Source organism: Aliiroseovarius salicola (assembly GCF_027891095.1).
Taxonomy (GTDB): Bacteria; Pseudomonadota; Alphaproteobacteria; order Rhodobacterales; family Rhodobacteraceae; genus Aliiroseovarius; species Aliiroseovarius salicola.
In genome coordinates this window covers 1-57,671 of sequence record NZ_JAQIIO010000004.1, presented here as the reverse complement: position 1 = coordinate 57,671, position 57,671 = coordinate 1, and the positions used below count along the sequence as shown (strand labels likewise).

Here is a 57,671-nt window from a genome sequence, read left to right as displayed (position 1 = left end):
AACGCTCTTGGCCTGAAGATGCGGCAGGCGCTTTCCTCGGCCATCCACGGGTTGGACGCCGATGAACAGGTCAAAGCTATCGTTCTATGCTCGGCTCTGCCGCTCTTTTGCGGCGGCGCTGACATCGTCGAGTTCCGTACCGGGGCAGTTTGGGACAAGCCGGACCTGCCAAACCTGTGTGTAACGATTGAAACCAGCAAAAAACCCATTATCGCCGCGATAGCAGGTCCCGCTATGGGTGGTGCGCTGGAGATCGCGCTTGCCTGTGATTACCGTGTCGCCACGCCGGATGCCGTGATGGGCCTACCTGAGATCAAACTGGGGCTGCTGCCTGGTGCCGGCGGCACCCAGCGACTACCCCGGATTGCCGGGCTGGAAGCGGCAACGAAAATGATCCTCTCGGGTGATCCCGTGAAAGGCGAATATGCCCTGTCTTGTGGGCTGGTCGACGCGCTGCTTGAAAACAACCAGGATTTTCGCGCGCATGTTTTGGGTTTCGCCACCCGTGTCAGCCATGAGGGCGATCCGAAACGCAGTTGCGCGGATATGACCGTCACACACCCTGATCCGAAGGGATATCTGACGGGTTTCCGAGACCAGATAGCGCACACGTCCAAAAACCTTGTCGCCCCTGAACGATGTTTGGTGTCCATCGAGGCCGCGTGCGAAATGCCGCTGGCCGAGGGGTTGGCACAAGAGAAGGCAGGTTTCGCTGAACTGCTCGACACACCTCAATCGCGCGCGGGGCGGCATCTGTTCTTTGCAGAGCGTGAATGCACCAAGGTTCCCGGCGTTACCCGTGCTGACCAACCACGTAGCATTTCATCGGTCGCTGTGATCGGTGCCGGAACAATGGGGCGCGGCATTGCCATCGCCTTTCTGCAGGCGGGATATCCGTTCACGCTTCTTGAAACCACGCAAGGCGCGCTCGAACAGGGGCTGGAAAAGGTCCGGGAGCATTTTCAGCGTGCGGCTCAAAAAGGGCGGCTCAGTGCCGATCGGGCAGAGGCCATCGTATCCAACGCCACCGGGACGCTCAGCTACGGCGACCTCGCAGAGGCCGACCTGATCATTGAAGCGGCGTTTGAAAGCATGAATGTCAAACGCCAGATTTTCGAAGCGTTGGGCCAGCACGCCAAACCCGGCGCGATACTGGCCTCAAACACATCGACGTTGGATCTTGATGAAATCGCCGCAGTCACATCCCGTCCGGAGGATGTGATTGGTCTCCATTTCTTCAGCCCGGCCAATGTCATGCGCTTGCTGGAGGTGGTGCGCGGCGCCAAGACCGCTCCGGATGTCATCGCAACGGCAATCACGGTCGCAAAGAAGATCCGAAAGCTCCCTGTCACGGTTGGCGTGTGCTACGGCTTTGTTGGAAACCGGATGCTCGAGCCATACTTCCGCGAAGGGTCTCGTCTGCTTCTTGAGGGGGCGACGCCGAAACAGGTGGATGACGTCCTTGAGAACTTCGGCATGGCCATGGGCATTCACGCGATGGCGGATCTGGCCGGGGTCGATGTGGGCGCCCGCGTGCGTCAGGAACGGCGCAGTGAAATCGCACATGACCCGACATACCAGGCTGTACAGGACAGGTTGTTTGAACTGGGCCGACTGGGTCAGAAAACCGGGCGAGGAAGCTATGTCTACGAGGGGCGGACACGAGTCGAAGACCCTGAGATTGTTCAAATCAGTGCCCATTTGGCGGACTTGCATGGCGTGAAGCGCAGGGAAATCGACGATCAGGAAATCTTTGAGCGTTGTCTGTTCCCCCTGATCAACGAGGGCTTCTTGATCCTTGAAGAGGGCATTGCAACGCGCCCGGGTGATTGCGACCTGATCTGGGTCAATGGCTATGGCTTTCCGAACTGGCGCGGCGGCCCGATGCACTATGCCGACGAGATTGGACTGAGCCAGATTCTGGAGCGCATGAACCACTATCGGCAGTCGCTTGGTGCCTATGGTGAGATGTGGTTCACGCCTGCGCCTTTGTTGGAAGAACTCGCAACCTCGGGCGTGACACTTACCGCGTATTTTGATGCCAAAAAGGAAAAATCATGAGAGAAGCCGTTATCGTCTCAACCGCACGAACTCCTATTGGGGTTGCCTTCAAAGGTGCGCTGAACAACATCAAATCCCCTACCATGATGGGGCACGCCATTCAGCACGCGGTTGAACGTGCAGGCGTGGACCCCGGTACGATCGAAGATGTCGTCATCGGATCGGTCCTGACAGCGGGAACAGCAGGCATGAATGTTGCTCGGCTTTCTGCACTGGCGGCGGGCCTTCCCAATACGGTGGCAGGACAGACGGTCGACAGGCAATGTTCATCGGGATTGATGGCCATTGCGACGGCTGCAAAGCAGGTCATTGTGGATGGTCAGAACGTTGCCGTGGCTGGCGGGCAGGAAAATATTTCCGCCCTGCAGAATGCCTATCTGAAATGGGCGGGCGATGAGAAAGATCCAAACGTTATCGCCCAATCAGAGCATGCCTATATGCCGATGCTGATGACCGCGGAAAATGTGGCGCGGACCTATGGGATCAGCCGCGAGGTGCAGGATGAATACGCTGCACTTTCGCAAGGTCGGACGGCTCGGGCTCAGGCCGCTGGCGCCTTTGATGACGAGATCGTTCCGATCACTGCGATAAAGCGGGTCAAGAACCGCGAAACCGGAGAGGAAACCCTGGAAGAGGTGACCTTGTCAAAAGACGAAGGCAATCGACCGAGTACGACGACCGAAGCACTGGGCGGGCTGAACCCGGTTGTCGAAGGAGGCGTGATTACCGCAGGAAACGCAAGCCAGCTCTCAGATGGTGCTTCCGCTTGCGTTCTCATGGAAGGCAAATTGGCTGAGCAACAGGGGCTCACACCGCTCGGCATTTATCGCGGTATGGCAGTTGCAGGAAACGCACCGGAAGAGATGGGTGTCGGCCCGATCTATGCCATTCCAAAGCTGCTGAAGAATGCAGGTCTTCGCATCGAAGACATCGGCCTTTGGGAGCTTAACGAAGCCTTCGCCTGCCAGGTTCTGTATTGCCGCGATCATCTTGGTATTGATCCGGAAGTCTACAACGTGAATGGCGGTGCCATTTCGATTGGCCACCCCTACGGTATGACGGGCGCGAGACAAGTCGGGCATGCTTTGCTTGAAGGTAGGCGCCGTGGTGTAAAGTACGTGGTTACGTCCATGTGCATTGGCGGAGGTATGGGGGCCGCAGCTTTGTTCGAAGTCGCCTGACCTCACTGAAAGGAGTGCAAACCGGGCGTTGTCTGGATGAGATTTTGACAACCTGTCATTTTCGAAACCCGCCTTGTTTCAAGTCGGACGCTACATGCAAACAGATTAGTCATTTGGAAGCTCGGAGCGAATGTCGTGATAGTCCCGCTTTTGCGGACTTTGATGCTCATCGCAGCGAACGGTTCTTTTCCGCCCAATCTATCAAAATTGGCTCCACCGTTTTTCGGTGGAGCCAACCAAAGCTCTGCGGCTTATTACCAATTGCCTCCTACAGCACGGAATGCGTCAGGTTGGGACGCCGCCTACTCTTTTCTTTACGTCATATCAACCCGGTGACATGCCACGCAGACGCTCGGACCGACGGCGCAGAAGTTCTACGGTCGTCAAGAGAGCGATGGAGATCACCACAAGTATGGTTGCCACTGCCAGGATGGTCGGCGAGATCTGCTCGCGCAGGCCAAGGAACATCTGCCAAGGCAGGGTTTTCTGTCCGGCCGAGCCGACAAACAGCACCACAACAACTTCGTCAAACGATGTGATGAAGGCAAACAGAGCACCTGAGATCACACCCGGTAGGATCAGCGGCATCTGCACGCGGAAGAAGGTGGTCACCGGATCGGCCCCCATGTTCGCAGCAGCCCGGGTCAGAGAACGGTCAAAACCCACCAGCGTTGCGGTCACTGTGATGATCACAAAGGGGATCCCAAGTGCGGCGTGGGCCAGCACAACACCCCAGTAGGAGCCTTGCAGGCCAAGACGCGAGTAGAAGAAGTACATGCCAGCAGCCGAAATGATCAGCGGCACGATCATGGGTGAAATCAGGATCGCCATGATCGCACGGCGGGCTGGCACGTGGGGCTGACTGAGGCCAATGGCCGCCAGTGTACCGAAACCAACCGACAGAAGCGTCGCCACAGGAGCAATCCGCACCGAGTTCCACAAAGACGCCTGCCACTCGGAGTTGGAGAAGAAGTCACGGTAGTGCTTGAAGGAATACCCTTCGGGATCAAGCCGCAGCATTTCCGGTGTGAAAGTAAAGAAGTCCTGTGCGTTGAAACTCAGCGGCATCACCACCACAATCGGTGCGATCAGGAAAAAGAAGATGGAACCGCAGATCACCCGAAACGTGTAATGCCACAGCACCTGCTTCGGCGTCAGATATGGGGCAAGATGGGCGCGGTAACGACTTGAAGCGATCCAGAAGGCGAACCAGCCGAAGAACAGCCCAAACAGAACACCCACCACGGCAGCGGGCACACCGCCAATGATCAGGCCGGCGACGATGAACCCCACCAAGATCGCCCAGCGAACCGGCTTTTGCCGCTCGGTGAGTGATGGTGCGACATAGCCAACAATCGCCAGAAGGACACCGCCGATTACGACACCCAGCAAACCCGAACCCTGCGCGGTGCCGACAAAGAGCCCTGCGAGGGCACCTGCCGCACCGACGACCGCTGCGGTGAAGGTGGGGGTTTGGTTTTCTACAGGAGTAATAGCCATATCGATTATCCCAGCTTCACGTTGTCAATGCCCACGATCTTGTCATAGGCCCAGTAGAGGACCAGAACGACCGCGAGGAGGATGGCGCCCAGTGCCGCCGCCAGACCCCAGTTGAGTGAGGTCGAGATGTGGTAGGCAATCTGGTTCGAGATGAAGGTACCTTTGGTACCACCAACCAATGCCGGTGTGATGTAGTAACCAATGGCGAGGATGAACACGAGGATGGACCCCGCACCAATGCCCGGCACGGTCTGAGGGAAATAAACCCTCCAAAACGCTGTCCAGTCAGTGGCTCCCAGCGATTTTGCAGCCCGCAGGTAGGTCGGCGGGATCGTCTGCATCACCGAATACATCGGCAGGATCATGAAGGGCAGCAGAATGTGGGTCATTGCGATGATCGTACCAAACTGGTTGTTGATGATGACCAGGCGGTTTTCATCTGCGACCACTCCGATCCACACAAGCAAATCGTTGATGACACCCTGTTGTTGCAGCAAAATCTTCCATGCGGATGTCCGAACCAGAAGGGATGTCCAGAAGGGCAACAGCACCAAGATCATCAATAGGTTTGAAACCCGCATTGGCAGGTTGGCCAGAATCCAGGCCACCGGATACGCCAGAACGATGCAGCTGAACGTGATCAGCATCGACATCCACAGCGTCCGCTTCAGAAGGTTCATGTAGATTTGTTCGCTTTCGGGACGGGCTTCAGCCCCGTCAGGTCCTACTTTCATATCAACAGCGTTGAGAAAATAGCCCTGTGTCACCCTTGGAGAATAGGTTTGAATGGTTCGCCAGACTTCGACATCCCCCCAAGCCTTGTTCAGGTCAAGCAGCTGTTCTTTCCAAGGTCCGTCATTTTCGATGTCGAACTTCTTGGCTTTACGGCCAGCCTTGCGGAAGGCCGAAGCGATCCCCGGGTTTTCATAGTTCAACCGGGTGCCAACTTTGGTATGGGTCTTGGCGGATGCAGCGTCTTTCAGATCGGCTGCCATCGCGGCAAATACCGGCTCGTCTGGAAGCTCACCTGAATTCGCATCCCAATCCTGAATAGCGACAACCGTGCGCGGCAATGTGTCGGCGACAATATCGTTCTTGACCGAACGATACAGCATGTCGCCCACAGGCAAAATGAAGCTGACCAGAATGAAGATCAGAAGCGGAGCAATCAGCATCAAGGCACGCATCTTCTGCCGTCGGAGCGCCCGCGCCAGGCTTCGCTTGAGTGGGGTCCCGTCTGCGGCCAGAACCGGGCCGGTATCCGTCGTATCGCTCATATCATCCCTGTTGGCTTACGCCATTTTGTTTTGGTTGCAGCATGTCAAAAGTGACAAACGAATGAATAGAATAAAAAAGAAAGTCAGGGTGGAGAGGGCCATTTGGCCCCCTCCGAAAGCTGGAATTATTTGGCCAGCCAAGCTTCGAACTTCGCGTTCAGATCGTCGCGGTTATCAGCCCACCATTCGTAGTCATAGACGTGAATGTTGCCGGCGTTTGCCGGGTCGGTCGGCATGTGCGGCGCCATGTCGATGCCCAGTTCAGCGTGCTTACCAACCAGCGGAGCGGACGATGCACGTGCCGGACCGTAGGAGATGTAAGCAGCCTGATCAGCCAGACGCTGGGTGTCGGTGGCGAACTTCAGGAAGTCCAGCGCACGGGCACGGCGGTCTGCTGGCAGACCGGCAGGCAGGATCCAACCGTCAAGGTCAAACGACTGCATGTCCCAGAGCATACCGATCGGCTGGTTCTGCTCGGCGATTGCCGAGAACAGACGACCGTTGAAGGTCGAGCCGAAGACAACTTCGCCATCGGCCAGCAGCTGCGGGGTTTCTGCACCTGCGGTCCACCAGACAACATCGTCCTTGATGGTGTCGAGCTTGGCAAGGGCACGCTCCATGCCACCATCGGAACCGAGAACGTCATAGAGCTCGTCCTTGGCTACGCCGTCACAGTACAGCGCCCATTCCACGTTATCGATCGGACGTTTCTGCAGCGAACGTTTGCCCGGATACTTGGTGGTATCGAAGATGTCGCAAACCGAGGTCGGAGCGGTGTCACCGACCATATCGTTGCGATAACCGAAAGTGGTCGAGTAAACGATCTGCGGCACAAAGCAGTCCGAGACCAGAAGGTCGCCAAAATCGTCCGATGCAGAGGTGCCATCCGGCGCAGCAGCCAGCATCTCGTCATGGTTCAGCTCTTCTGCCAGACCTTCGTCACACAGGCGCATCGAGTCCGAGGCCACAGCATCGACCAGATCCCAGGTCACATTGCCGGCTTCTTCCATGGCACGCAGTTTGGCCACGGCTTCTGCCGAGCTGGAATCCCAGGTCACGGTCAGGCCGGGGTTCATCGCCAGATAGGGCTCTACATAGGCCTTTTGCTGGCTGTCCTGATAGGCGCCACCCCAAGAAACGAGCACCAGCTCGTTCGACATGTCCTGCGCGGAAACGGCACCGGCGGAAACCGTCAGTGCGGTAGTGGCCGCAAGGGTCTTCATGACTTTCATATTATTCTCCCTGTTACATTCCCGTTGATCTTTTGGGGGCCAGCAGACGGGCGGCATGCATGGCCCCGGACTTTTCACCCCTGGGCCAGACGGCCCAAAGGCAGCAAAGGCAATTTAAGCATCAAGTGCGCGGCAATCCTGCGGCAACCAACCGATTTCGATCTGCTGGCCGGGGACCAGGCGATCAACATCCGGGGCATTGCGGGTCTTGATGATGAACTCTTCGTTCCCGGCAACCCGCAGACGCGTGCGGAAAATGTCACCCATATAGATGAACTCCAGCACTTCGGCCTTGAGCGTATGGGCGCCTTCCTGCAGGCGTTCCTTGTTGTATTCAACGCGTTCGGGACGGATCGACACCGTGGTGCGGTCCCCGACTTTCGAGACGTTGATCGGCGTTGCATCCAGCTCTTCACCGTCATCCAGACGGACCACACAGGTATCACCGGTAATCTCTGTAACAACGCCTTCCAAGGTATTGTTTTCACCGATAAATTGAGCAACAAAGCTGTTTTCGGGCTTTTCATAAAGCTGGTCCGGCGGAGCCAGCTGCTGAATGCGTCCATCATCAAACACAGCAACGTTATCCGACATGGTCAGCGCTTCTGTTTGGTCGTGGGTCACGTAAACGGTGGTGATGCCGAGGCTGTGTGCCAGATGGGTGATTTCAAACTGCATCTTTTCGCGCAGTTGCTTATCGAGCGCGCCAAGAGGTTCGTCCATCAGAACCAGTTCCGGTTCAAACACCAGCGCGCGTGCAAGGGCCACACGTTGTTGTTGGCCACCTGAGAGCTGGGCTGGACGGCGCCCGCCAAAGTCTCCCATTTCCACCATATCAAGCGCACGCTTGACCTTCTGCTCACGATCGGATTTGCCCAGCTTCCGCACTTCCAGAGGGAAGGAGAGGTTTTCGGCAATCGTCATGTGAGGGAACAGGGCATAGTTCTGAAATACCATGCCAATGCCGCGCTTGTGCGGCGGGATATTGTTGATCGGTTTGCCGCCGAGGCGAATGTCACCATGCGTCGCGGTTTCAAAGCCAGCGAGCATCATGAGGCATGTGGTTTTACCAGACCCGGATGGCCCAAGCATGGTCAGAAACTCACCCCGACCAACGGACAGGTTGAGGTCTTTAACGACCAGGTTAACCCCATCATAGCTTTTCTGAACACGATCAAAGACGACGAAACCGTCGTTCGCAGCAGTATCGGTCAAGTGACCCCCCTGTGCCCGTTTCGGGCTTTCTGTTGCAGCGCCCATGCTTGCATCACGAGCGTCATTATTTTGTCAGCATCCGGTGCAGTGCACTGGCTGCTTGTCGGTGCGTAGGCTAAAGGCAACACGAAGAGCAGGCAGATTGCAACAGGAAAGCGACATTTTTTGTCCATTAGCGACAAGGCCTTGGCAAAGATTGGATCCAAAGATGGATTTTTTACCGCCTTATCATGCAAGAACCATATCGCCGTTCCCGGGATCTTTTTGATAGAATTTCCGCATACAACGATAATTTTCGTCGGAAAACTGACCAAAATAGCCGACCACGGGAACGGGTCTTCTTCTCAATCGCTATCAGATTGAAACGATGTTGTGCTCCGGTCCGTATGGGAAGCCAGTGATATTCTCGGCGTCGCTTTCCCCCACCACCAGAATGTCATGTTCACGATAGCCGCCTGCCCCCGGCAGACCTTCAGGAAGGAATAACATCGGCTCCATCGACACAACCATTCCGGGCTCCAATACGGTATCGATGTCCTCGCGCAATTCCAGTCCTGCCTCGCGACCATAGTAATGCGACAGCACGCCAAACGAGTGCCCATAGCCGAAGGAACGATATTGCAGCAGGTTTTCACTTTCGAAGAACTTGTTGATTTCCGCAGTGATACCAGAGCAGGTCGCCCCCGGTTTAATCAGGCTCAGCCCCAACTCATGTGCAGCCACATTGGCTTCCCAGATGCGCAGGCTGTCCTTATCGGGTTCGCCAATGAAGAGTGTGCGCTCCAGAGCGGTGTAATACCCGGAGATCATCGGGAAGGTGTTAAGCGACAGGATGTCGCCTGCTTCCAGTTTGCGGGTTGTTACGGGATTATGAGCGCCGTCGGTGTTGATGCCCGACTGAAACCAGACCCAACTGTCACGGATTTCACTATCAGGGTGAGACCGGGCAATTTCCTCTTCCATCGCGTCACGACCCGCCATGGCGATATCAATCTCACGGGCCCCCACGCGAATCGCGTCGCGAATCGCAGCACCACCGATGTCAGCCACACGTGCGCCTTCTTTGATCAGGACAATCTCTTCAGCTGACTTGATCATACGCGCCTGCATGGTGTCGCCTGCCACATCAACAAACTCGGCACCAAGGAATTCCTCTGCCAGTGCACGCTGCGCCAGTGTCAGGTGATCCCCTTCGATACCGAAATGCTTTGCCCCACCGGCCACATCTTTCACGGCACGCCAGTAGTTGTTCCGTTCCCAGTCGGTATAGATCACGTTATCGCCGAAGCTGCGGCGCCAAGGCTGGCCAGCGTCAATATTTGCACTGATCGTCGTGCAGCGATCAGCGGTCACCACGCAGCCATAGGGGCGACCGAACGAGCAGTACAGGAAGCCTGAATAGTAGGCGATATTGTGCATCGAGGTGAATAGAACCGCGTCCAGCCCCTTCGCGGCCATGATTGCACGCAGCTGGGCCAGCCGACGCTCATATTCAGCATTCGAGAAGGGAAGCGGGGCTTTTTCTCCATTTTCACAGACAAAGAATTGAGGACGTTGCATTTGCATCTCCATATCCGAGGCCGGGAATGAGTGCAGATGCCCGGCCAATCAATGCCCCGGCGTTCAGGACAGTTGATCTCCGGACCGGGGACCGCGACCGAGCGGTGAATAAGAATTCCACGAAACGTGTTTCCAATCACGGCTGGGCGGCAGGCCCGGTGCAGCGACGCCATCGCTGCGGATGGGCAGAATCTGCCTGATTCCGTGGCAATCTGTCAAACGATATTCGGCGCTGAAGATCTTCTTTGGACCATAACTGAAGTTCAGAAAACCTCGCGAGGCACAACATTGCCCCCTTCCACGACCCGGTCACCAGGGTGAGTGATGACCATTTCACCGGCTTCCAACCCGGCTGTGACCTCGGCAAAATTCCCGTTTCGATGATCAATATCTACGCTACGCAGGGACGCAATTCCTCCGCTGACAACATACACCACCCAATTTCCCTCACGCCGAAACAATGCCGACACCGGCACCTGCAAAACGTCATCCGCTTGCCACTCCACGATCCTCAAATAGGTTCGAAAGCCATGACCCAACGCGGCACGCGCCTCATTTGGACTGTCAAAATCCAACAACACCTTGACCCGTTGCTCTTCTATCCCGAGTGCCGAAAGTTTGGTGAAACCAGCGGGTTCAACAACCCGCAAACGGGCATGCAAAGCCCCCTGACCGCCCCACCCTTCAACATAGGCAGACGCACCAGGAGACAGGCGCACTGCATCCGACGACAAAAGGTCAGCCACGATCTCCAGATCATGGGTTTCCCCGATCGATAGAATTGGCGCACCGGCCTGAACCATGCGTGCGCTTTCATGAGCAACACTAAGAACCGTTCCTGACACGGGAGCGCGAAGTTCAACACAGCAAGCTGGGTTTTCACCCCCGCTCGACGCATGCTGTCCCGGTTCAATCAGGGAAGCTTGCTGCGCGGCCAACTCGCCTTGGCGCATTTCAAACGTCGCATGGGCGGCATCCAGCTTGGCCGCCGCAAGGTCCACGCCCAGCTCGGCCTCGTCCAATTGCGCCTGCGGCACGGTTCCACGGGCATGCAGATCGATCAGACGGCTATATTGAACCTGTGCGTGACCCAAATCCGCCTCGGCCATGGCGATTTGAGATTGAGCGAGTGACAGTGCCGCCTGTGCTTGTGCCACAGCCGCTTCTGCCTGCGCACGCGCGCGATCATCCAGAAACCCAGGAGCACCCGGCGCAATTCTGGCGACAACAGTCTGTCCCGCCACAACTGTATCACCAACAGCCACCGGGCTGCGCTCCAGCTGCCCCATCACGGGCGCGGACAAATCAAAGATATCGCGGATGCGAGTCTGCCCCTCGGCATTGATCGTCACCTCAAGTGGTCCGCGAGAGATTTCGGCAAGATCCACCGGCACCGGTTCAGGGCGCTGTGCCACCCAGATCAATGCAATGATCCCGCCCAGCGCCAGTATCGACAGGCCCCACTTGCGAAATTTTCCATTATTATTTGAGGCCATAAGGGTCACTCCCTTGTTTTCATGACAGAGACCAGATCCATCTGGTCGATACGACGCCAGACCACCGCAGCCGAAAGGGCCGAGGCAAGTGCAACCACCCAAGCGGCGCGAAAATAGGTGACGCGAGAGACTTCGAGGGGAATGGCATAGAGATCACTTTCAAACCCGGCCACCATCCCCGCCGCAAGCAAATACCCCAGGACAAGACCCAGAGGAATCGCCAGCAAGGTGAGAAATGCAAGCTCTCCCAAAAGGATGTAGCTGACTTCGGCATTGGTAAAACCGAGGATTCGCAAGCTGGCCAGCTCTCGCGCACGTTCCGACAATTGAATGCGCGCGGCATTATAGACAACCCCAACCGCGATCAGCGCGGCCATCAGTGCATTGATTGTCGTCATCATGCCGGCATTCTGCGCAATTGTGTCGGTGAAACTTTGACGAACGGCCCGCATCTCGACCACCCCTGACAGCGCAGGCGTCGTCTTTGCCACAGCGAATAACGCATCTATTTCATCCGGATCGACCATCACATTGCTCTGTGTGACCCGTGCCGCCCGACCGGTCAGCCGCGTCATGGTTTCGGGGGTCACATAGGCTCCCATACCGAAACTCTGTGCTGCATACCCCACCACCGCGAGTTTGTGCTCGCGATCACCAATTGATGGAAAGCGGATTGATACCGATTGCCCCAACTTCAGCCCCAATTGTTTGGCCAGGCGCTGCGTAAGCACGATGCCGCTGTCCGGTTCCACGGGCTGATCGTTTTCGTTGAGGAGATGAGTGAGTTCAGAACCGGCATCACGGGCTTCGAGAACGGTGCGCCGTTCGTGCTGATCATGGCTCAAACGAACGGGCATCGACCAGACCCCTTCGCTGACCATCACTCCGGGCAAGTGATCGACATCGTCGATCACCGATCTGGGCCTGTCTTGCACAAAGTTCAGGATCATATCCTGCCGGTTGAGCTGTACAAAAGCTTTGTCCATGAGCGCATCCATCGAATCGAACATGAAAAGCGCGGCCACCATGACGGCTGCGGAAGTGGCGATGCCCAACATGGTCAGACCGGCGCGCAGGGGCCAGCGGGTCAGGGATCTCCAAATCATCATGCTGGTCTGGCGCATGTGAACCGCATGGATCAACCGATCCGCGACCCCTGCCCGGAACCTGTGTGGTGCTGGAGGAGACATGGCCACTGCCGGGCTGAGGGCCACAATCTTGTGTACGGCAAACACCGCACCCAGCCCAGCCGCAGCCACACCAGCAAGAGCCGACACCGCATAGACAGACGGGTAAGGTACAAACACCAGATAGGGAAAATGGAAGAACTTGGCGTAGAGTTCGGCTATGCCGCGTCCACCCCAAAGGCCGAACCCCCATCCAAGTGCTACGCCAAATGCACCGATGCAAAGGGCCAGTTTGATATAATGCCATGCAATCTCGGACTGACGATAGCCCAGCGCTTTCAACAAGCCGATCTGCTCGCGCTCTAGCGACACAAGCCGTCCCAGCACCATGTTCACGAGAAAGGCGGAGACCACCAGAAAGATGGGAGGGACAATTTTCACCATGGTCGCCAGTTGCGTCAGCTCCGCGTCCAGAAAACTGTGCGAGATCTGGTCCTTGCGCAAATAGGCTCCGGTGCCACCATAAGGAGCCAGGATCAAGTCCAACTGCCGCAGCACCTCATTCAAATTGGTTCCTGGCTCCACCCGGAGGCTCAGGTCGTTGAAGGCGCCGGTCTGGTTGAACGCCGCTGTGAGCGCAGTTCCGTCCATCCAGATCACACCAAACCGTTTATCATCCGGCATGATGGACCCGGGACCGATCGTGTAGATGAATTCAGGGCTCAGCGCGGTGCCAACAATCGTCAGGTGACGCCGCTGACCATTGATAATTGCGTAAAACCCATCTCCGAGAGCAAACTCATGCGCCTTGGCAAAGCTATCATTGACCACAACTTCATGATCTCTGCCTGCCTCAGGCCATCGCCCGATATCCAGGCTCGGTCGATTGAGACGCGGAAATGTTCCCTGTGCAAAGCTATGTGGCAACGACAGCAGCATCCCAGTGCCAGGTGCCAACATATTTTCGATATCGAGGATTACGGGATTTCGAATACGGGTTTCTACCACTGCGACGCCGGGGATTGCTTCGATTCGATCAAGAAGCCCGATTGGCGCACGCGTGACCGATGCAAAGACCTCCCCAAACTGATTGCGCTCATAGAACGTGTCGCGCGTTTCACGCAGGGATCTTTCCGCCCCGGCCATCATCACCATAATGGCGACCCCAACCGCAAGAACCGACGCAATTGCAAGGCTTTGAGACCAAAGCCGGGTCAGATCACGCAGGAGTTTCCGGTCGAGTGTCTGCATCATGTCACCATACAATCTCCGACGGTGACACCCGCGTCTCGTTTTGGGTTACTTCGCTGATGTTGCCATCTGCAAAGCGGATTACGCGATGCGCCATCGCCTGAATGCCCGCATTGTGGGTGATTACAATCGTTGACGTCCCCAGCTCACGATTGACCCCCTCTAGCGCCTCAAGCACCTGCACCCCGGTCATGCTGTCCAGCGCACCGGTGGGTTCATCACACAAGAGAACTTCAGGCCGTTTTGCTATTGCGCGGGCAATCGCTACCCTTTGCTGTTCCCCCCCGGAAAGCTCGGCAGGAAAGTGATCCATTCGATGCGACAAACCTGCGCGCTCAAGCGCTTCTTCCGGCGTCATCGGGTCTTCGGCGATCTCGGTCACCAGAGCGACGTTCTCTCGGGCGGTTAGAGATGGAACGATATTATAGAACTGAAAGACAAAGCCGACGTGATCACGTCTGTATCGGGTCAGACCTCGTTCTCCCAATCCGGTCAGTTCGAGATCCCGAAACCAGACCCGCCCGGAACTGGCGTGATCCAACCCGCCCAGAATATTCAGAAGCGTGGACTTGCCAGAGCCAGAAGCGCCCAGCAACACCGTAAACTCGCCAGCATATAGATCCGCCGTCACACCCCGCAGAGCATGCACATCTACGGATCCCGTGTGATAGACTTTTGTCACCTTCTCGGTTCGAAAGACGCGTTCAGTTGTTGCCACGTTGGGCTCCTTCCCGCTTTGCGGCTGGGCGGATGACATATCGGTTGGATGGTCCATGTAGAAATCTGCCCACGGGCGAGGTGAAAATTCATTGATGTGGCGCAAGGTTGGGTCTTTTTCAGGTTAATTGCAACGGTCTGGAAAAGTCCGGGGATCTCATGTTGCGCTCTGGTACCCGCGGCCGGACTCGAACCGGCACGGCCTATACGGCCTAGAGATTTTAAGTCTCCTGTGTCTACCATTCCACCACGCGGGCCTGATGCGGCGATGGGCCAGAGTGGCGCGACAATAGCGAGTTGCGGAGCGAGAGCAAGAGGTGAGTGGCTGCAATTCGGGATCAAATATCCTGACCCGGCGAAGTTTTAAGCAGGTGGCGTTCGGGCAACCAGGGATTGAGGGCAAGGGCATCGCGTAATGTCGACTGTGCCTCTTCTGTTTTCCCCATGGCGTGAAGCGTCAGAACGCGCCCTGCCAAGGCCGCCACATGGCGTGGGCGCAAAGTGAGGGCTTTATCGAGATCTCGCAACGCATGCTCCAGATCTCCTGCGAGAAACCGCGAAAATGCGCGCTGATTATAGCCTTCCGCATATGTTGGGCAGTAAGAAATTAGGGCCGAAAGCGCGGCCTCTGCTCCACGATAGTCCGCAACGCGTATCCGATCTGATCCTTCCTGCAGCAGCTCCTGGGCCCATTGGTCGGGAGCATCTCTCCACAATTGCCACATCTGGTTCACAAAAGGACGCGCCTCACCTTCGCTGCGAGCGGTTTGCACACCATGCAGAAGCGCATCCATCTCTGATGAGATGTCTCGTGCATCAGGGCAGGTCTCTGCCTGTGCCGATGCGGCAGCCAAAAAAAGACTTGAAAACATGAGGTTACGAAGGATCATGACGTTAGGATACCACATCAGATGCAACAACCAAAATCACTCTCCCGTCAGCATCTAACGATACTCCCCCTCAGCTTCATTCGAAGAATCCTATGTCGGGGGATTGACCTCGCGCCTCAAACCTCCCTGTATCGGGCCATGATACCGATACGAGACCACAACCCGTCGCTTCGCGTTCCCTATATCACCTTTGCACTACTAGGGCTCAATCTGACGGTGTTCCTGATCATGTGGCCCTTGCGCAGCGACGAGGCGGCGCTTGCGCAGATCTATTACACCTATGGCGCGGTGCCTCAGCATGTTCTGCAAGGAAATGGCGTTGAGACGTTGATCACTTCGATCTTTGTGCATGGTGGTTTTTTGCACTTTGCCGGTAACATGCTGTTTTTGTGGATTTTCGGGGACAATCTCGAAGACCTGCTGGGCCACCTGCGTTTCGCATTGTTTTATCTCGCCGCCGGGATAGGCGCTTCGATGGTGCAGGTAGTTGCCGATCCGTCCAGCTCTGTTCCTATTGTCGGCGCGTCGGGGGCAATTGCCGGGATCATGGGAGGATATCTGTTGCTGTTTCCCCGTGCCCAGGTGGATGTGCTTTTTATTATTGTGATTTTTTTCAAGGTCATCCCCTTCCCAGCCTGGTTGATGCTTTTGATCTGGTTTGGCCTCCAGTTGTTCGGAGGGTTTACTGCTGGTGGCGCGCAAGGCGGGGTTGCCTATTGGGCCCATATCGGAGGATTTGTGGTGGGATTTGTCGCCATGCTGCCGCTCTGGCAACGTTTGGGCGGAGCCGATTACTGGAAGGCCAATGACGGGCATCCCAATCACCCAGCAGCACGTTATCGTTTTCAAAAAACACGCATTCCGCCCACTAGGCGGAACAAGCACAATCGCTGATCTGAAATGTCTGCTGTGAATTAGTCAAAAACTAACAAGCCATCCTTTCGGATGCCTTGCCTCACTCCCTCGACGAGTTTGGTGACCGATCAGCCGCCGACATCTTGCCCAGCAACAACCGAGCTGATTTTGTCAGCAATTCCTGGAATATTGGACGTCACTGTAAAACCAGCAGCCATCCCAAGCATGACGATGGCAGCCGTCAGGACAACCCAGTCAACGGTGACGGCCCCGTCTTCATCATGAAGAAACCGATGGGGGTGAGCGGTGGTATAAGCAAACTGTTTCATAATGCCAAGTTAACCGAGAGATTCGGGCCAAACTGTGACCCGCTCTGGGTAACTTTACGAAGGCAGAAGCTTGTCCTGCCCTCGTAAAACCTGATCAATCTCTGATCACAGTGGCGAATTTTTCGAACAAAGCTTCGTTGGCCACAATCAATTCACCATCGGACAGAATGTCACCATTCTTATCAATCGGTTCGAGCAGCGCACCGGCTTCCTTGGCAATGACCAGACCTGCAGCAACATCCCAAGCATGTAGGCGCCGCTCCCAAAATCCATCATAGCGGCCAGCTGCCACATAGGCGAGGTCAAGCGATGCTGCCCCAAAGCGGCGTACACCCGCAGTTGCGGGCAGAAGGCGGGCCAGATCCTGAAGCGTTTCGGGCAAATCCGAACGACCGCCAAAAGGCAAGCCTGTGGCGAAAATCGATTCAATCATGCGCGTCCGGCCCGAGGCCCGCAGACGGCTCTGGTTCAGCCATGCGCCGGCACCTTTTTCAGCCATGAACATCTCGTCCTTGGCAGCATCAAAAATCACGCCGGCGACGATCTCACCCTTATGTTCCAATGCGATCGAGATCGCCCAGTGCGGAAGACCATGCAGAAAGTTAGTGGTGCCATCCAGCGGATCAACGATCCAGCGACGGGTCGGATCCTTGCCTTCGATTTCTCCGCCCTCTTCGGCGAGCCAACCATAGTTCGGACGTGCTTCCAGCAATTCTTCGCGGATGATCTTTTCGGCAGCAATGTCGGCGCGGCTGACAAAATCCCCGGCCCCTTTCATCGAGACCTGAAGGTTCTCGACTTCGCGGAAATCCTTCACCAGGCTGCGACCAGCCTTACGGGCGGCTTTGATCATCACGTTGAGGTTGGCGCTGAACTGCATGGGAAGGGCTCCTTTGTATCAGAACGCGCGTATAAGCCCTGACGGGCCACTTGCCAAGTTTTCTTATGCAGTTTCACCCGGGAAAAACGCATAGGAGCTATGTGTTTTCCGATTTGCTGGCCCTAACGCTGCAGTTTTACCGGCTCTGAACGACACAGGCGGATCATATGGGCCATGAATGGAACCATCGTATCCTCTTCACGCGTTGCGGCATACATCCGCTTGGACAGCCCCTCCTCGGTCAGATGCTTGGTCACATAATCCGGATTGGATTTGACAGATCTGAGCACCCAGTCAGGCATCACCGCCACCCCGCGCCCCGCGGCCACCAGCATCAAGATCACTTCAGTCATTTCCACCTGCCGCACCGCTCGTGGCTCTACCCGGGCGGGGGTCAGAAGCGCGCTGAACAGATCAATTTTTGACCGCTCAACCGGATAAGTCAGAACCATCTCTTCCTCGAAATCCTCTGCTTCTATGAAGTCCCGATCCGCGAGTGGGTGCGTTGATGCCGCGACGAAGCGAGGCTCATAGTCAAACAACGGTGAAAACGCGATACCGGGAAGATCTACCGGATCGGACGTGATCACGAAATCAACCTCCTCGCGCCGCAGGGCTTCGAGCGCATCAAAGGCCAGCCGCTGGCGGATATCCAGATCCACCTCTGGCCAGGCATGGCGCAGCTTGTCCAGAACCGGGAAGAGCCAATCGAAACATGCATGGCATTCGATTGCGATATGCAGCCGCCCGGAACGACCTTCATGCAGCGCACGAAACTCTTCTTCGATGGCCGCAATTTCAGGCAACACACGTTCCGACAAGCGCAGTAGCTTTATCCCCGCCGGTGACAATTTCATCGGTTTTGTACGCCGATGAAACAGCTCCATTCCAACCTGCTCTTCAAGAGCTTTGATTTGATGGCTCAATGCCGATTGTGTAATATGGAGCATGTCCGCCGCTCGGGCCAGATTGCCCGCTTGATGGATCGCGCGGATGGTGCGCAAATGGCGAAATTCGAGATACATGTGTGACTTTCATATTCTTCGTGAGAATTATGAGTTTGTCTCACAATTCAATTTGCAGCACAAGGGGGCACAGAACACACCCGCTATCGTGAGGCCAAAATGACCAAGCCGAATATCTCTTTCGAGTTTTTCCCGCCACAGTCGCTTGAAGCGAGCTGGCGCCTTTGGGACACCGTGCGGGATCTGGCTCCGATGGACCCGAATTTTGTCTCTGTCACCTACGGAGCTGGCGGCACCACGCGTGATCTGACCCATGATGCGGTCAAAGTTATTCACGAGCAGTACGGACTGGATGTCGCTGCGCATCTGACCTGCGTTGAGGCAAGCCGGGAGGAAACCCTTCAGATTGCACGTGACTACGCAAAGATCGGTGTCACTGATATTGTCGCCCTTCGCGGTGACCCTCCGAAAGGTTCAAATGGTTTCACCGCCCATAAGGAAGGGTTTGCGAGCTCAATTGAACTCGTTGAAGCCTTGGCCGATACCGGTGATTTTCATATCCGTGTTGGCGCCTATCCTGAGCCCCATCCTGAGGCTGATGATTTTCAGGCCTGTGTCGACTGGCTGAAGAAAAAGGTGGATGCAGGCGCAGGTTCGGCGATCACTCAGTTCTTTTTTGAAGCTGAAACCTTCCTGCGTTTCCGCGATGCCTGTGTGAAAGCCGGTATTAATGTGCCGATCATCCCGGGCATCCTGCCCATTGAAAACTGGAACGGGGTCAGGAAATTTGCGACCCGCTGCGGCACCTCCGTACCCTCTTGGTTGGATGACACCTTTGAGAAAGCCAAGCGAGACGGGCGTGAAGAACTGCTCGCGACGGCGCTGTGCACCGAGCTTTGTTCAGATCTGATGGATGAAGGGGTGAAGGATTTTCATTTTTACACCCTGAACAAGCCAGCCCTCACGCGGGATGTCTGCCACGCACTTGGGGTAACGCCAAAGGTACAGCTTCAGAATGTGGCCTGACCTCTGAATTTCAACGGGAATGTCCCAATGTTTTTCCCGGCAAGGGGCGCGGTGCATTATGCGACACAGCCGCGCCCTTTGTTTTTGACATCATTGTTCCCGGCCAATTGTTCCCGATCACATTTTCTCGCTAGTGGATGATCATAATGCGCCGTTGCGTCACTCTTGCCTGCATCGCCCCACCCCATCTATCTGAACTGGTAATAAGGTCAGGCGAAGGATCAGGAGCATAGCATGAAGACCGCAACTTCAATGGAAGAACTGCTGACTGGCGAGGATCTGGCCCGCATCTCAGGGCTTGAATTCATGCAGCTCACGCTGGAGGGCATCCTGCCTCGCCCCCCCATATCCGTTGGACTGAACTATCACCTGCACTCAGTAGAAGACGGGCGGGTGATCTTTCAAGGAACACCGGAGTTCGACCATTGCAACCCTATGGGGACAGTACATGGAGGCTGGTATGGAACCCTTCTGGACAGCTGCATGGCCTGTGCGGTGATGACCAAGGTGCCGCAAGGCTCTGTCTATACAACACTTGAATACAAGGTGAATATCGTGCGCCCCATTCGCCCGGGCACCCAAGTGGAAGCGATAGGCACCATCCAGCATTCAGGGCGCTCAACCGGTGTTGCGATGGGAGAGTTGCGCGGCGTGGAAGACGGGCGGCTTTATGCGACCGGTTCAACCACCTGCATCATCATGAAAATGGCCTGAGCACAGCGCATGGACGGTTTTTGCATCGCTTCCTAGAGCGCCAGATCCTGCACCGTTACGAACTCGGATTGCCCATATCCATTAAACGTGGTGGCCGTTGCGGTGGAATAGGCCCCCATCCCTTCAAACAGAACATAATGCCCTTCTTCAATGTCAACAGGCAGCGGCATAGGGTCTGGCAAGCGATCCATGGAATCGCAGGTCGGACCATAGATCACGCGTGGTTCGCGGTCGCCCACGATTTTAACCGAATCCTCGGTGTAGACATGCAACCGATCGACACACCCAACCCAAAGCGCTTCCGAGAAGGCCCCATAGATTCCATCGTTCAAAAACACATCGCCATTCTCGCGGATCGCCTTGACCCGCGTGGCCAGTGTGAAGGCTTCGGCCACCATTGCCCGCCCCGGCTCACAAACCAGCGCCGGGCGATCCACTCCGAAACGCGCCTCAACCGTGGTTCTGATTGCGTTGAAAATGGCTTCCAGGTCGGGGGCCTCACCACGATTGGAGGCAAACCCACCCCCTACATTCAACCGAGCAATCCGCACACCAGCGGCCCCGGCGATGTCTGCACATGTTCCGATGTACTGCACCCAGGCGGAAGGGTCCGCGCATTGCGTGCCTGGATGGAAGGTGATTGCGGGCTCAAAACCGGCGGCAGCAACCTCTTTCAAAAGAGCCGTGGCGCGCTCAGGTCCGGCACCAAACTTCTCACCGAAGTCATAAACGGCCCCGTCCACCGGCAGGCAAAGACGCACTGCAATCTCCGTTCCGCGAGCGGGTACCAGTTTGATCAGCTTTTCAAGCTCGCGCATAGAATCAACCGAATAGGACGACACCCCCAGCTCGACGGCAACGGCAATTTCATCCGGGCTGCGCACTGGATTGTTGTAGTGCAACACCGCTTGAGGCGCGACTGCGCGCAGGGCACGCATCTCGGCGGGGCTGGCAACATCAAACGCCGAAATTCCGGCCGCAATCAAATTCTCAAGAACAACAGGCGCAGGGTTGGCTTTGACCGCATAGGTGACCAACCCATCGAACCCATCAATGAAGCGATGTGCTGTCGCCTGCAACACGGCAGGCGAGAAATACATCACCGTCCCCAGCGGGTGATCGGATTTCAAATGAGACAGGACATTGGTCCAGATGAAAGGTTGATTGCTCATGAAGGGTCCCCAGACGCACGCGATTCGCGCGCGGATGCGCGTGGCGGTCTATTTACTGTTTAAGTACGCTACGTCAATTGCTAGTGTGCCCCCAAGCGAAATGACGAAAATTTTCATTCAAACTGACGGATGAGGGTAACAGATGGACGAAACTGATCGCGAACTTATCGCGCAACTTGAGCAGAATGCACGGTTGCCCGTGGCCACACTGGCGCGGCGACTTGGTCTGGCGCGCTCGACGGTTCAGGCCCGGATCGAAAGGCTCGAAGAGCGGGGAATCATTGCCGGGTATGCCCTCAAACTTGGAGATGCTGCGCGGGGCGACACAATCCGCGCGACGGTTCTCATTTCAATCGAACCTCGTTCGACCCCTGCGGTGGTTGCTCGCCTAAAGACCTTGCCGCAGGTGGAAAGCGCCCACACGGCCTCTGGCAGGTTCGACATGCTGCTGCAGCTTGCGGCGTCATCGACGGCACAGCTGGACGAAGCTTTGGATATGATTGGCGAAATTGATGGTGTTAAGGGATCGGAAAGCCTAATCCATCTTTCCACACGGATCGACAGATTGGGGTAATCTTCGGGTTTAATGGGTTCTGAGCGCGTGTTTGCAGCACCCGAGATACATCCGAGACACTGGAGGCGACATACACGCCTCACTGATCAACCGTTACCACCGGATCAAGCCGATTGTGGCGGGATGGCACGTAAGTTCGTCTCATCTGACGCCCCTTCCACGATCCAGACGCAGACGGCATCATCGACGCCGCTCCAAGTGGGAATTTCGGAGAAGAAGAAGTCAGCGCCCGCTCTCCCTCTTTCCCTTTTGCCTTGCAACGGCTAAACCCCAATCAACACGTGAATTGACGGGACAAAACCATGGCCATGGACAAGACCTTTGACGCAGCCGCTTCTGAGGCGCGTATCTATCAAAACTGGGAAGAGGCAGGCGCCTTCAAGGCTGGCGCAAATGCCAAGCCGGGCGCAGACAGCTTTACCATCATGATCCCACCGCCCAATGTGACTGGGGCGCTGCACCTTGGCCATGCGTTCAACAACACGTTGCAAGACATTCTGACCCGCTGGCACCGGATGCGCGGCTATAACACGCTTTGGCAAGCAGGGCAGGACCACGCCGGGATTGCGACCCAGTTGCAAGTCGAGAAGATGCTCGCCGAAAAGGGCCTGCCGGGACGTCGTGACCTTGGACGCGAGGCATTTCTGGAGAAGGTCTGGGAATGGAAGGGCCAGTATAGCTCGACCATTATCGACCAGTTGAAGCGTCTTGGATCAAGCTGCGACTGGTCGCGCAACGCCTTCACCATGGCCGGCGCACCGGGCGATCCGCGCGTGGGGCATGAAAACTCGGCCAACTTCCACGACGCGGTGCTGAAGGTCTTTGTCGACATGTATGACAAAGGGTTGATCTATCGCGGCAAGCGTCTGGTCAACTGGGACCCGCATTTCGAAACCGCCATTTCCGACCTTGAAGTGGAAAACATCGAAGTAGCCGGTCACATGTGGCACTTCAAATACCCGCTCGCCGGTGGCGCGACCTACACCTATGTCGAGAAGGATGAGGATGGAAATGTCGTGCTTGAAGAAGAGCGCGACTATATCTCGATCGCCACGACGCGCCCGGAAACCATGCTGGGCGATGGTGCGGTTGCTGTGCATCCGTCAGATGAACGTTACGCACCAATTGTCGGAAAACTCTGTGAAATCCCGGTTGGACCAAAAGAACATCGCCGTCTCATCCCGATCATCACCGACGAATATCCGGACAAGGAATTCGGCTCGGGTGCGGTGAAGATCACCGGTGCACACGACTTCAACGACTATCAAGTTGCCAAACGCGGCGGCATTCCAATGTACGCCCTGATGGACACCCGCGGTCACATGCGCGCCGATGGGCGCCCCTATGCGGAAGAGGCCGAGATCGCCCAGCGCATCGCAAATGGCGAAGAAGGTTTTGACGAGGCAAAGATCGCCGCAATGAACCTTGTGCCGGATGAGATCCGTGGCCTTGATCGTTTTGAAGCGCGCAAGCTGGTGATTGACCAGATCAGTGCCGAGGGGCTGGCCGTGATGATCGAGGAAACTCGTGAAGAGGAAGGCCAGCTGGTCACCGAAAAAGTGCCCTACGTTGAAAACAAACCGATCATGCAGCCCTTTGGGGACCGCTCGAAAGTGGTCATCGAGCCGATGCTCACCGACCAATGGTTTGTCGATGCCGAAAAGATCGCCGGTCCTGCACTGGACGCCGTGCGCTCAGGTGAGGTGAAAATCCTTCCGGAAAGCGGCGAAAAGACCTTCTACCACTGGCTGGAAAACATCGAACCCTGGTGCATCTCGCGCCAGCTTTGGTGGGGTCATCAGGTGCCGGTTTGGTATGGTTTTGACCTCTCGGCCGAAGGGTACGTGGACGACGAGAATGATGGCGCCATCGACATCGTCGAAATGGGTCGCCTGATGCTCGAGCAGGATTTCCTGCCCGGTCATGAAAAATCCGCCTGCGCCGCGCATTTCGAAGAGGTTGCTGGCAAGTTTACTGACGGCCTTGCCGCCCTGCCCACCCCGCTCAATTACGCCCGCGTGGTTGAGGTCGAGGACCGCGCCGCCGCGATCCATGTCTTTGCCGAAGCGCTTGCCCAATATGAAATGGAACAGGATCCGACCAAGCTGGTTTACCCTGTTTGGCGTGATGCAGACGTGCTCGACACTTGGTTCTCATCGGGTCTTTGGCCATTTGGCACGCTGGGCTGGCCGCAGGACACGGATGAACTGAACGCCTATTTCCCCGGCGACGTGTTGATCACCGGGCAGGATATCCTGTTTTTCTGGGTCGCCCGGATGATGATGATGAGCCAGGCCGTGTGCGGCAAGAACCCGTTCCACACTGTTTACCTGCATGGTCTTGTTCGCGATGAGAAGGGCAAGAAAATGTCCAAGACCACGGGCAATGTGATTGACCCGCTGGAGATCATCGACGAGTACGGCGCCGACGCGCTGCGCTTTACCAACACAGCGATGGCCTCAATCGGGGGCGTGTTGAAAATGTCGAAGGACCGCGTGGCGGGCTATCGCAATTTTGGCACAAAGATCTGGAACGCCGCTCGCTTTGCAGAGATGAACGAATGCAAACCAAGCGCGGATTTCGATCCGGCGTCAGCCACCCAAACGGTGAACCGATGGATCATCTCTGAAACAGCTAAGATCCGCGCGGATGTAGACGAAGCGCTGGCCACCTATCGTTTCAATGACGCAGCTCAAGGCCTGTACGCCTATGTCTGGGGCAAGGTCTGCGATTGGTATGTGGAATTCTCGAAACCTCTGTTGAACTCGGACGACGCCGCAGTGGTCGCAGAAACCCGCGCCACCATGGCCTGGGTGATTGACCAATGCCTGATCCTGATGCACCCGATCATGCCTTTCATCACCGAAGAACTGTGGGAGCAGATTTCAGATCGCAACACGATGCTGATCCACGCCGATTGGCCGGAATATGGCGCGGAACTGGTGGATGAAGCTGCCGCACGTGAAATGAACTGGGTGATTTCGTTGATCGAAAATATTCGTTCGGCGCGCGCCCAGATGCACGTTCCCGCAGGGCTGAAAATCCCGGTCATTCAGCAAGAGCTGGATGAAGCGGGTCAGAAAGCCTTGGCAGATAACATCGGGCTGGTTCAGCGCATGGCACGCGTGGACTCAATCACCGAGATGACCGAACTGCCCAAGGGCTGCATCACGGTGGCCGTAGACGGTGGCACCTTCGCCCTGCCGCTCGCGGATATCATTGATGTGAACGAGGAAATCGCGCGGCTTGAAAAGTCGCTGGGCAAGCTGGCCAAAGAGTTGGGTGGCCTGCGTGGACGCCTGAAGAACCCGAAATTCGCAGAAAGTGCTCCGGCGGAAGTTGTCGCAGAAACCCGCGCCAATCTGGCCGCCCGCGAAGAGGAAGAAGAAAAGCTGAAAACTGCGCTTGCCCGATTGAAAGAGATCTAAGGCACGCGCCCTCTGGAACAATCCAAAAGGCCGGACAGTACGTCCGGCCTTTTTGCTTACGGAACCAGTCTGTCCACGGCGCGCATCATGCCCATGGATTTGTCATACACCAACTCAAGGATCCGCTTTCCTGGTTGGGTCTTTGACAGCGCTTTGGCCGCAGGTGGCATTACACGTAGGCTCGCCGCTGCGGCAACACTGGATAGAAACACTCGTCTGTTCATCTGGGACATCAATCCCTCCTGACAAAATCCATATTTGAGAACGATTCTCAAATATGGGTGCTCAAGGCATTTTTCAACCTTGCCCCCGTTCCGCCTCCCTGATCTAATTCTGTCATGACCAGAAACCATGCTCGCTTGACCCCGCTCGCTGAAAGCCTTCCCTCTTCTGTTCCATTTGTAGGCCCAGAGACACAAGAACGTCTGCGGGGGCGCGTTTTTGCGGCCCGTCTTGGAGCAAATGAGAATGTCTTTGGCCCCTCTCCCAAGGCCATAGCGGCGATGCAAATTGCAGCATCCGAGACATGGATGTACGGCGATTCAGAAAGCTACGATCTGCGCAATGCCCTCGCCAATCACCTGAACATTGATCCTGCACATATCATGCTTGGAGAAGGGATTGATGGGCTGCTTGGCTATCTGGTGCGTCTGATCATCGGTCCCGGTGATAAGGTCGTCACATCACAAGGTGCCTATCCGACCTTCAATTATCATGTGGCGGGATTTGGAGGGGACCTTGTCACCGTTCCCTATTCTGGTGATCACGAGGATCCGGACGCGTTGATTACCAAGGCCACAGAGGTCGGGGCAAAACTGATCTATCTCGCCAATCCAGACAATCCGATGGGCACTTGGCACGACGCGACGCGGGTGCAGCGAATGATCAATTCCGTACCGGCGGGCTGCTTGTTGGTTCTGGATGAGGCTTATGTTGAATTTGCGCCAGAGGGAACGGCACCTGATCTCCTGCCTGACGACCCTCGCGTCATCCGTTTTCGCACCTTTTCTAAAGCCTACGGGTTGGCAGGCGCACGGATTGGTTATGCGATTGCGGCCGCTCCGCTAATCACGGCATTCAACAAGATCCGCAACCATTTCGGCATATGCCGGATCAGCCAGTCAGGCGCATTGGCGGCCCTTGAAGATCAAGATTATCTACGAGACACCATTCTGAATGTCGCCCACGCCCGAACGCGCATCGACGAGATCGCCCGAGAAAACGGCCTGACAACCTTGCCTTCGGCAACCAATTTCGTAGCAATCGACTGTTGCCGAGACGGAGACTTCGCCCGAAGATTGCTGGGCGCGCTGGTCGAACGTGACCTATTCGTACGCATGCCCTTTGCTGCCCCACAGGACCGCTGCATCCGTGTGTCAGCAGGCAGGCCTGAAGATCTGGACGCTTTTGCTGCTGCCTTGCCTGAAGCACTGAAAGTGGCGCAGGCGGATTAGCCTCTGGCAGCCCGATTTCCATGGCAACCAATGCTACTGTCCAATACAGAGATAACCGGCACCATCCGGGTCTGCTTCGCTTTGCATACCAATTCCGATCATCAATGGCCCCCCCTCTTGCGCTGCATCTAAACGCTCGTGTTTTGGGCCAGGGAGCATTTGAACCTGCGCTTTTCATCTGTTGAAACAGGGGGTTGCTGCGCCCAGATATGGGCAACCTCTGAGCATTCTCATTTGCGAAACGCCACCCCATGGGTTGTTATGACATGAAGAACTGCTCCGATTGCTTGTCTGCCTGCGGCTTTGACGATACACCGGAATGAACTCAGCGGAGCGCGTTATGCTGTCGACCCTATATGCCAAAATCAAAGCCAAGGAACGCGCTTGGAAAAGCGGCTTTGGAACCGATATCTCGACCCCTGAGGGGCGTCGGGATGCGCGCAAGCACAACAATTTGGTCGACCACGCTTTTTTACGGCGGATCCTGCCCAATCGCTATCAGCTGTCTGAGGACGCTTGGCGGTCCAACCAGCCTGATCCGGTGCATTTTCCCCGCCTTTCCGAGATTGGCATCAAATCGGTCATCAATCTGCGCGGCCCGGACATTTATTCCTACTACCTTTTTGAGAAAGAGGCCTGCGAGGAATACGATATGGCGCTTTACGATTTGCCGCTTCAGGCACGAGAATTGTTACCGGCCGAGACATATCTAGAGCTGTTTGATCTGATGGACCAGGTTGAAAAGCCGATGCTTCTGCATTGTAAATCCGGTGCGGATCGCACTGGTCTGGCTGCAGCATTTTACCTGATCGACTATATGGGGGCCCCGATAGGAGAAGCCGCAAAACAGCTATCGATCAAATACTCTCACCAGCATTGGTCGAAAGCCGGCATCCTTGACCATATGATCGAGGCCTATGCGGAGCATATCGAAGCCGACCCGATCCCAATTCGTGACTGGATCAGGGACCATTATGACCCAGTAGCGCTGACCTCATCCTTCCTCGCCAAACGGGGAAAAACATCACCGGAACCGAGCGCGACATGAACGACACCACAAATGACCCGATGGTCCGATGGATCTGGCGTGGCTACCTGCGCGCTTATCGTGTGCCGTTAACTTGCGCAGTGTTGTTGATGGCGGTCGAGGGCATGGCCCTCGGCGGATTGAGCTACATGATCAAGCCGATGTTTGACACCGCGTTTTCAGGTGGAAGCCGTGGCGCGATCTTGCTGGTGGCGGCCCTGGTGGCCGGGATTTTCATCACCCGCGCGATCGCAGCCTTTGGTCACAAGACACTTATGGTGCATGTCGGACAGCGCGTCGCTGCCGGGCTGCAGTCGAATATGGTCGCGCATATGCTGACGCTCGACAGCAACTATTTCCGCGACAACTCCCCGGGCACATTGATGGAACGAGTACGTGGCGATGCTCAGGCCATCGCAACAATCTGGGAAGTGGTGCTTTCGGCGGTGGCCCGCGATGCGGTATCCTTGATTGCACTTCTCGGTGTTGCGCTCTGGATCGACTGGCTTTGGGTTTTGATCGCCGTGGCCGCGGCCCCGATCCTGACAATCCCGGTGGGCATCCTACAGAAGAAGGTTCGCAAGACCACCACCGACAGCCGCAAATCCGCAGCACAAATCTCCACTCGGCTGGACGAAATCTTTCATGGTATCAACCAGATCAAGCTAACGGGAACAGAGCGCCGGGAAAGAGGACGGGTTGATCAGGACATTGATCGCTTTGCGGAAACCCATCTGAAAAGCCAGTTAAATCAGGCGGGTATCGTTGCTTTGATCGATATTATCGCAGCAATCGGCTTTTTCGGTGTTCTTTTCTATGGCGGGCTGCAGATTGTTGCGGGTGAAAAGACCGTTGGTGAGTTCATGTCGTTTTTCACCGCAATGGCACTGGTGTTTGATCCGATGCGCAATCTGGGCAAAGTGTCCGGAGCATGGCAGGCCGCCCTTGCGAGCCTCGAACGGATCCGGGATGTGTTCAACACCCACCCGACCATTCTGTCACCGGAGAAACCTAAACTCCTGTCCGGCCCCGCGCGCAAAGCGGATATCATCCTTGAAAATGTACAGTTTTCATATGGCGACACTCAGGTTCTGAGGGGCACCAGTTTCACAGCAAAAGCTGGGAAAACCACCGCCCTGGTTGGGGCATCAGGCGCGGGAAAAAGCACCGTTTTCAACCTGCTGACCCGATTGGCTGATGCGGATAGCGGCGCAATCTCGATTGGCAATGCCGAGATCACCGCTCTGCCTCTTGACCAGCTGCGCGGGCTTTATTCTGTGGTCAGTCAGGAAGCCCTGCTGTTTGACGAAACGCTCCGCGACAACATCCTTATGGGGCGCGAGAACGTGGACCAGAGCAAGCTGGATCATGCCCTGAATGCCGCCCATGTTGCTGATTTCCTCCCCCGTATGGAAAATGGGCTTGATACCGAGGCTGGTCCGCGTGGATCAAACCTGTCTGGTGGGCAGCGCCAGCGCATCGCCATCGCCCGTGCCATTCTGCGCGACGCCCCAGTTCTGCTGCTGGATGAGGCCACGTCGGCACTTGATGCCAAATCCGAAAAACTGGTGCAGGAAGCTTTGGATGAGCTGTCTGAAAACCGCACCACTCTGGTCATCGCCCACCGCCTGTCGACCATTCAGGCCGCAGACAAGATTGTGGTGATGGATCAGGGGCAAGTGGTGGATCAAGGTACCCATGACGAGCTTTTGGAGCGCGGTGGCATTTATGCACAGTTACACGCGCTGCAATTCAAGGATACCGGCCCCACCGCAGAAGAGGCCGCCGCCGAAAAAGTGCGCGCGTTGTCCAACCCCAGAAAACCCCGTACCTTCAGCTTGAAACGCCTGTTCGGCTTTGGCCGCTCATAGAGGATTTTACATGCCCCGCACTGTCTTTCGTCTTACCGGAAATGATCGTCTGGAGTTTCTGCAGAACCTCGTGACCAATGATGTGAACGGGTTGAAAAACGGGCTGGTCTACGCAGCCCTCCTGTCGCCACAAGGCAAGTATCTGGCGGATTTTTTTCTGGTGCCTGATGGTGATGCCATCTTGCTGGATGTGGACAGTCAACTTGCCAAGGGGCTTGGACAGCGCCTGAATATGTATCGACTTCGGGCGGATGTGCAGATTGAGGTCACGGATATCACCCCATCACGCGGCTTGGGGACCACTCCGACAGGTGCATTTGCCGATCCCCGCCATCCCGATATGGGGTGGCGCGCTTACGATGGTCGCGCGTCTGTAGACGTGGACTGGGATGCCATCCGTATCAGCCATGTCATTCCGGAAACCGGCATCGAGCTTGGTCCTGACAGCTATATCCTGGAAGTCGGCTTTGACAGATTGCACGGCGTTGATTTCCGTAAAGGCTGTTACGTTGGGCAGGAGGTGACGGCCCGAATGAAACACAAAACCGAGCTGCGCAAAGGATTGGTGCAGGTCGATATCTCAGGATCAGCTCCTGTCGGAAGCGAGATCACACGGGATGGCAAAACCGTGGGCACGCTTTTCACTCAGTCTGGCGAGCACGCGCTTGCCTATCTGCGCTTTGACCGCGCTGGCGCTGATATGATGGCGGGCGAGGCCCGCATTACATGGGCGGGCTGACCGACCTCTGTATTCAATACCTTCAGGCCCATCCGGTGGCGGTGCGGCCCCTTCATGGCGGGGACCTGTCCGACGTGGCCCTTGTCACGCTTTCCGACAGGCGCGAAGTTGTCGCGAAGCAGGGTCCGATGGTGGGGCAGGAAGCGCAAATGCTTGCTGCTCTTTCAAAGGTGGGCGCTCCGGTTCCGGCAGTGATCGCTGCCAATGGCAATACCCTGCTGATGGAGTATCTTCCCGAGGCCCCGGCAAGTGACAAAGGGTGGGCCAGTCTTGGCACCTCCCTACGCGCATTACACAACACTTCTGGGCAGAACTATGGATGGTCTGACGACTATGCTTTTGGCACGGTTCCAATCACCAACACCCCATCCGAGAATTGGGTCAAGTTCTGGATCAACCACCGCCTGCGACCGCTGATAGACCGTTTGCCTGCAGGATTTGCCAACCGAGTTGAGAAACTGGCAGGTCAACTTTCAGAATTCATTCCCGCCACACCCAAGGCCGCTTTGCTCCATGGAGACCTGTGGTCGGGCAATGTGTTGTTCACCGCACAGTCTGCTTATCTGATTGATCCCGCCTGCTACTATGGTGATGGCGAAGTGGATCTGGCGATGCTGTATCTGTTTGGCACGCCACCCGCAGCATTTCGTGACGCCTATGGCCACTTGGATCCGGGTTGGGAAACCCGGCGTGTGATTTATCAGGTCTGGCCTGCTTTGGTGCATGTGCGGCTGTTCGGCGCGGGCTATTTGCCCCTTCTGGACCGTCTTCTGTGCAAGGTAGAATGAGCGATTCAAGGGCGCTGCCCCTCGCCTCTTCGAGGCTCACCCCGAGGTACTTCCGGCAAGAAAAAAGATCAGAGATTGCTACCAAAACGAGGTGTTTGGGGTGCGTAAGCCCAGTGGCCTGAAGGGATGCCCTCAAGTGTCCAATCCCCCACGCGATAACGAATAAGGCGCAGTGTCGGGTGTCCAACCGCTGCTGTCATGCGCCGGACTTGTCGGTTTCGGCCCTCGCGGATGGTGATTTCAATCCAACGCTCCGGCACGGATTTACGTGCACGAATAGGTGGGTTTCGCGGCCATAGACCCTCGGGTTCTTCGATCAAACGAACATTTGCTGGCCGGGTTTTTCCATCTTTCAGATCGACGCCTTTCCGCAGCGCAGCCAAAGTGGCCACGTCTGGAACCCCTTCGACTTGAGCCCAATAGGTCTTTTCCAGTTTGAAACGGGGATTGGCGATTTTGGCTTGCAAGCCCCCATTGTCAGTAAGGACAAGCAACCCCTCGCTGTCACGATCCAACCGCCCTGCAGCGTAGACTTTGGGAATATCGATGTAGTTCGAAAGAGTCTCGCGCGTGCTACCCTCGGTTCCCTTATCGGTGAATTGCGACAGCACATTGTAGGGTTTGTTGAAAAGGATCGTTGTCATGCTGGACCTTTAAAAGAGGAAGGGCAGAGCACATCGCCCTGCCCCTGCCATCACATATCAGACCGGTTTATCAGACCGGCTTATGCGCGTTCCGAATATTCCATGGTCTCGGTGTTAACCACAATCGCCTCGTCCTGACCAACGAAGGGGGGCACCATGACTTTGACGCCATTGTCCAAGATCGCGGGCTTGAAGCTGTTGGCGGCGGTCTGGCCTTTCACAACCGGCTCCGTCTCGACCACTTTGCAGGTCACTTTCTGCGGCAAGGTCGCATTCAGCGCCTCGGCGTCATAAAACTCGACCACGATGGTCATGCCATCTTGCAGGAACGGGCGGCGTTCACCCAGCAGATCGGACGAGATCTGGTTCTGTTCATAGGTTTCGGTGTCCATGAAAATCAGCATTCCATCATCTTCATAAAGGAATTGCTGGTCTTTCTGTTCAAGGCGCACGCGTTCCACCTTGTCTGCCGAGCGGAACCGTTCGTTCAGTTTTGACCCATTGCGAAGGTTCTTCAGCTCGACCTGTGCAAATGCACCGCCTTTTCCAGGCTTTACATGATCGACTTTTACAGCCGCCCAAAGTCCGTCATTATGCTCCAGAACATTGCCGGGGCGGATTTCATTGCCGTTGATCTTGGGCATGTTAATTGACCTTTAAAGGTTGTTTTCCGTTGGGAAGCACCTATATCTTGGCGGTCTTGTCCATGCAAGACAACGATATCCTGCGGAGCAGCAATCAGCGCCTCATAGATGTGCTATAGTTGAAGATGTTAAGAAATGGTTAAAGCTATGCTCTGACAGCATAGCAGCCATGCATTTCAAGGGATACCGAATCGCGGCGAAAACGCCATATTGGCCGAACGCCTTGGGAGCGCAAGAGCAAGAATAATAAATAGGACGATCATGTTGGATTCCGTAGACGGTACTGCATTCAATCACGAGCAAGGCAATCGTGCGCGCAAACTCTTTGCGGCCGTTGTGCTGGCCGCCCTTGATGATGCCATCGCCGATGATAAGAAATACGGGAATGGCCCGGATCAGATTGCCCGCTGGGCCCGTTCGCGTGATGGACGCGAAGTGTTGAGCTGTGCAGGCATCGACCCGAACGAACGTGTCGTCAAAGGTCTGATGGAATTTGTCGGCAAAGGCATCCGTACTTCGGTCGCCCTGTCTCGCGAGGAAAGCGAGCGTCGCAATGCAATCGCTGCTGAAGCCGCCTGATTTCACAGGACACTTCTTGAGAAAAGCGCACTCCCTCGGGGGTGCGTTTTCTTTTGTCGGCACCAGACGATTGCCGGTCGCCTAGGGGCTGGGCACAGTGGGACAAACGCCGTATGGATCATGCATGAGCAAATCAATTATGATCCAGGGCGCAGGCTCGAATGTAGGAAAGTCCATGCTGGTCGCAGGGATTGCCCGGGCTTTCGTGAAACGCGGGCTGAAGGTCGCGCCCTTCAAACCACAGAATATGTCGAACAATGCTGCCGTCACCGTGGACGGTGGCGAAATTGGTCGCGCGCAGGCGCTTCAGGCACGGGCGTGCGGTTTGGACCCAGTGGTGGATATGAATCCGGTATTGCTGAAACCCGAAACCGATACCGGGGCACAGGTTGTCGTTCAGGGCCAACGGCTCACCACGCTCAAAGCCCGAGACTATGGCAAGATGAAATCGAGTCTGATGCCGAAGGTTCTGGAAAGCTTCGACAGGCTGAAATCTCAGGTTGATCTGGTTCTTATCGAAGGTGCTGGCAGCCCTGCCGAAATCAACCTGCGTGAGGGTGACATTGCCAATATGGGTTTTGCTGACGCCGCTGACCTGCCTGTTGTGCTGGCAGGCGACATTGATCGGGGTGGAGTGATTGCCCAACTGGTCGGCACCCACGCGGTGCTACCACCAGAAGACCGAGATCGGATCAAGGCGTTTCTCGTGAACAAGTTCCGTGGTGACGTGACCCTTTTTGCCGAGGGGGCTTCCGAGATTGCTACCCGCACGGGATGGTCCGATCTGGGCACTTTGCCCTGGTTTGCCGATGCCTGGCATCTGCCCGCCGAAGACGTACTCGATATTGCAACGCGTAAGGGTGGCAGCTTCAAGATTGTGGTCCCAAAGCTTGGGCGTATCGCAAATTTTGACGACCTTGATCCATTGGTGAACGAACCAGATGTGACGGTTGAAATCATCGAACCCGGTCGCCCCCTGCCCCTTGATGCCGATCTCATCCTAATTCCAGGCTCGAAATCGACCATTTCAGATCTGGAGGAATTTCGGTCCCATGGCTGGGATATCGACCTGTCCGCCCATATCAGACGTGGCGGAGAGGTGTTGGGGATCTGCGGCGGGTATCAAATGTTGGGGCGCGAGATCTGGGATGATGACGGGATTGAAGGAGCGCCAGGTCGGGTTGCTGGCCTGGGTCATCTCGACGTTGTCACGCGGCTTGAGCCAAAGAAAATCCTTGCACTTACGTCGGCGACAGACCTGATCAGCGGGCAACCGGTTGAGGGGTATGAGATCCATCTTGGTCAGACCGATGGACCGGACACATCACGAGCCTGGTTGTCGATCAATCAGCGCCGTGAGGGGGCCATCAATTCTACCGGTCGCGTGCGCGGTTGTTATCTGCATGGGCTTTTTTCCGCGGACGGGTTTCGTCGCCACTATCTTGGCTCATTGGGCGCGACAGTCACGGATGCGGGCTATGATGTGCAGGTGGAACACACGCTGGATGCGCTGGCAGATCATGTCGAAACCCATCTGGACCTCGATCTTCTCTACAGCCTTGCAAAATAAGGGTTAACCGAGAGACTTGAGTGTCAGCGCACGTTCGACCTCGCGACGAACAAGCCGGCGCACATTGCGCGTGATCTTCTCGCCAACCTCGCCTTGCAGTTCTTCACGCACCAGACGCGTCACAAGCTCTCGCAGCATTTCCTCATCAATCACAGCGACAGCGTCATCCTCATCGAGGATAGGTTCGTCCTTATCCTGCTCTGCTGGGGCTGCCTCTGCGTTGTTCTCGTCAGCAGGATTTTCGATGAACGCTTTGACCTCAGCATCAAATTCTTGCCAGTTGGTCGGAGTGTCAGAGTTATCGATAGGCTCCATGGGATCTGTCGGCGCTCTGTGGTGTAGGAAAATCCCGGGGCCAATGTCTTCGACGGCATCTCCCAGATCAGGTTCGAACTCAGAGATGCTTTTGTTCACCGCGTCCTCAAGCTCTGCCACACGATGATCAAGCGATGGCACCTCTTTTGCGGATGTCTCTTCAATCGGGGGAGAAAGCGGCCAGTCTGGTTCCACAATTTCACCAGTGGGATCTTCGAACGCATCATGAGCGTCCTGATGGATGTCCTCTACATTCTCAATGCCACCTGCTTCAACGCCACCTGCGGGCTCTTCTTCTGACGGGACATCAATCTCTTGCTCAGATGTTTGACCCGAGAGGTCTTGAGTTTCCTCTTCTTCAACCTGCTCTTCCTCGGGCGAAATCGGGCGGTGCAGGAACATCACCCCTTCTTCCTCTGGCGTGGACACCAGATCATTGTTCTCAGATTGGGGAATGTCAGATTCTTCACTCTGTGCGGCCTTGATCTCTTGATCCAAGGCCTCGTCATTCAAGGTCTCGTCGCCCAAGCTCTCATCTGAAGTGATCTGCTGCTGATCAGAGTGCTCCACGGCCTCTATATCCAACGTCTGGCTGATAACTTCTTCATCAATTGGAGCGGGGGTGTCGTGGACACGAAACGCCGGCGTAAGCACCAATTTGTCAGATGATGCTATTTCCTTGTCCGCAGGTTCTTTGTCCGCTGACACTTCCGTCACTGCAGGCGTTTCTTTACGAGGGGTGGCGTTTTCAGAAACAAGCAGCCGGATCGAAGAAAGTACATCCTCGATATCTGCGTTGCTGACCGGATCTGACATGCCTGACCACCTGCTATAAACTGCTGATTTTTTCCAAACTGTGCTGGAATTACATGTTCAGTCTACAAGGCGACCCTGATTCTCACAACAGAGCGTTCAGTTCTTCCCCAAGATCGAAATGATCGCATCCAGCTTTTCTCCCTGCGGGCTGACCTGGCGTACCGGTGCGTTGCGCACTGCATTATAATAGGCGTCAACATCGTAGGAAGCGACGCCAAGCTTCAGATGCTCTGCGGTCAAAAGACCCATCGCAGCCAAAAGCGAATAGGCCGCCAGGAAACGGTCGGATTGGGAGGTAATACGCGAAGCTTCCGCGTTCAAAAGCTCTTGCTCGGCATTCAGAACATCAAGCGTCGTACGAGATCCCAATGTGGCCTCTTCCCGTGCCCCACGCAGCGCCACACGGCTTGCGCGAATCTGGCGTTCTGATGCTTCAAGCCGTGCCGCAGCTATCGACATTTTCGACCAGGCGTCAGCGACATTTTGATCAACAGTAATGCGGGCAAGATCAAGCGCAGCTCGGGCTTGTTCCGCCTGTGCAATCGATTTGCGGTATTCCGCTGACCGACGCCCACCAGCATAGAACTCTCCCCGCAGTGTCACTCCAATCTGATTGTTAAAGCTGCCTCCGGTGCTGTCTCCGATGGTATCGGTAAACGAGGTCTGAGCGGATCCGACAAGCGAAGGTAGCATCGCCTTTTTGGCAACTTCCACCCCAAGATCAGCTGCATTCACCCGGTGCTGGGCTGCTTGAATATCAGGATGGCGATCACGTGCCACCGATTTGGCAGCCGCCAGAGAATTTGCTGTTTTCGGCAGCCCCGGGGTATTGGGGAAGCTCTTCGGAAGGTGCCCGACGGCAGCGCGATATTCTTCGCGGGCGATTTCCAACTCGCCCTGCGCAGTCACTTGGTTTGCGCGTGCTGACGCCAGACGGGCACGTGCAATCGCCACATCGGTCTGCGTTACCTCACCCACTTCAAACCGATCCTGAGCGGCCCGTAGTTCCTGTGCCAGGACGCGCACGGAATTGGCCTGCAATGCAGCGTTTTCATTTGTGGAACGGACATCCAAAAACGCCCGAACTGCACGCAAAAGAATGGTCTGTTCAATACCTACCAGCGTGTCCCTTGTGGCCATTACCACTTCTTTTGAGGCCTGAATCCCCAACTGAGTGCGGCCAAAATTGTAAAGCAGCATGGAGGCTGTCAAACTGGCAGAATTCACCCGCGTATCGACGGCTGGTCCTGCGCCATCCACATCTCTCCAAGAGTGAGACAGCGAGTAGTCAATTGTAGGGCGCAACCCGGACAGAGCGATCGCAACATCTTCATCGGCGGCGCGCAGTACCGCTTGATTTTGCTTCAAAAGGCCGCTGTGCTTGTAAGCCGACGCCAGCGCGTCACCTAAACTTTCAGCTCCAGCAGGTGATGACATGGCCATCAACGTAGCAGAAACGATCCCAGCGAAATTCCTTTTGAAATTCATATCAATATCCACTTTTGTTGTTCTCGTCGCCTTATGCCTCAGATCAATTAGAGAACAAATGCGCGCGAAGCTTCGAATCCAGCCAAGATGGGCGCGCCGGCGTTAAACGAATGGCGCCAGACCACGGTCCCATCAATCTTGTAACCAATACGAACGGTGCCCAGTTTTCCGTCGGAAAAAATGGCCGCCATCCGACCACCTTCCTTCAATTGTTCAAGCAGTGCATCCGGCACCTGCTCTACCGCACCTTGCGCAACGATCACATCATATGGGCCGTTTTTTGCGTTTCCTTCTGCGGGTTCCCCCTGGACAACTGCAACATTGTCCGCCCCGAATTCTGACAGCCCGGTCTGAGCATCGCTTGCCATTGCTTCATCGCTTTCAATAGCAACGACAAAGTCCGCAAGTCGGGCAAGAACAGCCGCGCTGTATCCCAGGCCGCATCCCAGATCGAGCACCATTTCATCCGGTTGGATATCCAATGCGTCGAGCATCTTGGCAAGGGTTCGAGGCTCCAGCACAACACGACCGCCACCAAGGTCGATATTTTCCCCCATGTAAGCGGCTTCACGTTTCGCTTCTGGTACAAAATTCTCGCGCGGTACAGAAAGCATTGCATCAATGATCGGAAATTTGGTCACATCCGAGGGGCGCACCTGCGTGTCCACCATCATTGTGCGGCGAGCGGCAAAGTCGGTCATGGTTGAGCCTTCTTGTCTGAAATATCACGTCCGTATTGCCATAGATAGAATATGCGGGCAATCCCACAAGGGATTAAGTGACGCACGGAAGGTATTAAATACGCAACCTTTCACCCGTAAGGGAAAAATCGAAACTTTGTACCAGAACAAGAAGATCCCCTCTGGACCTCCTCGGAATTCAGCGCTAAAGAAGCCGAACACCACGGATGGCGAGTTGGCGGAGTGGTGACGCAGCGGATTGCAAATCCGTGTACACCGGTTCGATTCCGGTACTCGCCTCCAACAATTTCAAGCACTTACGCGACTTTGATTCTGGGTAGATTTTAATCTCTACTCATTTTCTACCCATTCCCGTTCCGTTCCTGTTCTGTCTTTCAGCGAGTCGGCATGCCCCACAAACGAAAAAAGCCCCCGCATCGGTAAGCCGACACGGGGGTAATTGATTTTTGATAGCAAAATGCCAATATATAGTTGATGGTTGTTTATTCAGAATTGAATTTAGATGGAATTTAAACCTACGCTTGCGGGATTGCGCGGAATTGCCGCTTGTTCGGTGGTGATCGCTCATATGGCGCTTTATGGGATGCTGCCAAAGCTCCCTTTCTACGGCTTGGGATCTATCGGGGTCATGCTGTTTTTCGTGCTGAGTGGCTATCTGATGGCGTCGATCTACCTGCCGAAGAAAGTCTCGATCAGAACAATGTGGCGCTTTGTCGTTGCCCGGTTCGCGCGCATCTATCCGCTTTTCAGTCTAGTGGTTGTGATCTCGGCGGTGGCTTCTACGTCCTTCGGTGTGACGCAGTTCTATGAACTCTCATTTGGGGATATCTTCTCGCACCTTTCTCTACAGGACGGGAAATTTGTCTTTTGGACAATTGTGGTGGAGATGAAGTTCTACCTGTTGTTTATGGTGTTTTGGCTGTTTACCGCGCGGGTCAGTGTATATGCGAGATTAGCAATTCTGGTAGGGGCTTATATTGCCTTTTTCTACCTGCCACCGCTATCGCGATTGTCTGTTTTCGGTAACTTGCAGGTCTTCATTTTGGGGATGATTATCGCACATCTCCAACACCAGATCCCCAAATCACTTTCCCTATTTGCCCCCGCAGCGGTTGCTCTGCTCCCTATTGCCGCATCGTTCGCCCTGATCTCGGACAGCTTGGCGAACCATGTGATATATCGCTCTCCGCTTGCTCAGGTGACAATGGCGTTCATAGTGGCGACCGCTCTGGTGAGAAACGCAAACGAAGCAAAAATCCTAGGAAGCAAAGCCTGCTTAAAGCTGGGAGACTGGTCGTTTGGGATTTATCTGCTTCACATCCCTGTCCTGCGAGCTTCGTGCGACCTTGCAGATTTTATGGAAATCGGTCGGGTCTGGATGGTACTGCCCGGTTTTATCTGCACCATCGCTTTGTCGGCGCTTGTCTATTGGGTGTTTGAGAACCCGGCGCGGAAAGCAATTTCCGGCATCCTAACTAAACGTCCAGGCCGGTCACTTGCTAAAGGTGTCCGCCAAACAGTCGGATAGGGGGCGGGGGATTATTTCTTGGCTTCGATTAACAGCTTCAAAAGCTCTCGCATGAGATAAGGAACATCCTCTGCACCAAAGGAGGCAACAAGCTCACGGCCCCGCCAGATGCAGAACCTGCCCTGATACACCTTGAAAATGACTGCGGCTTCATAGGGCATTGAAGTAGCGCGCCGCCTCTTCTGAAGAATAGAACGCCATCACCTTATCGGGGTCGCTGTCGTCCTTGTCGGGCTGAATGACCAGATCCCGCACGGGCGAAATCGAGTGTGGCTTGAACCCGTGAACGTCTGCGAAGTCGTCAAACTTCTTGAAGGCAGAGAGTTGGAACAGGTGGGACATGAAGCCGGAGCGCGGCTGGATATAGTGCCGGTCCTCATCAACGTGCGTGTGACCTCCGACCATGATATGATCGTGCCAGCCTTCTGCCGCAGCCCTGCGCAGCCCGTGGGCCGGGGAATACATGGAATGGCCCTTCCACTTGTGCCGAAGCGCAATCTGGATTGGCCCCTTGCCACCAGCCTCCACAAAGAGCCTCACAGCGCCTTGACGATAAACAACGCCGTGCTGCTTCATCAGCATATCAATCGGGTCAACAGGCCCGTGCGTCCAATCGTCGTGATTGCCTGAGCAAGCCCCTAACAGAGCGTGGCCGTTTTGGTGCATCAGGTATTCAAATAACACCCAGGCATCATCAGGGTCGCCCTCATGCTTCCAGAGGTGTGACAGAACCCGCAGCCAGTTGTTGAACCAATCACCGATGCAGACGCCAAACACTCGGTTTTCAACGCTCAATTCTTGCCAGTGCTTTTCGAAGAGTTCGAAGTCACACCCGTTTGCGTCAAGGTGCGGATCGCCAAAGAGTTTCAGGCGAAACGGCCCATCTGGGATGTTGACCAGCACCGGCTTATCCCATGTGCCTGTGCGCTGCTTTTTCTGGAACAGCTTGGCCAAGAATTTCGCCTTGACTTCGCGCGGGAAGAGAAAGCCAATGTTGACCCTGTTGACCTTGTGAACATGTCAGAATGAAAAAAGAGACACCGAAATATGTCGTGAGCCTGAAAGGCGTGCTGTACTTCAAGCGGCGCGGCTGGCCGACGAGGCGTTTCCAGAACCAAGATCTGACGCCCGCCTTCTATGCTGAATACACGCGCATCCTAAATGGCGTTGCCCCGGAGCCTAAAGCGTTCATGGTCAAAGGGCTGATCACATCATATCTCAAGTCTCAGAAGTTTATCGGGCTGAAACCCCGAACAAAAACCGACTATCAGAAATATCTTTCCCGCCTGGAAACCAACGCTGGCGATGTTGCAGTAGAGTCAATCGAACGCAAGCACGTCATCGCGTGGCGCGACCAGTTGGCCCAATCGCAAACACCACATTATGCAAACTATTTTGTTAGAGTGCTTCGGATCCTCATGGAATACGGAATTGATGTGGGAGAAATCAAACGGAACCCCGCAAAAGGCGTGGGCGAGGTGAAGTACCAAAAGCAGATCCGCAAGCCTTGGCCGAAAGACATGATCCAAGCCGCTCGCAGCGCCCGCCCACACGGCGACAGAACGCGCCTGTTGTTCGAGATGCTGTACTGCACCGGGCAACGTGTTGGGGATGTTCTCAGCGCAGAATGGGGCCACATACGCGGGGATAGCATCGAAGTGAACCAGAACAAGACAGGCGCACCCCTTGTGCTGCCGATGACCGATGATCTGAAAGAGTGCCTGAAACTGGCAGACCGATCAGGCACAACCATCCTGACCGCCTACCGCAAAACCTCGCCTTGGTCCTATCGCGGCGCGGCTGATGCGATGATGAAGCTACGCAAAGAAATCGGGGCCGAAGCTCATGACATTCACGCTATCCGCCACACGGTTGCCAGCGAGATTGGCGCGGCTGGATCTGACGATGAAGTGATGGCTGTTACGGGCCACACGACGACAGCAATGGTGCGACACTATGCGGGGCGAGCGAGGCAGGAAGCGCGGGCTAAGGACGCACAGAAGAAGCGCGAATGACGCTCTACCCATTCGCGCAATGTTTTTGATGTGTTCTGCTGTTCTCTACCCAAATTATTCAATGAAAATGCCCACACGCCATGGATTGCAAATCCGTGTACACCGGTTCGATTCCGGTACTCGCCTCCACCCCCTCCTTTTAAGTCATTTCTTTAAAACAATATTACTCAACATAAACAAATCCAACCACCACCAACCCGCCCAAAAAACTGGGCATAATGATAGATAACGGCACCAAATATCGAAGAAGAGTTTTACCAGTTTCTTTGCGCGAGAGCGGTCTCGCGATCTCAAACTTCTAGGCTTGCATTGTCAGCGCCTTAACGGATCACACTCTGACACGACCCAATCTCCTTCAATCATGGGCCTTCCTTGAATAACTTTTCATCACCATTGGTTGCTCACTCATTTTGGGTGGTTTGAGTCTGAAACGCCTGATTAGCAATTGGCTACAAGCCCTTATGAGGCACCGATGCAAGAGCCAACTATTGAGTGCCCAAGCTGTTGCACTGAGCTTAAGCCTACAGAATCCATTGCTGGACCGTTGTTGGCTGCAACACGAAGCGACTATGAGAGCGAACTCAGAGAGCAAAGGTAAAAGTTCCAGAACCGAGAGGAGAGCCCATCTCAAGCAGGATATCTATGAGTGTGCCAGCCCTACAGTGCCAATCAAGACACCACTATTACATTGGCAATGTCATCAAAATCACCACCAGCCCCCCGGGAGATCTCATCTGTGATCATCCACGGCTGTGGTCTCAGCTCACCAATTGACAACAGCCCTTGCGTGCCATTCTTAACCAATTTGGAGTGATCCACGGCAAAGATTGTCTGCTCAGCAATACTTGTCATTGCTTTCGCCATATCCGCTTCACTTTGTTCAGCCATTAGAAAACCGCGCTTGTGATGGACGAGTGAAGCGGTCAGAACGCAGTAATCAACACGCAACGATTCCACGGTGTTGAACGCCGTTCGATCATAAGAAGCACCATCGTAGTCTCGCAGTTGCGTCCCCGCAAAAAAAACCTTGTTCCCTTTCTTTAAAGACAGGGTACTGGCGACAAATGCCGAGTTGGTGACGACTGTAAGGTTTTTCCTTATCTGCAACGCTTTGGCGACAAATCCCGCGCTGGATCCTGCGTCGATCGCTACCGATGCCCCGTCGGGGATCAACTCGGCAATCTTCGAAGCAATTTGAGCCTTGGCTTCGCGATTGTGCTGCAATCGGACTTGAAAAGGTTCTGTCGTCGGGTTGTCGACACTTACGATTGCACCATGCACTTTTTTGATCAATCCCGCATCCACCAACGGTTTGACGATGCGTCGAATTGTTTGGTCCGAAACACCTAGCATTTCAGACAATTCAACAACACTCAGTGTGCCGCGCAATCCGACTGCATTTAAAATCTCTTGATCATACTTCGCCATGACACTTTCATTCCAGAAACCAACGAGAGGTGCAAGCGTCTGTACCGTCAGACAAACTTTGATGGGGTCATTCCAAACTTTCGTTTGAACGCCGCACGAAAGCAGGCATCTGTCGGAAAGCCACAGGCGATTGCCACTTCGATCACGCTCATATCCGTAACCTGGAGCAATTGCTGCGCCTTTCCCAACCGATAATCTTTTATGAACTTCAACGGAGAGGTTCCGGCACGATCTGCAAACAGCCTCTCCAGCTGCCTCCTCGAAATATCAAACTCCTGACAAAGCTCCTCTACGGATAGGTTCTCATCAAAGCAGTTCTGAATCCGCTCAACCACCGCAAGGAAAGTCGGATTCCGAGTGCCGTATTTCCGTGACAGCGGAATGCTCTGCGAAGTGTTTGGAAGACGCCGGTACGGGCGGTTTAATCGTTCTTGAACCTTGCGCGCGAAGCTGGTGCCATGTTGTGCTTCGATGAATCCGATTACCAGATCGATGGTGGCGTCGCTACATGTGCTGGCGGAAACCCTTGGGGACACGGAGTAGAGCTGATCTACAGCCCGCACCTCGGGGTACAACTCCCTGACGAAATCAATCCACTCCCAATGCACTGCAACTGGAATGTCATTTAGGATACCAGCCTCAATGGCAGTCAAAACTGAACTCCCCAAAAGCACAAATTTGTTCCCGCACCGGTCTTGTCGACGCAACCACTGGGCCAAGCGGCCGGATTCCTGCTCCGATGGCCTGTCCCAATTGAGAAACACCAATGTGTCCCGATGCAAAGGGCCGTTTTGCGCTTCGCTGGCAAGCTCAGAACCGCATGATAGCTTCTGAACACCCTCGTTCAGGGTCAGGAACCGCCAGCGAAAGAGCTGAGTGCCTACGATGTCATTGACGCTTTTCAGGGGCTGCGTGATTGCGCTGCAATCCGCCATCGCAGCACCTTCACTAAGAAGAATCACCACCTCTTGAACCTCAGGCGTCGCAGCGAATGTCGCCATTCTAAACGCGTTATGAGCAGGTTGCTGCATCTGATAACTCCTGTAATCCATCAGTGATCCGGGCAGGATCGAAGCTGAAAAACCGCGGTTTTCCGTGCAATTTGGCCCAATTTCGGCCCCGCTGCAACATTTTTCAACATTTTTTGTTGTTTTTTGTTGTTTTTGTGTCAATTTATTCCCGACATCAGGTAGGATCCGAACATGACCACACATTCTGCAAAACACCTCATCATTGGCGGAGGTATCATCGGTTGCTCTACGGCCTATCACCTTGCGCGCAATGGTGAGAAAGAGGTCGTGCTTTTGGAGAAAGCCTCGCTGACCGAAGGCGCCACCTGGCATGCCGCCGGCCTTGTTGGACAGCTGCGTTCATCGCGTAACACCACCCGCATGCTGAAACGCTCGGTGGCGATGTATGACCGGCTTGAACAAGAAACCGGCATGGCGTTTGACTGGAAAAAGGTTGGCAGCTTGCGCCTGGCTGCCACCAAGGAACGCCTGCTTGAGGCCCAGCGTCTAACCACCATGGCAAAGAGCTTTGATCTTGAAATGGAAATGATCACAGCTGCCGAAGCCAAGGAGCTGTTTCCATATATTGACACCTCCGGGCTGGAAGGCGCGGCCTTTATTCCCTCTGACGGGCATGTGGACCCGGCCAGCCTGTGCCAGGCTGTTGCGGCGGGCGCACGCAAATATGGCGCGCAGATCCGACAAGGCGTCAAAGTTCTGGATTTCGAAATCAAGGACGGTCGCATCACCAAGGTGATGACCAGCGAAGGCGACTATGAGGCCGAGACCATTGTTATGGCTGCTGGGATGTGGAGCCGTGAACTGGGTGAAAAGCTGGGCATTCATGTGCCTGCCTGTGCTGTTGAGCACCAATATATTGTGACCGAACCGCTTCCAGACGAAGCACTGGTCAAAGGCCTGCCAACCCTGCGAGACCCCGAGCGCCTTGTTTACTACAAACCAGATGCAGGCGGGCGGCTGGTGATTGGTGGCTACGAAGAAGGCACCCTGCCTTTTGGTGACAACGGCATCCCCGGCGAATTCGTGCGCCAACTTCTGCCAGACAATCTCGATCGTTTTGGACCGCTGGCCGAACTGGCCGCCGAGGTGACTCCGGTGCTGAACGAGGTGGGCATCCGATCGGTCATCAATGGCCCGATCCCCTATTCGGCAGACGGGGATTTTGTGCTGGGCTGGGCCCCCGGCTTTGACAACCTGATGATGGCTACCGGCTTCCTGTATGGGATTGCGGCCGGTGGTGGTGCCGGAGAAATGATCGCTGAATGGATTACCGAGGGACGGCCAAGCCTGGATCTCTGGCCGCTTGATTGCCGCCGTTTCGGTCCGCATCACGGCACCAAGAGCTTCATGTATCCCCGCGCTGTGGAACATTATGCCCACCATTACAAGATGCGTTACCCCGGGCAGGAACATGAAAGCGCCCGCAACATCCGCCTGTCGCCGCTGCATGGGCTGCTCAAGCACCGCGGCGCTGTTTACGGATCGAAAAACGGCTGGGAGCGCCCCCTGTGGTTCGCCCCCGAAGGGGTGGAGCCGGTGGACCAGCTCGATTTCCTTGAACCAGGCTGGCATAAATATGCCGCCGAGGAACATAAGGCCGTGCGTGAAGGCGTTGCGCTGATCGACCAGTCCAGCTTTGCCAAGTTCGAAATCATGGGCCCCGGTGCGCTGGACCTGCTCCAGCGTCTGGCCGCCTGCAATATGGACAAGCCTGATGGCACGGTGATCTACGCACAATTCTGCAACGAAACCGGTGGAATAGAGGCCGATGTAACGATCACCCGTCTGGCGCGTGATCATTTCTATCTGGTCACAGGGTCCGGGTTTGGCACCCATGACGAAGATTACATTCGCCGCCAGATGCCCAAGGACGGCTCCATTCAAATGATCGAGGTCACTTCTGGGCGCGCCGTGGTCAACATTTGTGGACCCAAGGCACGGGACGTGCTGCAGACCATCTGCGAGCAGGACGTGTCAAACGCCGCTTTCCCCTTTGGCACCGCCCAAAACATCACCATCGGCTGCGCCCCGGTACGGGCGGCGCGGATCGGCTTTGTCGGCGAACTGGGCTGGGAACTGCATGTCCCAACAGAGTTTGCCGCCCATGTCTATCAAACCCTGCGCGCTGCAGGCGAACCGCATGATATTCGCGACGTCGGTTATCGCGCCATCGACACGTTGCGACTTGAGAAAGGGTACCTCTACTGGTCAGGTGACATCTCTCCCGACTATACGCCAATCGAAGCGGGGCTTGGGTTCCGTGTCCACCTGAAGGTCGGTGGTGATTTCATTGGTCGCGACGTGCTGGAACAGCAAAAAACCGAGGGGCCTGCGCAAAAACTTTGCACCTTCACCACGCCGGTCAAACTGCCGCTCTACGGTGGTGAAACAATCCTGCGCAACGGGGAAACCGTGTCACTAGCCACAAGTGCAGGCTTTGGCCACTCGGTCGGCCAGACGATCATCTTTGGTTATCTGGACACCGACATCAGCTGCGAAGACGGCTTCGAGGTTGAAGTCTTTGGGGACCGTCATCCAATCAAAAGGGTCGACGGCCCCCTATTTGATCCGCAGAATGAAAAACTCAAGTCGTGAGGAGGCGACATGTACGAACATACTGATACCATCCTGTCCACGCTTCGAAACACCACCGGGTTCGAAGACATCACGCCGCCAGAATGTAAGATCACGCGCCTGGGTGGGCTGACCAACTTGGTACATCTCGTCGAAGCCCGGGACGCACGCGTGATTGTGCGTATTCCTGGCGAAGGCACGGATGAATACATTGATCGAGCCATCGAAGTGACCAATTCCAAAGCTGCTTGGCGGGCGGGCATCTCTGCCGAAGTTCTCTTTGCGGATGCAGGATCCGGAGACATGGTGACGCGCGCCATCGACGGGATCGAAACCATGACCCCTGCCCTGTTCAAATCCCGTTCCGGATCACCGTGGCGGGCGGGGACCGCGCTTGCCAAACTGCACAACTCGGGTGAAACTTTTGAGTTCCGTTTCGAGCTGTTTGCAATGATTGATGATTATCTTGAAGTCCTCGAGACCAAAGATGTCGAATTGCCAGACGGCTATGCCGAAGTGGTCAAGGCAGCCGAACCGGTCAAGGAAGCCCTGGCCGCCAATCCCGCAAAGCTGGCCCCCTGCCACTGCGATCCCTTGTGTGAGAATTTCCTGGACGACGGAGACGTCATGTGGATCGTCGACTGGGAGTATTCAGGCATGAATGACCCGCTTTGGGACGTGGGTGATCTGTCGGTTGAGGCGGAAATGGATGAAGCACAAGAAGACGAACTTCTGCGCGGCTATTTTGGGCGCGCGCCCACGGCAGAGGAGAAAGGCCGCGTTGTGATCTACAAGGCAATGTGCGACCTGCTGTGGACCCTTTGGGGCCTCATTCAACATGCGGATGATAATCCGGCCGAAAATTTCTGGGCCTATGCCACCACGCGGTTCGAACGCTGCAAGGCGCTGATGCAAAGCGACGCATTCGCGTCACATGTTGCTGCTGTCAAAGTCGGCTGATACCGCACAAACAAACGAAAAGGGCCGGAGCAAACGCTCCGGCCCTTTTTTTGTGTTTCCATATCACTCAGTCGTTCAGGACCGAAAGCACCTGTGCATGCAATTCTGGAGTCGCGGCGGTGACCACACGCCCATCGCTTTCTAGCGTCAGCGCATTGCCGCCCCAATCGGTGATAATCCCGCCTGCAGCGTGGACCAACCCAACCAAGGGCAAGTAGTCGTAAGGCTCCAGCCCGCAATCGATGACCGCATCGATCTGCCCGGACGCCACCAAGGCATGAGGATAACAGTCATAGGCCATCCGGCGGGTGTGTCCGATGGTACAGAGCCGGGTAAATAAGGCAGGATTCATCTTCTGGATCCGCTCTGCCTCGTTGATATACACCAGCGCATCATCAAGCGCCTGCGTTTCGCGGCATCGGATCGGTAGGTCATTGCAGGATGCTCCCACCCCTGGCACGCCCACATATGTCTCGTTCAGCGCGGGCATTCTGACCAGCCCTAGACGCGGCTCGCCTTCGACCAAATACCCCATTAACATGCCAAACAACGGCGACCCGGTGATAAAAGACCGCGTACCGTCAATCGGGTCGACGATCCAGGTTTCCCCCTCAAGCGAACCAGAGATACCGTATTCCTCGCCGAAAATCCCATGGTCAGGAAAGCTGCACTCAAGCGCATGGCGAATAAAGGTTTCGGTTTTCTGGTCGGCAATCGTGACCGGGCTGTCATCTGCCTTGTCAGTGATATTGAGAGGGGCCCGAAAATGGGACATCGGTATTGCACTTGCTTGCATTGCGATGCGCTTTGCCACATCGCTGACCTCATTGATCGCGTTGGTCATGGTCTCTCCTATTTGGCGATTTGGATTTTGGTGCCCCAATCAGCCATTGCGGCTGAGGCGATGTCTTGCGGCGGCTCCCGATCGCAGATCAGATAGTCCACCTGTGACGGCCGTCCAATATCAACGGGCGCCACCCCTCCGAACTTGCTGGAGTCGGCGGCCATGATGCGTGTGTCGGCCTGCTGCATGATCAAGCGCGAGAAGCGTGCCTCTTCCAGATCGAAAAGGAAAAAACCCTTTGATGTGATCCCCGCTGAAGACAGAACGGCAAAATCCGTATTGAAGTTCGCCACAAACTCCATTGCATCGGTCCCGAAAGCACCACCATCGTGGCCACGCAATTCCCCCCCTGCCAGAAAGACACGGTTGCCATTGCGCGTGGCCAAACGGAACGCGACATAGACAGAGTTGGTGACCACAACCAGCCGCTGGTGGTCACGCAGCGCGTCGGCAATATGCGCCGTCGTGCTGCCGATATCGAGAAACAGCGACACATCGTTGGGTAACATGCGCGCCACATGGCTGGCGATTTTCTGTTTGGCGACCGGATTGTCCCGATATCGCGCATTGAAATCTGCTTCGGCGTCGCTTTCTACAATCCGCACGCCACCATGCATGCGATCAACCAATCCTTCATCCGCAAGTGACTTGAGGTTTCTACGAACGGTTTCTTCTGTCACATCCAGTGCCTGAGCCAAAGCGTGGATCCGCATTGATCCACCAGAGCGGCGCAACTCGTCCAAGATCACCTTCTGTCTGTGATTTGCACGCGGTTCCATGATTCTACTCCAATTCAACAAATGAGGGCGCTCCCCCTCTGCATTCCACCATTATTCCCACAATATTTCCACATTATTTTATCATTTTACAACATTTTCCAAATTTATATGTTGATTTTTGTCGCTTTATGCCGAAACATCACCTTGTTTCCGCATTTTCAGACCGCTGAAGACGCAAAACCCACAAAAAACAAAGCTGGGAGGCTGACCATGACGAAATTCACAACATATTCCGCCACGTTGATGACCGCGCTGTTGGCGAGCAGCGCCGTGGCGGAAGTTGAATCGCTTGATCCGATCAAACTGACCACCCACGACTGGACCGGACAGATCATCACAACCACCATTATGGGCGAAGTCCTGAAAAAGGCCGGCTATAATGTGGAGTATGTTCAGGCAGACTATATCGCTCAGTTCGCGGGCCTGAAATCAGGCGACCTGCATATCGCAATGGAAATCTGGGAAACCACCGGCCGCGAGGCGATGGACGAAGCGTTCGGCACCGGCAAGGTGGTCAATATGGGCCCCACTGGCATGGAGGCCATCGAGGAATGGTGGTATCCGGCCTATATGGAAAAACTCTGCCCCGGCCTGCCGGACTGGAAAGCCCTGAATGATTGTGCGCAGGAGTTTTCGACACCTGAGACGGCACCCATGGGGCGTTACCTAGGCGGCCCCGTCACCTGGGGTGGCTTTGATGATGAACGCGTTGAGTCACTTGGGATGGACTTTGAAGTGGTTCATGCAGGCACCGATGCGGCCCTTTTTGCGGAGCTCGAAAGTGCCTATCAGCGTGAGGCACCAATTGTGCTGTGGATCTATTCACCGCATTGGGCCACCGCGAAATATGATGGCAAATTTGTCGAATTCCCCCCCTATTCGGTCGAGTGCTACAACGATCCGTCCGCCGGCATGAACCCCGATGCGGCCTATGATTGCGGCAAGCCGACCGGTCCGATCTGGAAGGTGGCATGGTCGGGTGTTGCCGACAAATGGCCGGGCGCAGCTGACGCGATCAAGGCCTTTGATATCGACAATGACGCCATGGGGGCTCTTGTGGGCAAGGTCGATTTGGAAGGCGTCTCGATCGAAAGCGTTGTCTCCGAATGGATGACCGCCAACGAAGCTGCTTGGTCGAGCTGGATCAAGTAAGATCAGCCCCAGTTGGAGAAGGTGCCTCTCTCCCTGCGCCTTCTCCCTATCCATCCTGGCCCAAGCGCCAGTGATACCCTTTCCTATCGGCAGGAACGGCCCCCCCATGGGCCAGTTCCAGCCCAATTCCGAGGTAGCAATGGAGCGTTCAGTCAAGCTGGAATGCCGTGGTGTCTGGAAGATCTTCGGCGCTCACCCCGAGACCTTTCTGAAGAAACACAACGGTGCGCCCACTTCAAAAGATTTCGAGGCCTCTCATGTGGTGGGTGCCGTGCGCGACGCCAATGTACAGGTCTTTCAAGGCGAGATTTTCGTGATCATGGGACTGTCCGGATCAGGTAAATCAACGCTTGTGCGCTGTCTGTCACGACTGGTGGAATCCACCGCAGGCGAGATCAATTTCGAAGGCCGTGACCTGCTGAAGATGAGCAATGCAGAGCTGATCGATGTGCGCCGCAAGAAGATGGGCATGGTATTCCAGCATTTTGCGCTTCTTCCTCATCTGACGGTTTTGCAGAACGCCGCTTTTCCCCTGGAAGTTCAGGGCGTGTCCCAAAACGAACGCGAAGACCGAGCACGTCAAATGATCGAAACCGTTGGCCTGAAAGGGCGCGAAGACCATTATCCGCGCCAGCTTTCCGGCGGCCAGCAGCAGCGCGTCGGCATTGCCCGCTCTCTAGTGGCTGATCCCGATCTGTGGTTCCTTGATGAACCGTTTTCCGCGCTTGACCCTTTGATCCGGCGCGAAATGCAGGATGAATTCCTGCGCTTGCAGTCCATGCTGCACAAAACCATCGTCTTCATCACCCATGATTTCGACGAAGCCATTCGCTTGGCAGACCGCATCGCGGTGATGAAGGACGGCTGTATCGAACAGATCGACACGCCGGAGAACCTGGTGCTCAATCCGGCCACACCATATGTCGAGGAATTCACCCGCCACATTCCGCGCGCCAAGGTGATCAAGCTTAGCTCCATCATGTCAAAGGGCGTGCCCGAGGGCGAATACGCAGGCGACCTGGACGGGCATCTGGCCGTGGCCGATACGGTTCACCAACTGGATGAGGCCGACCTGCCCTTCCGCGTTCTCGACGAAGATGGCAAACCTGTGGGCACCATAGATGCGCGCGCAGCCGTTGACATCATGATCGGACGTACAGCAGCATGAGCAGCTTTCTGAAATCCTGTTTGCGAGGCCCGCGTATGTTCTGGCTTGGGCTCTTCGCAATCACATGGGGGCTGTCCCAGTTCTCATTTGCGATTTACAAGGCGCTGGATGCGCGTTGGATCGTTCGCTTTCCCAAGAAATATGAACTGCCTCTGGACAGCTGGATTTCCAGCGCAATGACCTGGCTGGTCGAAGACGCTCATTTCGGGCTTTTCACGTTCCGCGACCTTACGCGGTTCATCGCCGCCGTGATCGAGCTGCCCTATCAATTCGTGCGCTCTCTTCTGATTGACGGGTTCTCGGTTGGACAGGGTCAACAAGCCATCGAGGTAGCCCCGTCGATCAGCTGGATCGCCATCATTGGCACCATGGCAGTGATTGCGCTTTATGCCCGCAATGCCGGACTGGCCATGCTGGCTGCCCTGTGTTTCGCCTATCTCGCCATATTCGGACAGTGGGAAAGTGCCATGGTCACGCTGGCATCCGTGCTAATCGCAGTGCCGATTGGCGTGACCGGCGGGCTTTTGTTGGGCATCTTGTCTTATCGTCACCCATGGGTGGAGAAAGCACTGCGCCCGATCCTCGATCTCATGCAGACGGTTCCGGTCTTTGCTTATCTGGTGCCCATTCTGTTCCTGTTCGGTTTCGGTCCTGTCTCGGCGCTTGTGGCCACGGTGATCTACGCCATGCCGCCGATGGTGCGCATTGCCACCGTCGCGTTGCAATCGGTCCCTGAGGAGGTCAAGGAAGCAGGGCGCATGGTTGGCTGCAAACCCCATCAGCAGATGTGGAAAGTCATGGTCCCCACCGCGCTGCCCTCGCTGATGGTGGGTGTCAATCAGGTCATCATGCTGACCCTGAATATGGTGATCATCGCTTCGATGATCGGTGCGGGCGGGCTAGGCTATGATGTTCTCACGTCGCTGCGCCGTCTGGACATTGGCGGTGGGATTGAGGCTGGGCTGGCGATTGTTGTCATGGCCATCGCGCTCGACCGTGTCAGCCAGGCCTTCGCCATTCGTCGCGTTCGCCCGCGCCCGGATCCTGCGCAACCAATCTACCAACGCCACCCGCTGATCAGCACCAGTGTCGCTCTGATCGTGATCAGCACATTGCTGGGCATCTACCTCCCGGGCTTTCGCCTGCTTCCGGAAAGTCTAACCATCACCACCGGGTCCATTTGGACCGCGATGATGGAGTGGATCAACGTCACATTCTTCGATTTCTTCGAGGCGATCAAAACCTTCTTCCTGACCACTCTGCTACTGCCGGTAAAGCGCTTCTTCTCGGGTATTCCCTGGGCTTGGGGTGTGATCGTCGTGGGCTTGGCAGCTGGACGTGTCGGGGGATGGAAGTTCGGCCTGATGTCGGCAGCAATGACCCTCTTCATTGCGGCCAATGGCCTCTGGGCCAAAGCGATGATCACCGTCTACCTTGTGTCGGTTTCGGTTCTAATTGCCAGCGCCATCGGCATTCCCCTTGGGATTTGGGCTGGCCAAAGCAACCGGGCCAACAGCGTCATCGGTGCGATGATCGACACGCTGCAAACTCTTCCGAGTTTCGTCTACCTGATCCCGGTTGTCATGCTGTTCCGGGTCGGCGACTTCTCGGCCATGATCGCGGTGGTCCTCTATGCTCTCGCACCCGCCGTCCGCTACGCCGCCCATGGCATCCGCTCGATTGACCAGGAGCTGATTGAGGCTGGCAAGGTGTCTGGCTGCACCGAGCGCCAGATCCTGCTGCGCATCAAACTGCCGCTGGCCGCGCCATCGCTGCTGCTGGGTCTAAACCAGACCATCATGCTGGCGCTGTCGATGCTGGTGATCACCGCCTTGGTCGGCACGCGTGATCTTGGGCAAGAAGTCTATATCGCTCTGACCAAGGCCAACACCGGGCAAGGCATCATTGCCGGTCTCTCGGTTGCCTTTATCGCCATCATCGCCGACCGCATCGTCGCCGCCCTGGCCCGCAATTCACAAGAAAAACTGGGGGTGAAGTGATGTCCTCTCTCGAAAAAGCCATGGCGTATGCACGCGCCTTACCATGTTGGAGTGGCGCGCAGCCCAGCATCGAACAGCTGGGTGGCGGCATCACCAACATCAACCTCAAGGTGACAGATGGAGAGCAAGCTTATGTCGTTCGCTTTGGCGAAGACATTCCTGAACACGGCGTTAAGCGGTTCAACGAATTGGCAATCTCGCAAGCAGCGGCTTCGGTCGGCATTGCCCCGGCAGTGCATTATGCTGAGCCCGGCATCCTGGTTCTAGATTTCGTCGAGGCCCCGGCATTGGAGGCCACCGACCTGCATGACGCCGACACCTTGCAAAAGGTAACGAGACTGATCCACCGGACACACCAGGAAGTGACCCCTGCGGTGCGTGGGCCTGTCCTGACCTTCTGGGTTTTCCACGTGTTGCGCGACTACGCTGCCTTTCTGCGCCAAAACGGATCGTCACATATCGGGGCATTGGATGCCCTTATGAAGGACGCAGACGCGCTAGAACAGGCGGTGGGACCAGTGCAACTGGTGCTGGGCCACAATGACTTGCTGCCCGCCAACATCCTGCGCGGAAGCGAGCAGTTCTGGCTGATCGACTGGGAGTATGGCGGGTTTAATTCCCCGCTGTTCGATCTGGGTGGGCTCGCCACCAATTGCGAGCTTCCCTCCGAAGCCGAACACCTGATGCTGCAGACCTATTTTGGCACCCCGCCAGATGCTGCGTTGATGCAGAGCTATGGCGCCATGAAATGCGCCTCGCTGCTGCGCGAAACCATGTGGAGCATGGTGTCCGAAATCACTTCGGAGATCGACTTCGACTATGCCGCCTACACGGCAGACAACCTTGCCCGCTACCAGCAGGCCCTTTCCGACTATCAATCCCAAAGAGGAACATCATGAGCGACTTTCCCAAAACCGCACAGGCCGTCATCGTAGGCGGCGGAATCGTTGGCTGCTCGACGGCCTATCATCTGGCCAAATTGGGGTGGGACGTTGTTCTTGTTGAACGCAAGAAATTAACCTCGGGCACAACTTTCCATGCGGCTGGCCTGGTCGGGCAGCTGCGTTCAAACGCCAACATCACTCAGCTGCTTGGGTACTCGGTGGATCTCTACAACACCTTGGAGGAGGAAACCGGGCTGGGAACCGGCTGGAAGATGAACGGCGGATTGCGCCTGGCCTGTAACGAAGAACGCTGGACTGAGGTCAAGCGACAAGCCACCACCGCGCATTCCTTCGGGCTGGACATGCAGCTCTTGACCCCGAAAGAGGCGCAGGAACTGTGGCCGCTCATGACCATCGACGATGTGATCGGTGCAGCCTATCTGCCTACCGACGGTCAGGCCAACCCCTCTGACATCACACAGGCGCTTGCCAAGGGGGCCCGCATGGCAGGGGCCCGGATTTTCGAAGACACCAAGGTCACTTCGGTTGATATCGAAAAGGGCGTCATCAAAGGGGTCGAGACTGAAAAAGGCCGTATCAACACGCCCATCGTGATCGCCTGTTGTGGCCAGTGGACTCGCACTTTTGCCAAGTCAGTTGGGGTGAATGTCCCGCTGGTGCCGATGGAGCACCAGTACATGGTGACCGAGCAAATCGAGGGCGTGCCATCGAACCTACCGACACTGCGCGACCCTGATCGCTTGACCTACTACAAGGAAGAGGTCGGAGGTCTGGTGATGGGGGGCTATGAGCCAAACCCGATCCCCTGGGCCACATCCGGCATTCCGCAAGGGTTCCACTACACGCTGCTTGACAGTAACTTTGACCACTTTGAACAGCTGATGGAGCTCTCTCTGGGACGCGTCCCTGCGCTGGAAAATGCCGGGGTCAAAGAGCTGGTGAACGGCCCCGAAAGCTTCACACCGGATGGGAATTTCATCCTGGGGGAGGCGCCCGAGCTGAAGAACTTCTTTGTTGGTGCTGGCTTCAATGCCTATGGCATCGCAGCCGGCGGTGGCGCCGGGATGGCGCTGGCGGAATGGGTTGCCAAGGGTGAGCCGCCCTTCGATCTTTGGCCGGTCGACATCCGCCGCTTTGGTCGCCCGCACTTTGACGACGACTGGATCCGCACCCGCACGATCGAAGCCTATGGCAAACACTACACCATGGCCTGGCCCTCGGAAGAACATGACAGTGGCCGTCCCTGCCGCAAATCACCGCTTTACGACACGCTTCAGGCGGATGGTGCCGTGTTCGGAGAGAAACTTGGCTGGGAACGGCCCAACTGGTACGCGGACACGGCAAATGGCGAAGAACAGCGTGACATCTTCACGTTTGAACGCCCCAACTGGCACATCCCCGTCGGCCGCGAACACAATGCAGGTCGCGAAGCGGCGGTGCTGTTTGACCAAACCAGCTTTGCCAAGTTTGCCCTGAAAGGCCCGGATGCCGAGGCCGCTCTCAGCTGGATTGCGGCCAATGATGTGGCCAAGCCGGTGGGCTCGCTGGTCTACACTCAGATGCTCAACGACAATGCGGGGATCGAATGTGACCTGACCTGTGTGCGCGTCGCTGAAGATGAGTATTACATCGTCACCGGCACCGGCTATGCCACGCATGACTTCGACTGGATTTCCAAGAACATCCCAGCCGACATGAATGCGCAGCTGTTTGACGTGACCTCTTCTTATGCGGTGCTATCGCTAATGGGGCCAAATGCTCGCAAAATCCTTGAGAAGGTCACGCGCGATGACGTGTCAAACGAGGGGTTCCCGTTTGGCACCGCCAAGACCATTGGCATCGCGGGCTGCCCGGTCAACGCATTGCGCGTCACCTATGTCGGTGAGCTTGGCTGGGAGCTGCACCTCCCGGTCGAATATGCCACCACCGTCTATGATGCCCTGCATAAGGCAGGGGCCGAGCATGGATTGACCAACGCGGGCTACCGCGCGATTGAAACCATGCGGCTTGAAAAAGGCTATCGTGCGTGGCCGTCGGACATCGGCACGGACCACACGCCGGACGAAGCCGGTCTGGGCTGGGCCGTGAAGATGAAAAAGAACATCCCCTTCAAGGGACGCGAAGCCGTTGCCGAACAGCGCCAGACCGGCATGAAGAAGATGCTGGCCACCTTTACCACCGATGGCGACGTCATCCTGTCGGGCCGAGAGACGATCTATCGCAATGGTGAACGAGTCGGCTATGTCAGCTCGGCGGGCTACGGTCACGCGATCGGAAAATCCATCGCCATGGGTTACGTTCGCTGCGATGACGGGGTGGACCGTGACTATGTCCTGAGCGGAGAATATGAGCTTGAGGTCGCCACAATCCGTGTACCATGCAACGTTACACTTGCTCCGCTCTTCGATCCCAAGATGGAACGGGTGAAAGTCTGATGGATGACACGTCTGTCATGGTTTTTAACGACAAGGGTACCTCGCCAGTTGTCCTTGTCTGCGAACATGCCTCGAACCATATTCCGGCCCGCTATGGCGGGTTGGGACTGTCGGAAGAAGCAGCGGTCAGCCATGCGGCCTGGGATCCGGGGGCTTTTGGTCTCGCACGAAAACTGTCAGAGCTCCTTGATGCACCACTGGTCGCATCGACCGTGTCGCGGCTGGTCTATGACTGCAATCGGCCTCCCTCCTCGGAAGCGGCTATTCGCGAGGTTTCGGAAATTTATGAGGTGCCGGGCAACCGGAATCTCACTCCTGAGGCGCGTCAGGAACGCGTCGACACAGTGTATCGCCCGTTTGAGACCGCCCTATCGGCCCTCATGGACCAGCGCGTCTCGGGTGTGCTGGTGACATTGCACAGCTTCACATCGACCTTCCACGGCAAACCCCGCGCGGTGCAATTGGGTATCCTTCATGACAGGGACACCCGCCTGGCGGACAAAATGCTGGATTGCGCAGGTCAACACACAGCGTTGGACACTCGCAGAAACGCCCCCTACGGACCGGAAGACGGAGTAACCCACACCTTGAAGCACCACGCGATTCCAAAGGATTGGCCAAATGTCATGCTCGAGTACCGAAACGATCTGATTGGCAACCAACTGCAACAACACATGATCGCAAGCGCCACTGCCGTTATAATCAAAGACGCCTTGGCCGCACTCGTAAACACAAATGAAACGGAGACCGGGCAATGACGGTTATT

The 57,671-nt window shown here is 55.8% G+C and carries 48 protein-coding genes and 2 tRNA genes (1 of these 50 running past the window's edge); 25 read left to right on the top strand and 25 right to left on the bottom strand.

Annotated elements, in window-relative coordinates:
- Positions 1-2,061: the 3' portion of a 3-hydroxyacyl-CoA dehydrogenase NAD-binding domain-containing protein gene (locus tag O2N63_RS08740; RefSeq protein WP_271053886.1), read on the top strand. The gene continues 60 nt to the left of window position 1, outside the view; 2,061 of the gene's 2,121 nt are visible here — the last part of the coding sequence; the start codon falls outside the window, past its left edge; the stop codon is at positions 2,059-2,061.
- Complete coding sequence (locus O2N63_RS08735) at positions 2,058-3,242, top strand: acetyl-CoA C-acyltransferase (protein ID WP_271053885.1); 1,185 nt, start codon at positions 2,058-2,060, stop codon at positions 3,240-3,242. The genes O2N63_RS08740 and O2N63_RS08735 overlap by 4 nt, the downstream gene beginning before the upstream one ends.
- 324 nt (positions 3,243-3,566) lie before the next feature.
- On the opposite strand, the gene O2N63_RS08730 is transcribed toward O2N63_RS08735, so the two are convergent.
- From O2N63_RS08730 to O2N63_RS08685, 10 genes are all read right to left on the bottom strand, one after another.
- Positions 3,567-4,742, bottom strand: a complete 1,176-nt coding sequence (locus tag O2N63_RS08730; protein ID WP_271053884.1) for an ABC transporter permease — start codon at positions 4,740-4,742, stop codon at positions 3,567-3,569.
- A 5-nt stretch (positions 4,743-4,747) separates the two neighbouring features.
- Complete coding sequence (locus O2N63_RS08725) at positions 4,748-6,019, bottom strand: ABC transporter permease (RefSeq protein WP_271053883.1); 1,272 nt, start codon at positions 6,017-6,019, stop codon at positions 4,748-4,750.
- Between the two features lie 125 nt (positions 6,020-6,144).
- On the bottom strand, positions 6,145-7,251 hold the full coding sequence (locus O2N63_RS08720) for an extracellular solute-binding protein (RefSeq protein ID WP_271053882.1): 1,107 nt from the start codon (positions 7,249-7,251) through the stop codon (positions 6,145-6,147).
- Positions 7,252-7,365: 114 nt separating this feature from the next.
- Positions 7,366-8,466: an ABC transporter ATP-binding protein gene (locus O2N63_RS08715; protein WP_271053881.1), complete on the bottom strand. Its 1,101-nt coding sequence runs from the start codon at positions 8,464-8,466 to the stop codon at positions 7,366-7,368.
- A 354-nt stretch (positions 8,467-8,820) separates the two neighbouring features.
- Positions 8,821-10,026 (bottom strand): aminopeptidase P family protein, encoded by a 1,206-nt coding sequence (locus O2N63_RS08710; protein ID WP_271053880.1) that lies wholly within the window; start codon positions 10,024-10,026, stop codon positions 8,821-8,823.
- Between the two features lie 263 nt (positions 10,027-10,289).
- Positions 10,290-11,522: an efflux RND transporter periplasmic adaptor subunit gene (locus O2N63_RS08705; protein WP_271053879.1), complete on the bottom strand. Its 1,233-nt coding sequence runs from the start codon at positions 11,520-11,522 to the stop codon at positions 10,290-10,292.
- Positions 11,523-11,527: 5 nt separating this feature from the next.
- Positions 11,528-13,903 (bottom strand): ABC transporter permease, encoded by a 2,376-nt coding sequence (locus O2N63_RS08700; RefSeq protein WP_271053878.1) that lies wholly within the window; start codon positions 13,901-13,903, stop codon positions 11,528-11,530.
- Between the two features lies 1 nt (position 13,904).
- The gene (locus O2N63_RS08695; protein ID WP_271054206.1) at positions 13,905-14,657 is read right to left on the bottom strand and encodes an ABC transporter ATP-binding protein; all 753 of its coding nucleotides are present in this window, start codon (positions 14,655-14,657) and stop codon (positions 13,905-13,907) included.
- A gap of 130 nt (positions 14,658-14,787) precedes the next feature.
- A tRNA-Leu gene (locus tag O2N63_RS08690) sits at positions 14,788-14,874 on the bottom strand.
- A gap of 81 nt (positions 14,875-14,955) precedes the next feature.
- Entirely contained in the window at positions 14,956-15,507 is a 552-nt protein-coding gene (locus tag O2N63_RS08685) for a tetratricopeptide repeat protein (RefSeq protein ID WP_271053877.1), read from the bottom strand.
- A gap of 138 nt (positions 15,508-15,645) precedes the next feature.
- Here O2N63_RS08685 and O2N63_RS08680 point away from each other — a divergent pair, with 138 nt between their 5' ends.
- Positions 15,646-16,401 carry a rhomboid family intramembrane serine protease gene (locus tag O2N63_RS08680; protein WP_271053876.1) on the top strand — a complete coding sequence of 252 codons (756 nt, stop codon included), beginning with the start codon at positions 15,646-15,648 and terminating at the stop codon, positions 16,399-16,401.
- Positions 16,402-16,490: 89 nt separating this feature from the next.
- On the opposite strand, the gene O2N63_RS08675 is transcribed toward O2N63_RS08680, so the two are convergent.
- From O2N63_RS08675 to O2N63_RS08665, 3 genes are all read right to left on the bottom strand, one after another.
- Positions 16,491-16,691 carry a Flp family type IVb pilin gene (locus O2N63_RS08675; RefSeq protein WP_271053875.1) on the bottom strand — a complete coding sequence of 67 codons (201 nt, stop codon included), beginning with the start codon at positions 16,689-16,691 and terminating at the stop codon, positions 16,491-16,493.
- A gap of 94 nt (positions 16,692-16,785) precedes the next feature.
- Positions 16,786-17,571: an inositol monophosphatase family protein gene (locus O2N63_RS08670; protein ID WP_271053874.1), complete on the bottom strand. Its 786-nt coding sequence runs from the start codon at positions 17,569-17,571 to the stop codon at positions 16,786-16,788.
- A 122-nt stretch (positions 17,572-17,693) separates the two neighbouring features.
- The gene (locus O2N63_RS08665) at positions 17,694-18,596 is read right to left on the bottom strand and encodes a LysR family transcriptional regulator (RefSeq protein ID WP_271053873.1); all 903 of its coding nucleotides are present in this window, start codon (positions 18,594-18,596) and stop codon (positions 17,694-17,696) included.
- Positions 18,597-18,695: 99 nt separating this feature from the next.
- Between O2N63_RS08665 and metF the strand changes: the two genes are divergently transcribed.
- Complete coding sequence (gene metF / locus O2N63_RS08660) at positions 18,696-19,562, top strand: methylenetetrahydrofolate reductase [NAD(P)H] (protein ID WP_271053872.1); 867 nt, start codon at positions 18,696-18,698, stop codon at positions 19,560-19,562.
- A gap of 234 nt (positions 19,563-19,796) precedes the next feature.
- Positions 19,797-20,276, top strand: a complete 480-nt coding sequence (locus O2N63_RS08655) for a PaaI family thioesterase (protein WP_271053871.1) — start codon at positions 19,797-19,799, stop codon at positions 20,274-20,276.
- A 32-nt stretch (positions 20,277-20,308) separates the two neighbouring features.
- Here O2N63_RS08655 and O2N63_RS08650 read toward each other — a convergent pair whose 3' ends face one another.
- Complete coding sequence (locus O2N63_RS08650; protein WP_271053870.1) at positions 20,309-21,448, bottom strand: type III PLP-dependent enzyme; 1,140 nt, start codon at positions 21,446-21,448, stop codon at positions 20,309-20,311.
- A 142-nt stretch (positions 21,449-21,590) separates the two neighbouring features.
- On the opposite strand from O2N63_RS08650, the gene O2N63_RS08645 reads away from it, so the two are divergent.
- Positions 21,591-22,022: an Lrp/AsnC family transcriptional regulator gene (locus tag O2N63_RS08645; protein ID WP_271053869.1), complete on the top strand. Its 432-nt coding sequence runs from the start codon at positions 21,591-21,593 to the stop codon at positions 22,020-22,022.
- Positions 22,023-22,324: 302 nt separating this feature from the next.
- On the top strand, positions 22,325-25,450 hold the full coding sequence (locus O2N63_RS08640; protein WP_271053868.1) for a valine--tRNA ligase: 3,126 nt from the start codon (positions 22,325-22,327) through the stop codon (positions 25,448-25,450).
- 56 nt (positions 25,451-25,506) lie between these two features.
- On the opposite strand, the gene O2N63_RS08635 is transcribed toward O2N63_RS08640, so the two are convergent.
- Positions 25,507-25,683 carry a Tat pathway signal protein gene (locus O2N63_RS08635; protein ID WP_271053867.1) on the bottom strand — a complete coding sequence of 59 codons (177 nt, stop codon included), beginning with the start codon at positions 25,681-25,683 and terminating at the stop codon, positions 25,507-25,509.
- A 105-nt stretch (positions 25,684-25,788) separates the two neighbouring features.
- Here O2N63_RS08635 and O2N63_RS08630 point away from each other — a divergent pair, with 105 nt between their 5' ends.
- From O2N63_RS08630 to O2N63_RS08610, 5 genes are all read left to right on the top strand, one after another.
- Positions 25,789-26,904, top strand: a complete 1,116-nt coding sequence (locus tag O2N63_RS08630) for a pyridoxal phosphate-dependent aminotransferase (protein ID WP_271053866.1) — start codon at positions 25,789-25,791, stop codon at positions 26,902-26,904.
- A gap of 340 nt (positions 26,905-27,244) precedes the next feature.
- Positions 27,245-27,952, top strand: a complete 708-nt coding sequence (locus O2N63_RS08625; protein WP_271053865.1) for a tyrosine-protein phosphatase — start codon at positions 27,245-27,247, stop codon at positions 27,950-27,952.
- Positions 27,949-29,802 (top strand): ABC transporter ATP-binding protein, encoded by a 1,854-nt coding sequence (locus O2N63_RS08620; protein ID WP_271053864.1) that lies wholly within the window; start codon positions 27,949-27,951, stop codon positions 29,800-29,802. The genes O2N63_RS08625 and O2N63_RS08620 overlap by 4 nt, the downstream gene beginning before the upstream one ends.
- Positions 29,803-29,812: 10 nt before the next feature.
- Positions 29,813-30,541, top strand: coding sequence for a CAF17-like 4Fe-4S cluster assembly/insertion protein YgfZ (gene ygfZ, locus O2N63_RS08615; protein WP_271053863.1), 729 nt, complete (start codon positions 29,813-29,815; stop codon positions 30,539-30,541).
- Complete coding sequence (locus O2N63_RS08610; protein ID WP_271053862.1) at positions 30,529-31,329, top strand: fructosamine kinase family protein; 801 nt, start codon at positions 30,529-30,531, stop codon at positions 31,327-31,329. The genes ygfZ and O2N63_RS08610 overlap by 13 nt, the downstream gene beginning before the upstream one ends.
- A gap of 68 nt (positions 31,330-31,397) precedes the next feature.
- Here the strand turns inward: O2N63_RS08610 and O2N63_RS08605 are convergent, their stop codons facing one another.
- The gene (locus O2N63_RS08605; RefSeq protein WP_271053861.1) at positions 31,398-31,973 is read right to left on the bottom strand and encodes a pseudouridine synthase; all 576 of its coding nucleotides are present in this window, start codon (positions 31,971-31,973) and stop codon (positions 31,398-31,400) included.
- Positions 31,974-32,053: 80 nt separating this feature from the next.
- A complete protein-coding gene (gene efp, locus O2N63_RS08600) occupies positions 32,054-32,617 on the bottom strand; it encodes an elongation factor P (RefSeq protein ID WP_271053860.1) in 564 nt (187 codons plus the stop codon).
- Positions 32,618-32,878: 261 nt separating this feature from the next.
- Between efp and O2N63_RS08595 the strand changes: the two genes are divergently transcribed.
- Positions 32,879-33,196, top strand: coding sequence for a DUF6280 family protein (locus tag O2N63_RS08595; RefSeq protein WP_271053859.1), 318 nt, complete (start codon positions 32,879-32,881; stop codon positions 33,194-33,196).
- 124 nt (positions 33,197-33,320) lie between these two features.
- Positions 33,321-34,766: a cobyric acid synthase gene (locus O2N63_RS08590; RefSeq protein ID WP_271053858.1), complete on the top strand. Its 1,446-nt coding sequence runs from the start codon at positions 33,321-33,323 to the stop codon at positions 34,764-34,766.
- Between the two features lie 3 nt (positions 34,767-34,769).
- On the opposite strand, the gene O2N63_RS08585 is transcribed toward O2N63_RS08590, so the two are convergent.
- From O2N63_RS08585 to O2N63_RS08575, 3 genes are all read right to left on the bottom strand, one after another.
- On the bottom strand, positions 34,770-35,897 hold the full coding sequence (locus tag O2N63_RS08585) for a hypothetical protein (protein WP_271053857.1): 1,128 nt from the start codon (positions 35,895-35,897) through the stop codon (positions 34,770-34,772).
- A gap of 96 nt (positions 35,898-35,993) precedes the next feature.
- Positions 35,994-37,385: a TolC family outer membrane protein gene (locus tag O2N63_RS08580; RefSeq protein WP_271053856.1), complete on the bottom strand. Its 1,392-nt coding sequence runs from the start codon at positions 37,383-37,385 to the stop codon at positions 35,994-35,996.
- Between the two features lie 47 nt (positions 37,386-37,432).
- Entirely contained in the window at positions 37,433-38,086 is a 654-nt protein-coding gene (locus tag O2N63_RS08575) for a protein-L-isoaspartate O-methyltransferase family protein (RefSeq protein ID WP_271053855.1), read from the bottom strand.
- Between the two features lie 208 nt (positions 38,087-38,294).
- On the opposite strand from O2N63_RS08575, the gene O2N63_RS08570 reads away from it, so the two are divergent.
- Both O2N63_RS08570 and O2N63_RS08565 read left to right on the top strand, forming a co-directional pair.
- Positions 38,295-38,368 (top strand) — tRNA-Cys (locus tag O2N63_RS08570).
- Between the two features lie 220 nt (positions 38,369-38,588).
- Positions 38,589-39,614, top strand: coding sequence for an acyltransferase family protein (locus O2N63_RS08565; RefSeq protein ID WP_271053854.1), 1,026 nt, complete (start codon positions 38,589-38,591; stop codon positions 39,612-39,614).
- Positions 39,615-39,764: 150 nt separating this feature from the next.
- On the opposite strand, the gene O2N63_RS08560 is transcribed toward O2N63_RS08565, so the two are convergent.
- Entirely contained in the window at positions 39,765-40,568 is an 804-nt protein-coding gene (locus O2N63_RS08560) for a hypothetical protein (RefSeq protein WP_271053853.1), read from the bottom strand.
- Positions 40,569-40,639: 71 nt separating this feature from the next.
- On the opposite strand from O2N63_RS08560, the gene O2N63_RS08555 reads away from it, so the two are divergent.
- On the top strand, positions 40,640-41,629 hold the full coding sequence (locus tag O2N63_RS08555; RefSeq protein ID WP_271053852.1) for a tyrosine-type recombinase/integrase: 990 nt from the start codon (positions 40,640-40,642) through the stop codon (positions 41,627-41,629).
- 669 nt (positions 41,630-42,298) lie between these two features.
- Here O2N63_RS08555 and O2N63_RS08550 read toward each other — a convergent pair.
- Together O2N63_RS08550 and O2N63_RS08545 are read right to left on the bottom strand one after the other, a co-directional pair.
- Positions 42,299-43,057, bottom strand: coding sequence for a DeoR/GlpR family DNA-binding transcription regulator (locus tag O2N63_RS08550; RefSeq protein ID WP_271053851.1), 759 nt, complete (start codon positions 43,055-43,057; stop codon positions 42,299-42,301).
- Between the two features lie 47 nt (positions 43,058-43,104).
- Complete coding sequence (locus tag O2N63_RS08545) at positions 43,105-44,229, bottom strand: GlxA family transcriptional regulator (protein ID WP_271053850.1); 1,125 nt, start codon at positions 44,227-44,229, stop codon at positions 43,105-43,107.
- Between the two features lie 30 nt (positions 44,230-44,259).
- Here O2N63_RS08545 and O2N63_RS08540 point away from each other — a divergent pair, with 30 nt between their 5' ends.
- A complete protein-coding gene (locus O2N63_RS08540) occupies positions 44,260-46,683 on the top strand; it encodes a GcvT family protein (protein ID WP_271053849.1) in 2,424 nt (807 codons plus the stop codon).
- A gap of 9 nt (positions 46,684-46,692) precedes the next feature.
- Positions 46,693-47,622 carry a choline kinase family protein gene (locus O2N63_RS08535; RefSeq protein WP_271053848.1) on the top strand — a complete coding sequence of 310 codons (930 nt, stop codon included), beginning with the start codon at positions 46,693-46,695 and terminating at the stop codon, positions 47,620-47,622.
- Between the two features lie 67 nt (positions 47,623-47,689).
- On the opposite strand, the gene O2N63_RS08530 is transcribed toward O2N63_RS08535, so the two are convergent.
- Together O2N63_RS08530 and O2N63_RS08525 are read right to left on the bottom strand one after the other, a co-directional pair.
- Positions 47,690-48,466 carry an inositol monophosphatase family protein gene (locus tag O2N63_RS08530; RefSeq protein ID WP_271053847.1) on the bottom strand — a complete coding sequence of 259 codons (777 nt, stop codon included), beginning with the start codon at positions 48,464-48,466 and terminating at the stop codon, positions 47,690-47,692.
- 8 nt (positions 48,467-48,474) lie between these two features.
- The gene (locus O2N63_RS08525; protein ID WP_271053846.1) at positions 48,475-49,245 is read right to left on the bottom strand and encodes a DeoR/GlpR family DNA-binding transcription regulator; all 771 of its coding nucleotides are present in this window, start codon (positions 49,243-49,245) and stop codon (positions 48,475-48,477) included.
- 210 nt (positions 49,246-49,455) lie between these two features.
- Here O2N63_RS08525 and O2N63_RS08520 point away from each other — a divergent pair, with 210 nt between their 5' ends.
- From O2N63_RS08520 to O2N63_RS08495, 6 genes are all read left to right on the top strand, one after another.
- Positions 49,456-50,397 (top strand): ABC transporter substrate-binding protein, encoded by a 942-nt coding sequence (locus O2N63_RS08520; protein ID WP_271053845.1) that lies wholly within the window; start codon positions 49,456-49,458, stop codon positions 50,395-50,397.
- Between the two features lie 106 nt (positions 50,398-50,503).
- Positions 50,504-51,565 carry a quaternary amine ABC transporter ATP-binding protein gene (locus O2N63_RS08515; protein WP_271053844.1) on the top strand — a complete coding sequence of 354 codons (1,062 nt, stop codon included), beginning with the start codon at positions 50,504-50,506 and terminating at the stop codon, positions 51,563-51,565.
- Positions 51,562-53,565, top strand: a complete 2,004-nt coding sequence (locus O2N63_RS08510) for an ABC transporter permease (RefSeq protein ID WP_271053843.1) — start codon at positions 51,562-51,564, stop codon at positions 53,563-53,565. The genes O2N63_RS08515 and O2N63_RS08510 overlap by 4 nt, the downstream gene beginning before the upstream one ends.
- 20 nt (positions 53,566-53,585) lie before the next feature.
- Positions 53,586-54,464: a phosphotransferase gene (locus O2N63_RS08505; RefSeq protein ID WP_271053842.1), complete on the top strand. Its 879-nt coding sequence runs from the start codon at positions 53,586-53,588 to the stop codon at positions 54,462-54,464.
- Positions 54,461-56,905 carry a GcvT family protein gene (locus O2N63_RS08500; protein WP_271053841.1) on the top strand — a complete coding sequence of 815 codons (2,445 nt, stop codon included), beginning with the start codon at positions 54,461-54,463 and terminating at the stop codon, positions 56,903-56,905. Before O2N63_RS08505 ends, O2N63_RS08500 begins: the two co-directional genes overlap by 4 nt.
- Positions 56,905-57,663: an N-formylglutamate amidohydrolase gene (locus O2N63_RS08495; protein WP_271053840.1), complete on the top strand. Its 759-nt coding sequence runs from the start codon at positions 56,905-56,907 to the stop codon at positions 57,661-57,663. Before O2N63_RS08500 ends, O2N63_RS08495 begins: the two co-directional genes overlap by 1 nt.
- Positions 57,664-57,671: the final 8 nt, after the last annotated feature.

Bases quoted from the DNA above. Each gene is read 5' to 3' on its own strand.
- O2N63_RS08735 (WP_271053885.1), top strand. From the start codon at position 2,058: ATGAGAGAAGCCGTTATCGTCTCAACCGCACGAACTCCTATTGGGGTT.
- O2N63_RS08730 (WP_271053884.1), bottom strand. From the start codon at position 4,742: ATGGCTATTACTCCTGTAGAAAACCAAACCCCCACCTTCACCGCAGCG.
- O2N63_RS08725 (WP_271053883.1), bottom strand. From the start codon at position 6,019: ATGAGCGATACGACGGATACCGGCCCGGTTCTGGCCGCAGACGGGACC.
- O2N63_RS08720 (WP_271053882.1), bottom strand. From the start codon at position 7,251: ATGAAAGTCATGAAGACCCTTGCGGCCACTACCGCACTGACGGTTTCC.
- O2N63_RS08710 (WP_271053880.1), bottom strand. From the start codon at position 10,026: ATGCAACGTCCTCAATTCTTTGTCTGTGAAAATGGAGAAAAAGCCCCG.
- O2N63_RS08705 (WP_271053879.1), bottom strand. From the start codon at position 11,522: ATGGCCTCAAATAATAATGGAAAATTTCGCAAGTGGGGCCTGTCGATA.
- O2N63_RS08700 (WP_271053878.1), bottom strand. From the start codon at position 13,903: ATGATGCAGACACTCGACCGGAAACTCCTGCGTGATCTGACCCGGCTT.
- O2N63_RS08695 (WP_271054206.1), bottom strand. From the start codon at position 14,657: ATGTCATCCGCCCAGCCGCAAAGCGGGAAGGAGCCCAACGTGGCAACA.
- O2N63_RS08685 (WP_271053877.1), bottom strand. From the start codon at position 15,507: ATGATCCTTCGTAACCTCATGTTTTCAAGTCTTTTTTTGGCTGCCGCA.
- O2N63_RS08680 (WP_271053876.1), top strand. From the start codon at position 15,646: ATGATACCGATACGAGACCACAACCCGTCGCTTCGCGTTCCCTATATC.
- O2N63_RS08675 (WP_271053875.1), bottom strand. From the start codon at position 16,691: ATGAAACAGTTTGCTTATACCACCGCTCACCCCCATCGGTTTCTTCAT.
- O2N63_RS08670 (WP_271053874.1), bottom strand. From the start codon at position 17,571: ATGCAGTTCAGCGCCAACCTCAACGTGATGATCAAAGCCGCCCGTAAG.
- O2N63_RS08665 (WP_271053873.1), bottom strand. From the start codon at position 18,596: ATGTATCTCGAATTTCGCCATTTGCGCACCATCCGCGCGATCCATCAA.
- metF (WP_271053872.1), top strand. From the start codon at position 18,696: ATGACCAAGCCGAATATCTCTTTCGAGTTTTTCCCGCCACAGTCGCTT.
- O2N63_RS08655 (WP_271053871.1), top strand. From the start codon at position 19,797: ATGAAGACCGCAACTTCAATGGAAGAACTGCTGACTGGCGAGGATCTG.
- O2N63_RS08650 (WP_271053870.1), bottom strand. From the start codon at position 21,448: ATGAGCAATCAACCTTTCATCTGGACCAATGTCCTGTCTCATTTGAAA.
- O2N63_RS08645 (WP_271053869.1), top strand. From the start codon at position 21,591: ATGGACGAAACTGATCGCGAACTTATCGCGCAACTTGAGCAGAATGCA.
- O2N63_RS08640 (WP_271053868.1), top strand. From the start codon at position 22,325: ATGGCCATGGACAAGACCTTTGACGCAGCCGCTTCTGAGGCGCGTATC.
- O2N63_RS08635 (WP_271053867.1), bottom strand. From the start codon at position 25,683: ATGTCCCAGATGAACAGACGAGTGTTTCTATCCAGTGTTGCCGCAGCG.
- O2N63_RS08630 (WP_271053866.1), top strand. From the start codon at position 25,789: ATGACCAGAAACCATGCTCGCTTGACCCCGCTCGCTGAAAGCCTTCCC.
- O2N63_RS08625 (WP_271053865.1), top strand. From the start codon at position 27,245: ATGCTGTCGACCCTATATGCCAAAATCAAAGCCAAGGAACGCGCTTGG.
- O2N63_RS08620 (WP_271053864.1), top strand. From the start codon at position 27,949: ATGAACGACACCACAAATGACCCGATGGTCCGATGGATCTGGCGTGGC.
- ygfZ (WP_271053863.1), top strand. From the start codon at position 29,813: ATGCCCCGCACTGTCTTTCGTCTTACCGGAAATGATCGTCTGGAGTTT.
- O2N63_RS08610 (WP_271053862.1), top strand. From the start codon at position 30,529: ATGGGCGGGCTGACCGACCTCTGTATTCAATACCTTCAGGCCCATCCG.
- O2N63_RS08605 (WP_271053861.1), bottom strand. From the start codon at position 31,973: ATGACAACGATCCTTTTCAACAAACCCTACAATGTGCTGTCGCAATTC.
- efp (WP_271053860.1), bottom strand. From the start codon at position 32,617: ATGCCCAAGATCAACGGCAATGAAATCCGCCCCGGCAATGTTCTGGAG.
- O2N63_RS08595 (WP_271053859.1), top strand. From the start codon at position 32,879: ATGTTGGATTCCGTAGACGGTACTGCATTCAATCACGAGCAAGGCAAT.
- O2N63_RS08590 (WP_271053858.1), top strand. From the start codon at position 33,321: ATGAGCAAATCAATTATGATCCAGGGCGCAGGCTCGAATGTAGGAAAG.
- O2N63_RS08585 (WP_271053857.1), bottom strand. From the start codon at position 35,897: ATGTCAGATCCGGTCAGCAACGCAGATATCGAGGATGTACTTTCTTCG.
- O2N63_RS08580 (WP_271053856.1), bottom strand. From the start codon at position 37,385: ATGAATTTCAAAAGGAATTTCGCTGGGATCGTTTCTGCTACGTTGATG.
- O2N63_RS08575 (WP_271053855.1), bottom strand. From the start codon at position 38,086: ATGACCGACTTTGCCGCTCGCCGCACAATGATGGTGGACACGCAGGTG.
- O2N63_RS08565 (WP_271053854.1), top strand. From the start codon at position 38,589: ATGGAATTTAAACCTACGCTTGCGGGATTGCGCGGAATTGCCGCTTGT.
- O2N63_RS08555 (WP_271053852.1), top strand. From the start codon at position 40,640: ATGAAAAAAGAGACACCGAAATATGTCGTGAGCCTGAAAGGCGTGCTG.
- O2N63_RS08550 (WP_271053851.1), bottom strand. From the start codon at position 43,057: ATGGCGAAGTATGATCAAGAGATTTTAAATGCAGTCGGATTGCGCGGC.
- O2N63_RS08540 (WP_271053849.1), top strand. From the start codon at position 44,260: ATGACCACACATTCTGCAAAACACCTCATCATTGGCGGAGGTATCATC.
- O2N63_RS08535 (WP_271053848.1), top strand. From the start codon at position 46,693: ATGTACGAACATACTGATACCATCCTGTCCACGCTTCGAAACACCACC.
- O2N63_RS08530 (WP_271053847.1), bottom strand. From the start codon at position 48,466: ATGACCAACGCGATCAATGAGGTCAGCGATGTGGCAAAGCGCATCGCA.
- O2N63_RS08525 (WP_271053846.1), bottom strand. From the start codon at position 49,245: ATGGAACCGCGTGCAAATCACAGACAGAAGGTGATCTTGGACGAGTTG.
- O2N63_RS08520 (WP_271053845.1), top strand. From the start codon at position 49,456: ATGACGAAATTCACAACATATTCCGCCACGTTGATGACCGCGCTGTTG.
- O2N63_RS08515 (WP_271053844.1), top strand. From the start codon at position 50,504: ATGGGCCAGTTCCAGCCCAATTCCGAGGTAGCAATGGAGCGTTCAGTC.
- O2N63_RS08510 (WP_271053843.1), top strand. From the start codon at position 51,562: ATGAGCAGCTTTCTGAAATCCTGTTTGCGAGGCCCGCGTATGTTCTGG.
- O2N63_RS08505 (WP_271053842.1), top strand. From the start codon at position 53,586: ATGGCGTATGCACGCGCCTTACCATGTTGGAGTGGCGCGCAGCCCAGC.
- O2N63_RS08500 (WP_271053841.1), top strand. From the start codon at position 54,461: ATGAGCGACTTTCCCAAAACCGCACAGGCCGTCATCGTAGGCGGCGGA.
- O2N63_RS08495 (WP_271053840.1), top strand. From the start codon at position 56,905: ATGGATGACACGTCTGTCATGGTTTTTAACGACAAGGGTACCTCGCCA.